45 protein-coding genes (2 of these 45 only partly in view) are annotated in these 57,671 nt (G+C 42.5%); 10 read left to right on the forward strand and 35 right to left on the reverse strand.

The genetic code is table 11. The features are described 5' to 3' along the window. From JSY38_RS04880 to tssB, 19 genes are all read right to left on the reverse strand, one after another. On the reverse strand, positions 1-1,144 hold the start of the coding sequence (locus JSY38_RS04880) for a LysM peptidoglycan-binding domain-containing protein (RefSeq protein WP_205115577.1). 2,237 nt of this gene lie to the left of the window's left edge; 1,144 of the gene's 3,381 nt are visible here — the first part of the coding sequence; the start codon lies at positions 1,142-1,144; its stop codon lies off the left edge, out of view. Continuing rightward, positions 1,141-2,067, reverse strand: a complete 927-nt coding sequence (locus JSY38_RS04885; protein ID WP_205115579.1) for a DUF4123 domain-containing protein — start codon at positions 2,065-2,067, stop codon at positions 1,141-1,143. The genes JSY38_RS04880 and JSY38_RS04885 overlap by 4 nt, the downstream gene beginning before the upstream one ends. Next, complete coding sequence (locus JSY38_RS04890) at positions 2,064-4,178, reverse strand: type VI secretion system Vgr family protein (RefSeq protein WP_205115583.1); 2,115 nt, start codon at positions 4,176-4,178, stop codon at positions 2,064-2,066. Before JSY38_RS04890 ends, JSY38_RS04885 begins: the two co-directional genes overlap by 4 nt. A 194-nt stretch (positions 4,179-4,372) precedes the next feature. Beyond that, positions 4,373-4,891, reverse strand: coding sequence for an Hcp family type VI secretion system effector (locus JSY38_RS04895; protein WP_205115585.1), 519 nt, complete (start codon positions 4,889-4,891; stop codon positions 4,373-4,375). Between the two features lie 214 nt (positions 4,892-5,105). Further along, entirely contained in the window at positions 5,106-5,783 is a 678-nt protein-coding gene (locus tag JSY38_RS04900) for a type VI secretion system ImpA family N-terminal domain-containing protein (RefSeq protein WP_205115589.1), read from the reverse strand. Positions 5,784-5,832: 49 nt separating this feature from the next. Beyond that, on the reverse strand, positions 5,833-9,381 hold the full coding sequence (gene tssM, locus JSY38_RS04905; RefSeq protein WP_205115593.1) for a type VI secretion system membrane subunit TssM: 3,549 nt from the start codon (positions 9,379-9,381) through the stop codon (positions 5,833-5,835). A 17-nt stretch (positions 9,382-9,398) separates the two neighbouring features. Continuing rightward, a complete protein-coding gene (gene tssA, locus JSY38_RS04910; protein WP_205115597.1) occupies positions 9,399-10,808 on the reverse strand; it encodes a type VI secretion system protein TssA in 1,410 nt (469 codons plus the stop codon). 10 nt (positions 10,809-10,818) lie between these two features. Further along, a complete protein-coding gene (gene vasI, locus JSY38_RS04915) occupies positions 10,819-11,445 on the reverse strand; it encodes a type VI secretion system-associated protein VasI (RefSeq protein WP_205115599.1) in 627 nt (208 codons plus the stop codon). Continuing rightward, positions 11,438-12,988 (reverse strand): sigma-54 interaction domain-containing protein, encoded by a 1,551-nt coding sequence (locus tag JSY38_RS04920; RefSeq protein ID WP_205115600.1) that lies wholly within the window; start codon positions 12,986-12,988, stop codon positions 11,438-11,440. Before JSY38_RS04920 ends, vasI begins: the two co-directional genes overlap by 8 nt. Before the next feature lie 2 nt (positions 12,989-12,990). Next, positions 12,991-15,612 (reverse strand): type VI secretion system ATPase TssH, encoded by a 2,622-nt coding sequence (gene tssH / locus JSY38_RS04925; protein ID WP_205115601.1) that lies wholly within the window; start codon positions 15,610-15,612, stop codon positions 12,991-12,993. Between the two features lie 55 nt (positions 15,613-15,667). After that, positions 15,668-16,444 (reverse strand): type IVB secretion system protein IcmH/DotU, encoded by a 777-nt coding sequence (gene icmH, locus JSY38_RS04930; RefSeq protein WP_205115603.1) that lies wholly within the window; start codon positions 16,442-16,444, stop codon positions 15,668-15,670. A 2-nt stretch (positions 16,445-16,446) separates the two neighbouring features. Beyond that, positions 16,447-17,781, reverse strand: a complete 1,335-nt coding sequence (gene tssK / locus JSY38_RS04935; RefSeq protein ID WP_205115606.1) for a type VI secretion system baseplate subunit TssK — start codon at positions 17,779-17,781, stop codon at positions 16,447-16,449. A gap of 2 nt (positions 17,782-17,783) precedes the next feature. Further along, entirely contained in the window at positions 17,784-18,275 is a 492-nt protein-coding gene (gene tssJ, locus JSY38_RS04940; RefSeq protein ID WP_205115607.1) for a type VI secretion system lipoprotein TssJ, read from the reverse strand. Further along, positions 18,265-19,788 (reverse strand): type VI secretion system-associated FHA domain protein TagH, encoded by a 1,524-nt coding sequence (tagH, locus tag JSY38_RS04945; protein WP_205115611.1) that lies wholly within the window; start codon positions 19,786-19,788, stop codon positions 18,265-18,267. Before tagH ends, tssJ begins: the two co-directional genes overlap by 11 nt. 2 nt (positions 19,789-19,790) lie before the next feature. Continuing rightward, positions 19,791-20,804, reverse strand: coding sequence for a type VI secretion system baseplate subunit TssG (tssG, locus tag JSY38_RS04950; RefSeq protein ID WP_205115613.1), 1,014 nt, complete (start codon positions 20,802-20,804; stop codon positions 19,791-19,793). Then, complete coding sequence (tssF, locus tag JSY38_RS04955; protein WP_205115614.1) at positions 20,768-22,537, reverse strand: type VI secretion system baseplate subunit TssF; 1,770 nt, start codon at positions 22,535-22,537, stop codon at positions 20,768-20,770. Before tssF ends, tssG begins: the two co-directional genes overlap by 37 nt. A gap of 2 nt (positions 22,538-22,539) precedes the next feature. Beyond that, complete coding sequence (gene tssE, locus JSY38_RS04960) at positions 22,540-22,977, reverse strand: type VI secretion system baseplate subunit TssE (RefSeq protein WP_205115616.1); 438 nt, start codon at positions 22,975-22,977, stop codon at positions 22,540-22,542. Between the two features lie 4 nt (positions 22,978-22,981). Continuing rightward, positions 22,982-24,463, reverse strand: coding sequence for a type VI secretion system contractile sheath large subunit (tssC, locus tag JSY38_RS04965; protein WP_205115617.1), 1,482 nt, complete (start codon positions 24,461-24,463; stop codon positions 22,982-22,984). A gap of 53 nt (positions 24,464-24,516) precedes the next feature. Then, positions 24,517-25,017 carry a type VI secretion system contractile sheath small subunit gene (gene tssB, locus JSY38_RS04970; RefSeq protein WP_205115620.1) on the reverse strand — a complete coding sequence of 167 codons (501 nt, stop codon included), beginning with the start codon at positions 25,015-25,017 and terminating at the stop codon, positions 24,517-24,519. 688 nt (positions 25,018-25,705) lie between these two features. Here tssB and JSY38_RS04975 point away from each other — a divergent pair. The 3 genes from JSY38_RS04975 (at position 25,706) to JSY38_RS04985 (ending at position 28,789) form a co-directional block, all read left to right on the forward strand. Continuing rightward, positions 25,706-25,993 carry a type VI secretion system PAAR protein gene (locus tag JSY38_RS04975; protein WP_205115622.1) on the forward strand — a complete coding sequence of 96 codons (288 nt, stop codon included), beginning with the start codon at positions 25,706-25,708 and terminating at the stop codon, positions 25,991-25,993. Positions 25,994-26,212: 219 nt separating this feature from the next. Continuing rightward, positions 26,213-26,731 carry an Hcp family type VI secretion system effector gene (locus JSY38_RS04980; RefSeq protein ID WP_205115585.1) on the forward strand — a complete coding sequence of 173 codons (519 nt, stop codon included), beginning with the start codon at positions 26,213-26,215 and terminating at the stop codon, positions 26,729-26,731. Positions 26,732-26,836: 105 nt separating this feature from the next. Continuing rightward, positions 26,837-28,789, forward strand: coding sequence for a type VI secretion system Vgr family protein (locus JSY38_RS04985; RefSeq protein WP_205115628.1), 1,953 nt, complete (start codon positions 26,837-26,839; stop codon positions 28,787-28,789). Positions 28,790-29,028: 239 nt separating this feature from the next. Here JSY38_RS04985 and JSY38_RS04990 read toward each other — a convergent pair whose 3' ends face one another. From JSY38_RS04990 to JSY38_RS05020, 7 genes are all read right to left on the reverse strand, one after another. After that, positions 29,029-30,030, reverse strand: a complete 1,002-nt coding sequence (locus JSY38_RS04990; RefSeq protein ID WP_205115630.1) for an SEL1-like repeat protein — start codon at positions 30,028-30,030, stop codon at positions 29,029-29,031. After that, entirely contained in the window at positions 30,027-33,701 is a 3,675-nt protein-coding gene (locus JSY38_RS04995) for a LysM peptidoglycan-binding domain-containing protein (RefSeq protein WP_205115631.1), read from the reverse strand. Before JSY38_RS04995 ends, JSY38_RS04990 begins: the two co-directional genes overlap by 4 nt. Continuing rightward, a complete protein-coding gene (locus JSY38_RS05000) occupies positions 33,698-34,222 on the reverse strand; it encodes a DUF4123 domain-containing protein (protein ID WP_205115632.1) in 525 nt (174 codons plus the stop codon). The genes JSY38_RS04995 and JSY38_RS05000 overlap by 4 nt, the downstream gene beginning before the upstream one ends. A 1-nt stretch (position 34,223) precedes the next feature. Continuing rightward, positions 34,224-36,329, reverse strand: coding sequence for a type VI secretion system Vgr family protein (locus tag JSY38_RS05005; protein ID WP_205115633.1), 2,106 nt, complete (start codon positions 36,327-36,329; stop codon positions 34,224-34,226). Between the two features lie 194 nt (positions 36,330-36,523). Then, positions 36,524-37,042 carry an Hcp family type VI secretion system effector gene (locus JSY38_RS05010; protein WP_205115634.1) on the reverse strand — a complete coding sequence of 173 codons (519 nt, stop codon included), beginning with the start codon at positions 37,040-37,042 and terminating at the stop codon, positions 36,524-36,526. A gap of 275 nt (positions 37,043-37,317) precedes the next feature. Continuing rightward, complete coding sequence (locus JSY38_RS05015) at positions 37,318-38,919, reverse strand: isocitrate lyase (RefSeq protein ID WP_114410717.1); 1,602 nt, start codon at positions 38,917-38,919, stop codon at positions 37,318-37,320. A gap of 49 nt (positions 38,920-38,968) precedes the next feature. Then, a complete protein-coding gene (locus JSY38_RS05020; protein WP_205115635.1) occupies positions 38,969-41,155 on the reverse strand; it encodes a malate synthase G in 2,187 nt (728 codons plus the stop codon). Positions 41,156-41,298: 143 nt separating this feature from the next. Between JSY38_RS05020 and JSY38_RS05025 the strand changes: the two genes are divergently transcribed. After that, complete coding sequence (locus JSY38_RS05025; RefSeq protein ID WP_114410715.1) at positions 41,299-42,825, forward strand: DUF3612 domain-containing protein; 1,527 nt, start codon at positions 41,299-41,301, stop codon at positions 42,823-42,825. 98 nt (positions 42,826-42,923) lie between these two features. On the opposite strand, the gene JSY38_RS05030 is transcribed toward JSY38_RS05025, so the two are convergent. Continuing rightward, complete coding sequence (locus JSY38_RS05030; protein ID WP_114410714.1) at positions 42,924-43,589, reverse strand: NAD(P)H-dependent oxidoreductase; 666 nt, start codon at positions 43,587-43,589, stop codon at positions 42,924-42,926. 154 nt (positions 43,590-43,743) lie between these two features. On the opposite strand from JSY38_RS05030, the gene JSY38_RS05035 reads away from it, so the two are divergent. After that, positions 43,744-44,283: a TetR/AcrR family transcriptional regulator gene (locus tag JSY38_RS05035; protein WP_114410713.1), complete on the forward strand. Its 540-nt coding sequence runs from the start codon at positions 43,744-43,746 to the stop codon at positions 44,281-44,283. A 163-nt stretch (positions 44,284-44,446) separates the two neighbouring features. On the opposite strand, the gene JSY38_RS05040 is transcribed toward JSY38_RS05035, so the two are convergent. Together JSY38_RS05040 and JSY38_RS05045 are read right to left on the reverse strand one after the other, a co-directional pair. Next, positions 44,447-44,671, reverse strand: coding sequence for a DeoR family transcriptional regulator (locus JSY38_RS05040; RefSeq protein WP_205115637.1), 225 nt, complete (start codon positions 44,669-44,671; stop codon positions 44,447-44,449). Positions 44,672-44,688: 17 nt separating this feature from the next. Then, complete coding sequence (locus JSY38_RS05045) at positions 44,689-45,855, reverse strand: MFS transporter (RefSeq protein WP_205115639.1); 1,167 nt, start codon at positions 45,853-45,855, stop codon at positions 44,689-44,691. Between the two features lie 131 nt (positions 45,856-45,986). On the opposite strand from JSY38_RS05045, the gene JSY38_RS05050 reads away from it, so the two are divergent. Further along, entirely contained in the window at positions 45,987-46,931 is a 945-nt protein-coding gene (locus JSY38_RS05050; protein WP_205115642.1) for an AraC family transcriptional regulator, read from the forward strand. Between the two features lie 221 nt (positions 46,932-47,152). Further along, positions 47,153-48,364: a phosphoribosyltransferase family protein gene (locus JSY38_RS05055; protein WP_114410709.1), complete on the forward strand. Its 1,212-nt coding sequence runs from the start codon at positions 47,153-47,155 to the stop codon at positions 48,362-48,364. An 89-nt stretch (positions 48,365-48,453) separates the two neighbouring features. Here the strand turns inward: JSY38_RS05055 and JSY38_RS05060 are convergent, their stop codons facing one another. Then, the gene (locus tag JSY38_RS05060) at positions 48,454-49,344 is read right to left on the reverse strand and encodes a LysR family transcriptional regulator (RefSeq protein WP_205115644.1); all 891 of its coding nucleotides are present in this window, start codon (positions 49,342-49,344) and stop codon (positions 48,454-48,456) included. Positions 49,345-49,443: 99 nt separating this feature from the next. On the opposite strand from JSY38_RS05060, the gene JSY38_RS05065 reads away from it, so the two are divergent. Next, complete coding sequence (locus tag JSY38_RS05065) at positions 49,444-50,418, forward strand: NAD-dependent epimerase/dehydratase family protein (RefSeq protein WP_205115646.1); 975 nt, start codon at positions 49,444-49,446, stop codon at positions 50,416-50,418. Between the two features lie 87 nt (positions 50,419-50,505). Here JSY38_RS05065 and JSY38_RS05070 read toward each other — a convergent pair whose 3' ends face one another. Both JSY38_RS05070 and JSY38_RS05075 read right to left on the reverse strand, forming a co-directional pair. Continuing rightward, entirely contained in the window at positions 50,506-51,090 is a 585-nt protein-coding gene (locus JSY38_RS05070) for a hypothetical protein (protein ID WP_205115647.1), read from the reverse strand. 135 nt (positions 51,091-51,225) lie between these two features. Next, on the reverse strand, positions 51,226-51,489 hold the full coding sequence (locus tag JSY38_RS05075; protein ID WP_205115648.1) for a DksA/TraR family C4-type zinc finger protein: 264 nt from the start codon (positions 51,487-51,489) through the stop codon (positions 51,226-51,228). A 318-nt stretch (positions 51,490-51,807) separates the two neighbouring features. Here JSY38_RS05075 and JSY38_RS05080 point away from each other — a divergent pair, with 318 nt between their 5' ends. Next, entirely contained in the window at positions 51,808-52,392 is a 585-nt protein-coding gene (locus tag JSY38_RS05080) for a HupE/UreJ family protein (protein WP_205115649.1), read from the forward strand. Between the two features lie 237 nt (positions 52,393-52,629). After that, positions 52,630-54,828: a bifunctional diguanylate cyclase/phosphodiesterase gene (locus JSY38_RS05085; RefSeq protein WP_205115650.1), complete on the forward strand. Its 2,199-nt coding sequence runs from the start codon at positions 52,630-52,632 to the stop codon at positions 54,826-54,828. Between the two features lie 105 nt (positions 54,829-54,933). On the opposite strand, the gene JSY38_RS05090 is transcribed toward JSY38_RS05085, so the two are convergent. The 3 genes from JSY38_RS05090 to ectB all read right to left on the reverse strand — a co-directional run. Next, positions 54,934-56,376 (reverse strand): aspartate kinase, encoded by a 1,443-nt coding sequence (locus JSY38_RS05090; RefSeq protein ID WP_114410702.1) that lies wholly within the window; start codon positions 56,374-56,376, stop codon positions 54,934-54,936. A 314-nt stretch (positions 56,377-56,690) separates the two neighbouring features. Beyond that, positions 56,691-57,080: an ectoine synthase gene (locus JSY38_RS05095; protein WP_114410701.1), complete on the reverse strand. Its 390-nt coding sequence runs from the start codon at positions 57,078-57,080 to the stop codon at positions 56,691-56,693. 150 nt (positions 57,081-57,230) lie between these two features. Beyond that, a protein-coding gene (gene ectB / locus JSY38_RS05100; protein WP_205115651.1) for a diaminobutyrate--2-oxoglutarate transaminase crosses the window boundary here: on the reverse strand, positions 57,231-57,671 show its 3' portion. Its footprint extends 873 nt past the window's final position; the window shows 441 of its 1,314 coding nt (coding positions 874-1,314); its start codon lies beyond the right edge, outside the window — the gene reads right to left on this strand; the stop codon is at positions 57,231-57,233.

Here is a 57,671-nt window from a genome sequence, read left to right on the forward strand (position 1 = left end):
TATAGTCATTTAAGTATTGTTGAAATGACTCTTCATGCTCTACTCGCTTTTCCTCAAATATTCTGTTTTTTTTCTCATCGGAAAATCGCGATACGATGAGGGACTGAGTCAACTCAGGCGGAGGGAAGGTTCCAAACAATACTCGTAATCGACCTTCATCCATTTCTGTCGCTTTATTAGCTTTGTTCGCTTCTCTATTAATAAGAGCCCGAGTCAACTTCGCCATCTGGAACGGATGCTGAACAGTCGCCATATTGGATATAACCATTTCGTAGGCGATAGAGAATTCACGACATAAATCGGTGGTGATGCCAATAGCATCCACAAGGCAAACCCCATAGTTATTGTCTGGGGTGGCGCTTTGGTAGTCACCGATAAAAGTATTCTCATCGGTACTGGTTTCAAGAGGGCTGGCGCTCCACTCAAGTAAGCTGGTGACATTGGGAGTCAATTCGGCAAGGTATTTTTTGACACCGAATAGAGGAAAGGTATCCTCTTGTTGATCTTTGGCGGCCTTGGCAAAATCTATCATTTGCCCAGCCTTTTCGATCAAGTCTGGATTGGCTTGTAATAAATCGACCCGCGCTTGGGTGAGTGGCGACTGGGTCAGCCACATGATGACTTTACTGCCTTTAGGCTGTTTGAGTAACGGCAAGGCCGCTTTAACGTCTTGGCTAGGCTCACCAAATAGGCATTCGCCTTGTCCTTTGCCGTCTGCGTAGACCACTTGCAGCAGATACTTTTCTTCTGGATGGTAGAGATACACCACCTGATCGGATAACTGACGTGTAATATATTTGTGTTGGGTTAAAGCTGGCAAGTTGGAGTTAAGAGTTAAGTCTTCAGCTAAATTAATCTCACTGTCATCTTCAGCGACCGCATAACGTAATGGTTTGATGGTCAACCATTCAGCTTGTAAAGGGCACTCTTCCACTGCACCGTCAGTTTTTGAAGTGCTTTCTGCGTTGGCTGCTTGTGTTGCTGGATCTTCGATTTTTTCAGGAATAGACAGTTGATCGCCCACTTTTATATCACTGGCGTCGCTGATAGATTGGTTGGCCGCTAATAATTTTTTCTGTGAAATACCATTAGCTTTAGCAATGGCTGAAATAGTGTCGCCCGCTTCTATGATGTAGTTTTTCATGCCGTCACTTCCTTATTATTTCGCTGTTCCAACTCAAATTCTAATGCTTGTAAGTTGGCTTCCTGCAACCTATCTTCAATCGGTTGTAATTTGTCTTCTAAGATGACAACAATGTCTTTATGAGCGCTTTCAGAATGCCAAATATCCCCTAGTCGACAGAGAATATTCATGTAACAAGTGGCGTCCTTTTGTGTCACTTGCTCTAGGGATTCCAGCTTTTTTAATTGCTCTATGACATGTTGCAGTTTGCTGTCTTTATCATGCCAATAATCAGGAAAATGCTTGTCCACATGTTGAGTAAGTCTATAGGCCGATGCGTATCGCTTTGCGTCGGTTAAACCTTGCCATTCAGGGTCTGTAAATTGTGTATGCTCAAGCGGTACAGCATCGGATACCTCGGGACGCTCTGCATAGAAATAATGATGATCTACGTAATCTGGCAACCAAATTTTGCTCATAGGGCCTAGCCAAGCAACTTGTCTTGCTTCTTCTGTCGTCTTTAGCAAATGATACAAAGCAATGGGGTCATATAAGCGACTCAAAGAGCCTTCTAGCCCGATGTGCTGACAATGTATTAATGTATGCCAGTGCTCAACCAGCTCCTCCAAAGAAGCATCAGACTCAAACACTAAACCAAAACGCCATGGGGCTTTCTGCTGCGCCCAAGCTTCGATATCTGGATGATAACTTACCAACATAGGTGCCACGTCCAGCACTTCTTTCCATTTGGTATTAACAAACAAGTTACGGAACTCAGCGCCTTCGTGATGATTCACAAATTGATTGATTAAGATCTGCTGTGCATCCTCCACGATTAAGGCGCCATCAATAATCATCCATTTATGTTTATAGTCTGTTGAAGCAGATTCTCCAGGCTCAAGTACTGAACTATCGATTCTGTCTGTTGGCCTAAATAACGTCATTCTGCTGCCTCTTCACAAGCTTGACAAATAGGCGTGCCTTGCTGTGCGGCGGCGAGTATGGCTTGTTTTTGCTGTGCAGCAACAACTGAAGACGATGATTCTGGCACTGTAATAGGAGCTGGCGCTTCATTCCCTTCTGGCGCTTCCAAGTTTGCGTCGTATTCAGGTGAAACCACGCTAAGCGGTAGCTCTGGTAATACGCCACTAAAACCACTGCCAGAACCAGCGCCACCACCCGAGTTCAGGTTGATCGCTGAACCGACTAGGTGAACACCAGATCCGTCTATTTTTAGAAAGCTTCCCCCTGCCATTAAGGTGAGTTCAGCACCTGCGTTAACAACCAATTTCACACCGCTGTTTAAATGTATTTCGTTCCCCGCATCCAGTACGGCTTTTGCTCCGACTTTCTGCTGTAAGCTGCCATCGATGGTGATTGTTTGGTCTTTGCCAATCTTGTGGCGACTTTCGCCATGGATGGAGAGGTGGTCGTTGTTGTTCAGTTGTGTAAAGCGATCGTTGTCGATTTGTCTGTGTTGGTCGTGGCCGATGTGGGTAATGCTGTCGTTGAGGACATCGGTTTCCATATCTTTTTGCGCATGGACATAGACTTTTTCGTTGTCTACTTGGTCTTCGAATGAGATCTCGTTGAAGCCTTCCCCTTGGTGGGTGTCGCTGCGCCAGACGGTTTTGGTTTTATTGTCCGGTAGAAGGTATGGCGGGGTGTTTTTGGCGTTGAACGTCCGTCCGGTAACAATCGGTTGGTCTGGGTCGCTGTTTAAAAAGCTAACAATGACTTCGCTGCCGATTCGTGGGATGGCCATCATGCCATGTTGATTGCTTGCCCAACCTTGGGAGACGCGCACCCAGCAGGAGCTGTGATCGTTGGCTTCGCTGTATCTATCCCATGGGAAGTGCAGTTTCACTCGACCGTATTCGTCACAGAAGATCTCCTCACCCTCTGGGCCAACAACCGTGGCCATCATAGGGCCATCGACACTGGGCTTGGGTTGCGGTGTCGCTTGCCAGTTGGTGGTAGCAGGTATGAAGGTAAAGCAATTGTTGTAGGTGGTGCTGCCCGATTGGCCTTCTTCTTCCAAGACTTGCGGTTGGGTGCCGTGGTGTTCGACAGAGACCGGCAGCCACTCTTGGTTGATGGTGTCTTCGTTGTGCCCTTCGATGGTGATTTTCATGCCCGCTTGAATGCCTGCATGGTTGCTTTTTCCCATTAGGGTGCGAGCACTGCGGCGTAGGTATTCCAAGCGAATACGAGAAAAGGCTTTGCCGGTCACATCGTCCTTGAAGCGCCCTGGCGCATCGAAGTGTTCGTAATTGGGCAGCTGGTAATCCATGTTCTCGCCATCTTGCTGTTGCAAGAAACGGTAATCGGGCTTTTTGAAGCTGTAGTCTTTCAGCGTGCTTTGGCTTGGTAAGCTTTGAGTGTGGTGCGTTAACGTCGAGATATAAAGATCGTCTGAGCCACCACCGGCCAAGACGTTGTACGGTATGTTCGTTGGGTACTTAGGTAAAAACTGGCTTTGATCCGCAAAGTGCAGAAGGTGTTTGCCTTCTTCGTGGGTGAAGTAATAGACCCAGCCTTCTTCGGCTGCTAGTCGGTGTAAAAAGTCTAAGTCGGTCTCACGGTATTGAACACAAAACTCGCGCTCTAGGGGCGTTCTTTGAGTGGTAAAAAGGTGCTCCGTGATGCCCATCTCATCCAGTAGTTGGGTGATGATGGCTTGGGCGGTTTGCTTTTGGAAGATACGGCTGTTGTGACGTAAAGACAAACGTTCTAAGGCGGGAACGAGGGTTAAACCGTAGTAGGTAAAATTATGACCGGTGTCGCCTTTTTCAAACTGACGCACAATGCCGTGCACTCGCTGAACCAGCTCGCCATTGCGGAACAGGCGTAGCTCGGCGTTTTTATCGACGATGGTATCAGCAGACAGATCCGATTGACGGCTGGCAAGAGACAATTGATAACGGAAGCCATAACAAGGCGCACCGTCTTTTAGCAGAGAATCGGAGATCGATTCATGCCCTTGATATTCTCGAACGACGAGGGTGTTTTCTTCCAATCCGTCGAGTGCCAATGTAAACGTCAATGTAGCCATACCAGTTTCCTTTGTTATGACGGTCTATCCAATTCGTAGAATACAAGTCGTAAAACCCAAATCTTAAACAGTCCATTATTCACGTTCGGAACAGATCATCTACCCCGAAGACAGTGATAATTGCGCAAGAATTGTGAACCATTAATACGCAAAAAGGCCGCCTGAGTGAACAGGCGGCCCGTACCAATACCCGCTTACGCTTCGATTGGTTTACTCCAGTCATCAGAACCTGATGTACCAGAGTTGATGTGATCCCAATTGATCTTGCGGTAAGCCAAAGATACTGTCACGTTTTGTGTGAAGTTGCCCATTGCTGGATCTTGGCAGTGTGGCATTTCGCACTGAATGTCTACGATTACCGCGCCTTCCAAAGAAGTCACGAAGAAGTTTTCTTGCTTGCCTTCCGCTGACGTGCGGTACCATTTCAATTCCACTTTTGGCAATTTTTCGCCAGAAGACAAGGCGTTGTAAAGCAATGGAACCGCTTTGTTCAAGGCTACGGTGAATTTGAATGGCTTGTGAACGCGCTGACCTGATGGGTTGCCAGACTGTGGGTTCGTTGGAACCGTCACGTTGTGGTCAAACTTTTGAACCAGCATTTCGTCGTCATGGCCTTCCAAGCCCACGTCACCGATAGAATCGACAGACATAGCACCCGCTGTGATAAGACCCTGAGATTCACCTTCGAGAGAGATATAACATGGCGTTGGCATAGTAACATTCCTTATAAAAAATAATTAAAACGTGCTCTTAAACACTCGCCTAAGAAGAGCAAGATGGATGCCAACCAAAAATAGTCAATATTTTCATACACTTAGTGAAAACCAAAACCACCAACGAGCAAGACTTTGCTTAGGCTTGGGCAAAAAACCGCTCGGCGAGCAAGAGTTTGCTTATTTAGAAAAGCAGACTTCTACTCGCCCTAGCTCACTTCGGCAAATACGTCATTACCACAAAAGTAAACGCAACACTTATCAGGCTCGCTGCAACCACTAATACGGTATCATTCCATGAAAATTTTGACAGTTCTTCCACCACTCGCTCTTGCACTTTTTCGCTACGGTGGTAACGCATCTCAAGACGCTCAATCTGCTTAAGAAGCTCCAACGCGACATCTTCAAAGCAACCTTCATTCGCTTCGTTCTGACTCCCCAAGACATCATCTAAAACCTGACATTCACGCTCGCAACGATACAAATCCCGAAGTGAATCATAATTCGGCTGCAGCACACCAATATCTTTTATGATTTGATTTTTAATCCAATCAACTAAGCCTCTATTTAGCTTACCCTGCTTTAAATCGCTGGTATCTTGGTTTAATAACGCCGAGTTAATTAACGCTAAGCCATTAGCAAGACCGCTGAAACCTCGTGTTTTAAACGCCGCTACCGTGAAGTAACTGGCGATAATTAAGTCTATACCTACGGTTTCAGCCAATGACTCCGCATCAGTGTAAACACTTTCCCAGTCAAAGTTACTTTGAGGTAAAGCAGCCCTTCTATTAATCCTATCTTTTATAGTGCAGTACAGTTCTTCATCTCGAATCTGGCTAGAATCAGACTCTAAATAAACGCGTTTATTTTCAATATAAATTACATTTTTCATGTGGTCATAATGGTAGATGTAGGGAGGAGGCAAAGCCCCCCTCTACTAATTAATACAAGGTTTCAGACAGCTCGAAATTTTTAAATAAGCGCTGAGTAAACGGATTAGATGTGGTTGCATTGATTTTGACTTCCATATCGCCATCATCAACCGTAAATTGATAAGTCACACTAGAGTCACTAGCACCAACCACTTTAGCAATGTCCAGTAGACGATAAAGCGCCCATGGACCTTCGGTTGAGATGCTACGAGGCGACTCATTCGCCTCAGTTGGTACTAGGGTCACTTTAGAGGTCGTATTATCTCTAAGCGTATTTGGCCAAATAACTTCTACATTATTTCTTGGCCCATGGCTGTAGGATAAATATTGACCATCGATATTCAACACACCTCTTCGTTTGTTAGCCGTTAATCGAATAGGCTCAACCCCAAAACTAACATCCAATATGCCTTTTCTATTGAAGAAAGCATCTTGAATTAACTTCGCCTTTTCAAGCTGATTCAATACATCCTCTCGAATGAGTGATTTACCTTGATGACCGCCACTGATGTTTGAATTTTCATCGATAAACATTTTTAGCTGATCGTTATAAAATCGATCTAGCGTGCCATCTGGGGCAAAGAAGGCTTCAAAATCTTGCAATGAAACATCACGACTAGAGCTTGGATCAAATGGATAACGTCCAGCAAATTTTTGCTCATAGACTTTATAGATATCGTCGTGCCATCTCACTTCCAAATAATGTATTGCTTCTTGCTTAATGACGTACCAGCTTTCATCTGCAAGCTTGGTCATCATAGAATCCAATGGTTTTGGAAGCCCTGTTGCTACCCTAGAAAGGGTGTAAATTGGATCAACACTATTCAGCGATACTCGAGATTTTGTTGTTTCTAGTGCCGCACGCCCCATATCTGGTGCATCCTGGATTGCGGTGAGATAACTTCTTAACTGTTCGATTGATAACAATAGTTCATCAATGTAGGCTGGCTGATCATCGTTAGACTCTACAATGCTATTAAGCCCTGCAAACGGAGCATTCAGTCTAGATGCAAGATTATAACTGGTACTTTTCAGCATCTCTTCACGAACTTCACCATTTTCCGGTATTTCAGGGAACAGCTTCGTATTATCTCTTAGGGTTGTGAGTAACCGCTGCAAAGGTTTCCCGTTGCCCGTTAAATTATCCAAAACATCGACAGCTTCACTGATGTTTGAGAAATTCTTAATATCAATTTCGTTTAAAACGCTGCGCCACGTATTTGTGTAATCAGAAACATAGGAATCTCTAATTTTTTCCTTCAATGCCTGTTTATCAGCTTTACTAAATTGCGCGGTGTCATTTTGCCCTAATACCCAGCTATCAATCAGAGCTAAGTCGGACACAGATTCAGACTGGGGCAGAAAGTAGTTTTTAAACCCTTCTTTAGAAAGCACTTTAGGCACATTCAGCTTATCACTGCCCATTTCTCTTTCAGCAAATACTAAGTTAAACGCAGGTCCAACCAAGGTTCGAACATTTATATCTGCTCCTAACGCTGTTTGCGCAGACTGCTTTAAGTTTCTGTAAACACGCTGATCGATGGCTAAAGAGCCTAGCCCTTCCTGTGTTTGCGCGATTAGTTTGTCGTAAGGACGTAATACTTTATCAGCATTTTCATCCCCAGCCAGGCGAGCTGCATAAAGGTCCGTATGCTGTAGTGCATATTCTAAATGCTGTAAAAGTTTATCTTGAATGGATTTATTTCCAGAAAATTTAACCTGCCATTTTCGTGAAAAATAATTCAATACAAACTCATCATAACGGCCGTTTTTATCGACTAGCATTCGATAGACTCTCAGTATGGAGAGCTTATTTTCATCCGTTTCTGCATTTTTAAGGTCTGCCACTAACTCCACCATTAACGATGGTAGGTAGCGGTATTCGAGAAGGTTTAAGTAGGTCATCTCTACTTGAGGACCAATGGCATGACCTTGATACAAACCTAAATCTGAAATGTACCTCGGTTTGTCCCTGAAAAAGCCAAACTCTAATGTCGCATCACGGATGGTATTCAAAGGCGGTAATATTTCATTTTGCGAAACCAAATCCATATCTGAAGGGTATTCTTCCATATATAGATTTACTTTGTTCAATACCGCGTCGGCTTGTTCTACGTTTTTCAAATAATAGCGATGCCATGAGCCAATAAGAATCAAAGAAATAATGGAACAGGAAACAGTGCTCAACACCATAATGCGTTTTTTCTGTTTACTTACCCGGAAGTTATCTGAAGCAAGCCCAGCTTCTGGATAAATAATGTTATTAAACAGGTTCTTAGTGAAATACATGGTTGAGTTTTTGGCATTTTGAGCGCTATTGATTGCATGCGTCAGGCCGTAACGCCTGGATGAGGCATCATCAAATGCATTGGTTGGAACACCTTGTTGATAAACAGAGGTAAAGTACACTCCTCGAACCAATGCTGAAGTGGAGAACTGATCACTGCTTAATGCATCTTGGAAAAATATAGACAATATGTCTTTTAGTCCGCTTATTTGTCTAGTGAAGCTGTAAACGGCATTACGATCTTCGTCACTCATATGTTTTGAAACAATATGAGGTAAAATGGCATTAACACGTTTGATAAACTCTTCGTATTCCGAATCAAACTCAGTCATCCAGCTATCGTGGTTATCAACAGAGGTAAGCGAGAAAGTGAAACCTAGTACTTCCTCTCTTTGCTCTTTCGTATAATTTTTGAAGAAGGGTTCAAAACCATAAAGCAAATCAAGCTTGGTCAAGGTCACATATACTGGCAAGCGAGTAGATAAAGTTTCCATAAGCTCACGGATTCGTGATCTTAAAATAGTAGCAAACGCCTTTCTTTCATAGATAGTAGAGGTCGCTAGTTTCGACACATCCAAAGCCAAAACAATACCATTAAGTGGACGACGGCTACGCGTTCGTTCAAGCCAATTTATGAAATGTTCCCATAAACGCTTTTCCATAATGCCATCACTGGATGGATCAGAGACATTCTTTCCCTGTGTTAGCAATTCACCGTCGGGATCAATCAGAACAGAGGTATCACCAACCCACCAATCAAAAGAGTAAGCGTTCTTACTTCCCTCACCAGATGATTTTAAAATAGATGAGAAGGTAAAATCCTGCCCAGATCGGTTAATAAGGCTGGTTTTGCCTGCATTTTCCAGCCCCATGACAAGGTACCAAGGCAAAGCATAAAGATAATTACGCTTATTAAGGCTATCTTCCATGTTAACCATTACCTTGTTTAATTCTGCTTCTTGGTTCTCTTCTGCTGCTTTAATAGGGTCTTCTCTAAGCGCTTCTTCTCGCTGCAATTCGGCTTGATAAGCATTGAGTTTACGCCATTGAAATAAGCCCCAAGCTGCAAGACAAACTAACGAAAATATAATCATGGTCAATAAACGCGAACTAACAGAAGCTAGAGGGGCTTCTTCGTTTATTATCAACCATGGTCCAGTCAACCAGATAGCAACATTTACTAGAATTACTATGAGTAAAGTTAAAAACGGCAGCGCCGCCACTAGGCTGGGCACTAATTTCTTTAATAGGCCAACTAAAGATTTGAACATGAACGACTATCCTTGGTTTATTTGACTGTAATATGTTTCTTTACTCGTTTGAGTAAAGAGGGTTCCCATTCAGATACTGACATTGACTGAACTTGCGTGTGTAACTGTTGGAACTGCTGCTGGGCTAGGTCATTTAATTTATTTTCTTCCAATAACTCCGTAGAAATGAGCCGCCAATAATAATTATCCCTAGGCTCCACAGCCTTGCTAATCCCTTCGTTGATCATGGATAAAGCAGCACCGATTCCCTCCTTGCCAACTAAATCAACAGCTATTTGCTTTCTCTCTGCCCAGCTGTCACCAGCGGGATTCGCTACTCCCAAATCGACTTCATCAACTTGCTCTAACCAAGTCTGGCAAGCGCTAGAAATGAACTCCTCACCATCTTTAAAAGTAAAATCATATAATTGAGGAAACCGCTGAAGAAACCGCTGTGTTTCAACTAAAATTGCTTTAGAGCTCTCCATGAAACCTAATTTTTCTGCAATTTGAGAGCTTAAAAACTGACCATCAAACCAATAAGGCGCAACAGTAAGCGTTGCTTCAACTCGCTTCCATAGGGCAAGGTCTGCATTGCCTAACAAGCTCCAATATTCTTTCACGCGCTCTTGTGGCAAAGCACTTATCAAGGTTTGCTTATTTACGTTATCCGGCATTGTTGTAATGGAGGACCAAACAGCATACCTACGGATACGTATAGCTAATTCAATGCTACTTTCATTTTCAGAAAGAAAATCGGCTACTTTTAGGAGAGTTTGCTTAGTACTTTTTGCTGAGCTGTAATCAACTTCAATAGCCGGCTTAGATGACACCACTTCTACTTGTTTCGAGTCTGCCTGTGATTGCGTCTTCTTTTCCGTCTCTAAGCGTTTCTTTTCAGAGTTTTGTAGTTTTCTATTAATAACTTCAATGACTGTCGCTACATTTTCTGAATCAAACTCTTTCTCCTTAACAACGTCATGCCAAAACGCATTGGCTACACTTAGGGTTTCTCTTTCTGCTGAATTGAAGTTAGTAAAATCCAACTTATCTAGGGCAAGACCAAAACGCTGAATAATTTGACCAAGATACTTACGTCTAGGTAAATTCCCTTTCTTTCCAGCAAAAGGAAAACATACCTCCCAGTATTCGGACATAAAATCGGCTAAAACGAAAATGGATAAGGCTAAACTATCAGGGGTATTTTTATTATGTAAACATTGAAAAAAATACGTCAGTAGTTTTAGGTCCTTAGTTTTCTTGCTAAGTAATTCAATTAATGATTCTTCTGCCTTACCCCACTGAACAGAACCATGAGATAAAGAACCAACCTTCATCATTTGATCATCAACAAACTCATAAAGCGGATCATGAACAGCATTTTCTCCGACAGGGTGCTCTAAAGATATAGGCTCACGAATCGCTGCTCGAACAACATTAATATCCATGCTCAAATCCTTACCAGCCACACTGTTTTCGTAGTGGTTTTATGGTGTCATTTAGCTTACTAGTATCAAATTGAAGCCCGTCTATAGATGGATTATTGGAACGAACAACTAAACTAGGAGACGATAGAATTGTTTTCATTTGGTTAATAGCAATAAAGCCTCGCCCTGATGCAATCAAAAAACCGGTGTCATCACTGCGCCACAATTGAGCAGAAGAATCGTCAAACGCTATATTCACTCGACCGTCTTCTAGCTCATCAGGTAACGCCATTTCTAGCCGACTAATGCCACTGATACAACTGAATACCAATGCCGGAAATAAGTCTTCACTGTCTTTATTTAAAGCAGGAGTTGTGATCCATTTATCATTACCATCTAGGGTTAACATAGGATCATTATTACCAACACGAGCCATCTCACTCGCTTTCGCTCGTAACCAAGCATCCGGTTTATCACTGACAACAGGTATATGAGCTGGTGTTGAAAAGACCTTATCAAAGCAAGTTAATCTAGCAAAATTCATCACCTCTTCAGTACAACGTGACGCTTTATCCAACAATTCATTGTCATTATTGTTTGCGAAAGCCTGGGTCGATACTTGCCAAAAAACAACAAGTAAAAGCAAATATCTAATCATTAATGGATATCTCCAATTTCAAACACTTATCAGCCAAGGTTCTTTTGGGAATACCCAAACTCTCAGCTGTCCTTCCTCTATCACCATCAAACTCACGCAACCTAGAAGCAATAATGTTTGACTCATACTCTCTCACCGCGACTTTAAGATCACTAATACCCGACAACTCAACAACAGCTCGATTTTTAAGTTCAGGCTCAGCAAAGCCGCCAATTTCGTTATCTAATTTTATTTGAATATGAGCGAGCTCTATCTGCTCGCCGTCTTGGGTCTGAGCACCACCATATTCAACGAGGTGTTTCAATTCACGAACATTTCCGGGGAAGTCGTAATCCAGTAAGCGGTCTAATACTTTGTAATGAAGGCCTCGTACGCTGCATTTATGTTTTGCATTATATTGCTCAACAAAATGAGCACTGAGTCTCTCTATATCTGATGTTCGATCTTTTAATCGAGGCAAAGCGATCGGGTATTGATATAAGCGGTAGTACAAATCCTTGCGGAATTTATTGTTCAATACCTGCTCTTTTAAATTTAAATGGGTAGCAACGACCAATCTAAAATTAGAATCCAGCTCTTTTTCAGAGCCTACTGGACGATATTTATGGGACTCCAATACTCTTAGCAATTTAGCTTGCAGTGCTAGCGGCATGTCACCAATTTCATCAAGAAATAAGGTGCCACCATCAGCATCAGCTAATAGCCCTTTTTTACTTTTATCTGCGCCAGAAAAAGCCCCTTTGACGTAGCCAAACAGTTCGCTTTCCAGAAGATGCTCAGGAATAGCGGCACAGTTGATGGCGACAAAGTTTGCTTTACTGCGAGAAGACAAATCATGCACGGCACGTGAAACAAGCTCTTTGCCTGTGCCCGTCTCACCTTGGATCATCACAGAAAGACGAGAGGAAGCCGCAATGGCCACCTGCTCACGTAACGATTTCATCACCTCGCTCTGGCCTATTAAAACGTTAGCAAGACCATCCAATAGATGGCTTTTTAGCTTGCCTTGTTCCACTTCAATCAATGACTGTGACAGCAACTGTGATTTCCTTTTCTTTGCTTCCATATCATTCAAAAGTTGTAAATGATTTGCACAAACAGACAGCAAATCTAAAAAATTGTCATCGCTGTCCATGCCATGATTCGAGTAGCTGTCCGTCTTAAGCACCAAGATAGCCTGAAGCTGCCCATCTTTTGAAAGCATTGGCAAAATAACAACTTTCACAGTGTCATCAGTGCAGCCGATCAAATCACTAAAACCATCATTCGATAGCCAATAAAGCAATTCACTGTTCTGCAGCGCCATAGATTTGCCAGAATGAATAACATGGGCAAATGGGTTATCAAAATCAGAAACCGACCAATTCAATTGGCGACTGCTATTCATACAACATTCAACGAAGCGACCATCGGCAGAAGGCGTTAAAATATAAACCCCTCTGCAACCTAATTCGGCATCAAGCACTTGAGTGAATTTCGACAGCAGTTGAGTAGAGCTACGAATCACCACCAACTCAGCTGCCGACTTAAGCCAATTATTCATTGCTATTCGATCTCACCGACGAACTCTCCATCCTCTACTGTCATGTAGATTCGAGATACTGGCTGCTGCTCTGCCAATCGATTCAAAAGAGCTAACGAAATTGGTGGTAATACCTGACCTTCTATAATCGCTTCTAACATTCGAGCGCCATTTTCTGAACGCGTTGCACGATTCAAAATCTCTTGAACCAAGGTTGGATCGATCTCGACGTCTGCTGCGTAACGCTTATGCAACACACTTTCCAAGAAAGACAATTTTCCAAGCACAATTTTTTCTAGCACTTCTTTATTGAGTGGCAAATACGGCACAACTTCCATCCGAGCCAATAGAGCAGGCTTAAAGAATGGCACTAACTCAGGGTAAAGCTTGGATTCAATTTCTTTTGGTGTATCCACATTATCTACGATGGTTTGATAGCCAAGGTTCGACGTTAAGAAGAAGAGAATATTCTGACAGTCAATTAATCGACCTTCTCCATCCGCTAACTCACCTTTATCAAAGGCTTGATAAAATAAGTTCAACACTTCTGGGTGCGCTTTTTCTACTTCATCCAAAAGCACAACAGAATATGGCTTCTTACGAATTGCTTCTGTCAACACGCCGCCTTCACCAAAGCCCACATAACCTGGGGGAGAGCCAATCAGTCTAGAAACCGTGTGCTTCTCTTGGTATTCGGACATGTTAATAGTGGTTAAGAATTGCTTACCGCCGTACAGCTCTTCTGCCAACTGAATAACGGTTTCAGTTTTACCAACACCACTTGGGCCGACTAATAAGAACGCACCTTTTGGTCGGCCTGGTCGCCTAAGGTCTGCTCTTGAGGTCAACAAATGTCTATGAACACACTCAATGGCAACATCTTGACCCTTGATCTTGGCGCTTAAAATTTCTGGTAAATGCGTTATTTTATGCAGCTCATCGGAATTCATTTGATCGATCGGCACACCAGTCCAATCGGAAATTACTTCTGCAATTTGTTGTTCGTTAACTTCTGGATACATCAAGCGTTCATTACGAGGAATCAATTCAAGCTCCTGATAACTGTCAGCAAGCTGTTCACGAAGCTCATCAAGCTCTTCATCACTTAACACCTCATCTTCAGATACAGGGCTACGTAAAATAGACTGACGAAGATCGATAATTTTTTCGATTAGGGCTTTTTGAGTTAACCAATTGCTAAGCAGAGCCTCTTTTTCCGTTTCAGCTTGTTCCTCTAAATCGATCAGACTCTCTAGATAATCGTTATCTACAGGCTGTCCAATGGATGCTTGTCGATTCAGCATGTCAATTTCACGCTGGCGTGTGTGGCATTGATTATCTAACTGGCCCAAAATTTTAGGTGGAGTCGATATATTAATGGCAATACGAGCACAAGCTGTATCAAGAACATCAATGGCTTTATCAGGAAGCTGACGACCTGACAAATAACGAGCAGACAACTCAGAAGATGCTTTCAGAGCATCGTCATGGATGAGTACGCCATGCGCTTTTTCGTATACGTGGTGCAAACCACGCATAATATCAACAGATTGACTAACAGATGGCTCTTCCACTTTTACCAGCTGGAAACGTCTGGTTAATGCTGGATCTTTCTCAAAGTACTTCTTGTATTCTTTCCAGGTCGTTGCTGCAATCGTAGACAATTCACCACGGGCCAACGCAGGTTTTAACAAGTTAGCCGCATCACTGCCACCTTCTTGGTTTCCAGAGCCAATTAACGTGTGTGCTTCATCAATGAACAAAATAATAGGAACAGCAGAGGATTTGATTTCATCAATAATGCCTTTTAGGCGTTTCTCAAATTCGCCTTTAATGGATGCTCCCGCCTGCAGTAGACCTAAATCTAGTGAGTGAATTTCTACATTAGAAAGCTTATCCGGCACGTTCCCTGCAACAATTCTTAGTGCAAGCCCCTCAACAACCGCACTTTTACCAACACCTGCCTCACCCACTACGATTGGGTTATTCTTTCTACGACGGCAAAGAATATCGACCATAAGGTTCAACTCATCTTCACGACAAAGCACCGGATCAAGCTCATCGTTTTTAGCTTGTAACGTCACGTTGGTACAAAATTTCCCCAACGCAGAGTTACCCATTGCCGAAGACGACTGAGAAGATTTATCTTGGGAATCATGCACAGGATGCTCAGATTCTGATGATGTCTCTAACACAAAATCAAAATTCTTACGAATGGCTTCTTTATTGATATTTTCGAAAAGTGAAATCATCTCAAAAGAGTAATAACGATCTGGATGAATAAGGGAGGCAAGTAAAATAGCACCAGATCGTAATTCTGTTTGATTTAGCTCTGTTGAAGATAACAGCCAAGCTTCCTGCAAAAGCTCAACTAAAAGTGGGGAAAATGCTGGATAGGTATCAAGCGTTGTTGATCTTGGATAGCTTTTGGAGATAGCTGATTGAACATCATCTTTGCTTAACTTAACGTGCTCAAAAATAACACACACATCAGACATAGGGTTTTCAAGTAAAACGCTTAAAAAATGCTCTATACTGACTTCGTGGTGCTGTCGTTCGATGCATAATGCCGCAGCTTGTTCCAAAGCAAGTTTGCTCTGGGAGTTTAATTTAGAGATCAGTGTGGAAAGTTCAATTCTAATCACGTTATTCCCTTATTCCTTGTGATGATAATAATAAATAAAATATAAGGCGAAACAGTTATTGCAGTATTTGATTTAGCTGCTCAAGTACACTTGACGATTTAGAGTTCAATAAAAACAGGTAACCACAAAAGGTTAATCCCCAAAATGCTGTAAAAAAGGCAAAAACAGACCAAACCGGAAGCTGTCGACTCAGCTTATACCGAGTATTTACAACATGATCATTCTTTGATGTCAGTTTTAAAGGGTCATCTTCATTCTCTATATTTAAAACAGAATGAAGATTACTAATTATTCTCTCTCTTTCTTCTTTCCCATTATTTAAAACTTTAAATTTCCCTTCAAAACCTAAAACGAGACAGTAATATATAAATTCAAGAAGATCTTTATATCGACCAGGATCTTTTTCCAATCTAGAAAGAATCGAAAAAACTTTTTCACCACCCCAGGTTTCATTGTGAAATCTAGATAACATGGAATATTCGGCCCAAGCAGACGCGCCACCCCATCGAGTTCCCATAACAGCCTCATCTAAGAAAGCGCATAATATATAGCGATACGCCATTAATACAGAATGCTCATAATTCTTATCTGAAAGCTCTATCTCAACTATATTTATTTCTTCTATTGTCTGCTTATATATCTCTTCAATATTTTCACACTCACTCAACGACTTAACTCTTAGAGATAACCCAAAAAAAGTGGTTGCAGAATCAATTAAAGGATTATCGTTATGGCCTTTTATTTGAAACCAGTAATCTTTATCTTCATTTATGTTTTCAGCTTCATCAAAAAGCAAATCATCATATTTACCAACAACACCATTACTCGCCATGATTAATCCCTAATCGCCCAAAATTGTAAATCTAAACCTTCAAAAGCACCTGCGACATGGAAAGCGAAGCCTGATGAGTTTTCTAGCATTCTCCAAGCATCACTTGTTTTATCTAATTGATAATAGGTATAGCCTGAATAATAAGGGAGTTGTCTTGGCGCTACAGGCAAAGGTAAAACAGGTATACCTGGTAGCTGATGAGAAATTAGATCTCTAATTTTTTCGACCGAAGATACTTTTGTCTGCTGAATAAACAAGTTTCTTAGTTCATCTAATGGCATATTCGCTTTGACAGCCAAAATAAAGTCAGCACTTTCAATGAGCTGAGTATCATGTATTGGAGCAACCATTAACCCATATTTACGTTGATGCAATTGTACAGAAACGGCTCTTGGCTCTAGAACAACACTTAAACTTTGACGTAAATATTTAATGACTTGCCAAAAAGGATCACTTGGTAAGTCATGGTTATAGCCTTTAAAGTCAGGAGATAAACGACTTTCATCCGTAAATGTAGATAGCTCACCGCAAATAGATGCGAGCGCTTCATATAAGCGTTCAGGATGCAGTCTCTTTAAATTAACAAGATGCTGAAGAATAGGTTGCAATCTATTTAAGGCCTGAAGAAGCATGAAGTCAGAAACATCCGCAATAGCGCCTTGCCCTGACGCCCCCAAGCGAACAGCGATTCCTTTTGCTCGCTCTTTCATCAAGCCTGATAATTCGTTAATACATCTGTGTAACTGAGGGTTACAGTTAACATCTAAATGACAAGGTATAAAGTCTGTTTCTAATACTATACTGCCATCTTGTCGCTTCTCACGAATTTGCGCGATAGCAATAGAGGCATATGCACTACGATCATCTTTTTCAAACATTAGTCTAAGACGCATAGAGGCTAGATCGATGATCGCGGTATCACCATCTAAGGACTGAGTATCCTTCACTTCTTGACGGTGACTGGCATACCTCCCGGTTCCTTTTTCATTAGGCCAATCAATCTCTAACAAAGACTCATTTTTTAGAGGTATTGCTAGATAAATCGTTTGACCTGTTAAAGTCGCGTCATTGATTTCAAGGGCATCTGGAAGCATGTCATCCTGAGGAATACGAAAAACGGTACCATCTGGCATCACACCCACCGCGCTATCGATCGCTATTCTTCCAAAGGAAAGGTACTCAGGGTTAATAGATAACTGGGATATACCATATAAATAACTACTAACAGACTGCACTCTTTCGTTTAAACTGTATTCATTATATCGTTGCTGCTGCTGAAAGTGCTGAGGCTTAATAAATAGTCCTTCATTCCAAATCACCCTATTCCTAGAAATCATAACTATTCAACCTTTTCCAATTTAATCTCATAACCATTAAAATACATCAGCAAATGATACACTCTTCCACGGTTTAAAATTTTAACCGCTTTTTTCCAGTCACTACTATCTGGTTCAGCAAACTTAGCAACAACACCGATATAATTTGTTTCAGGATCTATTTCAAAATCACCAACAAATTTAAATTGCTCTGGAGTAAGAACATAATCATAAGTTTTAATAAAATTATTCTTCAACGCCTCTTCATAATCATCATTAATCATGTCGAAATCAGCAGACATAAGCATAGAATCATCAACTAATTCATACACCTGAATTTCAACAGGCGACGCCACACCAGACTCTCCTGCATTCACATCCTTACCAGCAAATAAGCTAAAAGTAATCCGTGTGAGCTGCTCTGATGGATCGACGGTCGGTGATGAACTACAGCCGGCTATAAGCACCACACATAAAAATGGTGTTAATATTTTTAACAAGCGATTATTCAGCATGCTTCTCACGTAATTTCTTATCATAAGACTGCTCAAATATTTCCCAAAATAATTTTTCAAAGCCTTTCTGGCGATTTGAGGTTAATTCTTTGTAATAATTCTCATACATTCCCCACGCCCATGACTTATCGTCATCACTGCCATTTCCTTCTCGGTTATAACGACTAAATCGTTTTAACAATGCGTCAGGAGATAATGCATGTAAGATTTGCCCTAGAGCAATATTGGTTGCATATTGAACCGCTTCATTATGAATACTTATCATTTTAAGACTTTCTTCGACAGAAGATGTGGCAGACAAGTGCACTGCACTTTTATTCTCGTCGAACATTGTGCGAATAGTATCTTCATAGGAAAGGCCAAGCTTAAGAGGATTGTCCTCTATAGGCTGCAAACTTCTATGCATCATTCCATATCGGCTATCTTTTACTTGTGAGTGTAGTTCCAGTAAACCTTGCACACACACACGTAAAGTACTTCCAATCTCTGCGGATAATGCTTGCATTTCCTCTACACTGGAATTACTTCCGATAGATACTTCAAGGCCTGACATTAAAGGCCCACCAAGAACATGATTATTCTCAAAGTGACTGTTTTCATACTGAGTTTTACGCTGAGAGCTAGAGCTTGTTGTATCTTCTTTGGTGTAGTTTTTTGCCATTTCCTGCTCGAGCAGGTCTAAAACATTATCGTCCATAGGATGCGTCTCCATTGCTTGTATTTCGCTTTTTTTCTCAGTCTCTTTTTCGCTTTGGAAAATCGATTTAGAAAAAAACTTCTTTAATTTTTTAGCTTTACTCTCCTTTTCACCCAAGGAAGCATCGCGTCGTATGTCATTAAGTCCAAAAGCAGCGCTTATGTCATTATCTGTGTCAGCCTGAACGGTAAATTTCGGTGATATATTGCTACTATGATTTGAAGCAGGGTTAATAAAATCTTCGTAAACTTTATCTGAATGAGGTGCGTCATCGATTAGGCTTTCTTCCTCTTCTGAGCCTTTTTTACTATCAAGCATAACAATAGGATCTAGCTCAGTTACACGTTTATTAATTTCTCCAAAATCATCATTATCAAAATCATTAGAGTCAGAGTCAGAGTCAGAACCATCAATCAAACTATTATTTTTATTCAAAAAAAACTGTTCGAGCGAGTGACTACTTTCTTTTAACTCAGACTCTCTGTCTAAAAATACACGGACCTCATATTCACCAATTTTTATTTCATCTTCATCATTTAGGCGAGCTAAATTATTAACACCTAACGGCATACTTGATGAATTAACATACGTTTTTCCACAAAGGTCCTTTACACAGAATGAATCATCAATAAAAACAATTTCACAATGAAAAGGATTAATTGATTGGCCTCGATCTTTAAGGTGCCAATCTACCTCTAAAGCAGAACCAATTACCCCACCGCTTTCTTCAAAAGACACTTTCGCCAAAAGCCCAGCCTCAAGCGAACGTACATTTGTAACAATAAAATTGGCGACTCGTTGCGTGATGTTATCCATGACTATTGTCTTACCTGTATGACTACTTTTTTCATTTCTTTTGGCTCACCTAGAAACGATGTCCATCCTAATGACACACTGCCGTTACCCAATGACATAGCAGAGCCTTCATCTTCTTTTAAAACAAGCTCAAGGTCATAAGCCATCTGCTCCCTCAAAGTAAACTCAACCAACTTACATAGAGGCAAAAATTCCCGCCCACTAGGCAAGAAATCGGCAAATCGTTCTTTGTCTAAGCCTTTAATTTCTATCGCAAATTTTCCCTTAATATCGTTAACACCATCCCCTAAAACGGTTTCTCGGCCTAAACCACAGTTTTGCATACCTAACTGCATCTTTTGTTCTTGATGAATAGGTACTTTGCGTTTAATCCACTGGCGTATTGACACTTCTGGCAAATCAAAACAATGAGAAATAATCCCTTCAACAACCTGAGGTGAGCGGCTCCGCCCAGCCAAAGTTCCCGAATAAGCCAGCATTTTGCACCAGTTTATCGGGGTATCACCTCTCATCCCCTCATCAGCCAATCCGACTAAAGCAAATAATTGGCTTGAGAACTTATCCTTCGCTTCGTTTTGAAAGCGGATGTAATAACGATATTTTCGCCATATTTGATAAACAAGTGAGATAAGCCGATTGTTAAAAAAATCTAAAAACTGACGTTTTAGACCAAACTCATCTTCTGTCACCAATTGCTCAAGCATAAAACCAGGTAATGGAGACTGTGATCCCGTCAATCCAAAAAAATTCGTTTCCAGCTGCAATCGGTTATCCTCCAAAAGAGTCAAAGCAGAAACATCCGTTGGAGAAAAACCTAAACTTGGATTAGCGCTAAATACTAATCTACACTTAGATTCCCAATCACTCTCTTCTGGATCTTGCTCAACAAGCTGATATAACAGCTCTACCAATTGATAGAAATTAAATTTTTCTACATCACTCGGAAATATACCTTGAACACTGGAAGAGGCGATATACTCTAAATCAGCGGTTGCATCCCTTCCTGAATTCCCCACGTATATGCCTCTTTATTACTTGAATTAATAACGACCAACTCATGAAAAGAGTTGATACTTGCGTATAAAGAAAAAAACTTACTTAGAACCGTACCAAATAAAAACAACTCACCTTCAGAACCAAAAGCAGCTTGATCTAATGTTATCGTTGACTTCAAACCCCTTATCGGCATCCCATATATTAATTTATCAGTCGGCATTGATTCGATATTAAGAATGCCACTTAGTCTTAATTTTGAAACTCGCTCGGCCTGACGATCGACTAACGCTTTAAAATCATAAGCACGAAGCACTGAACAAAGAGCATCTTTGGATAATAGGGATAAATAATTCAGCGATAAATTTGAAATAAGAGTCCAAAGTAAGCTGCCATCTAAAACAGGTCTTAATGGCGGAGATGGTATGGTTATATTTTCAAACGTAGCAAATGTTGGAGACGTATCAGTTGGCTCGCAAATATCGCCGACACCAAGCTCAAGAGGAAGCTGTCTATTGGTACAAGTTAACTTTATAGATACGGCTTCATCAAAATTATAAACAGCAGATTCATCACCTCGAATGAATGAAATAAAGCTATCAAAACCGTCGTTTCTAATACTTTCTTTTACACGAGCTCTGTAATAAAGAGACTTTCGATGCCTAGCTCGCTCCACTTCATGCTGAAAACTTTCAAATGAAGAATAAACACGTTTAGCACCTCTAGCATGACTGCCATCAGCACTATCATTCTGCCATCCAGCCACTTCATCAATACTAAATACTTCAAAATGAGCTGGAGATGTACTGGATGGTATTATTCTATATTCAGTCTTTCGTCCCGTTAGATCGATAGGGTCGGCATCATGTTCGAATAAGTTAATGACTGGAGCGCAATAAAGTTGGAACATTTCTTTTCTAACTTTCACCCCCGGCTCGAAGGTTTTATTAAAAACCATTTTAATATTGAATTCACCAGAGACATTTTTAGGTAACACAGCCGACAAGCTATTTAGATCGAAGAAATAAAAACCTTCAGAAAATGTTAAATATTCCTGGAGAATACGATAGCCGTCGTAGACATTTTTAGGATATGGAAGCAAACTATCATTAGCATTAAAACCAACCAGTGAGAAAGCATCTTTTGGTAATTTAAACTCAACCCCATTGACCTCTATCACGATTTTTTCTAAATAATGGTTTAGCCATAAATAGGTCATTTCGGCACTATATTTGTCACCACCCAAATAAAACCTAAGCGTGTCAAGTTTGATATCATCAACGGTTAAATCTCCGTCAATTTTCATTGCCAAATTTACTTCGCTGGCTTCCCTGGTGTGCTGAGAAGTGACATCCATACAATCCAAAGGGTAAATAGATACGTCACGACATGTTCTAAAATGGCATATTGTTCCAAATACTGGTCGACTATCTAACTGAACACCTGAAGGTATAATATGCTTTACACTGACATTATCCTCAGGCTTGAACTTCACAATGCTCATACTTGGTACAGGCCGTAAATAATTAGGCCAAAGCATATTAATGATCGAGTGCGTTAACTCAGGAAATTCATCTTCAATTTTTTCTCTTAAACGACCGGTTAAAAAAGCGAAACCTTCTAACAACCGCTCAACATCAGGATCCGTATTTCGCCCATGCAAGAAGCGGGAAAGCTGAGGATGAATCTCAGTAAACTGCTTTCCCTGCTCACGTAAAAAAGTCAGCTCTTCTCTAAAATACTTATCTTGGCTCACAGCTAATACACTCTATATTTACGATCATTGCCAAGTATTAGATTTATCTCTACTTTGTCATGAAGAGCAGCACTATTGATGTCAGCATTAATATGAAAACATAAACCCAAAGGGTTATCTGGATCCGTAACCGTTTTAATCTGCAAGTTACACAATCTAGGTTCATAAGTAGTCAAACACTTCTGAACAGCCAACTTCACTTTTAAAGATAAATCCATAGCACCCAAAGAAGCATCATTAAAGTCTATCAAACCTAGGTTAGGGGCGGATTGCGCCTCCCCTAACCTAGTATTCAAAACGTTAGCAACGTTTAACTTTATTGAGTTAAGAACATCTATAGAGTCAGGCCCCTGAGACAAAGAAATAGGACCAGCGTTAACCGTCAGCCTTTCAAGAAAGCCAACTCCATATACACTATTTTCATCTATTAGATAGCTCATACTTTTATGCTTGATCTAGACGGCCAACAAGTGAAAGTTCAAAATTCGCACCCATATATTTAAAGTGAGGACGAACAGACAAAGACACTTGATACCAACCTGGATTCCCTTCTACATCAGACACTTCTATTTTTGCACCACGAAGTGGTCGACGGCTACGCACATCAGCAGGTGGATTCTCTTGATCGGCAACATATTGTTTAATCCAACCATTCAACTCACGCTCAAGGTCGCCGCGCTCTTTCCATGCACCAATTTGCTCACGCTGCAGCACTTTAACGTAATGCGCTAGACGATTGACGATCATCATATAAGGCAACTGAGTACTAAGACGGTAGTTAGTTTCTGCTTCCTTACCTTCCTTTGTATTAGGGAAAATCTTCGGCTTTTGAACAGAGTTAGCAGAGAAGAAAGCAGCATTATCACTACCCTTGCGCATAGTCAGTGCGATAAAGCCTTCCTCGGCTAATTCAAACTCTTTTCTATCTGTCACCAACACTTCAGTTGGAATTTTCGCTTGTAGCTCACCCATAGATTCAAATACATGAACAGGTAAATCTTCTACTGCACCACCACTTTGTGGACCAATAATATTTGGACACCAACGGTATTTGGCAAAACTGTCAGTCAATCGAGAAGCAAAAGCAAAAGCAGTATTACCCCATAGGTAATTACTGTGAGACTGACTTACATCTTCTTGGTAATTAAAAGACTTAATAGGATTTTCAATTGGGTCATATGGAACACGCAACAAGAAACGTGGTGCTGTTAAGCCGATATAACGAGCATCTTCTGATTCACGAAGGGCGCGCCATTTAGTATATTTCGGCCCCTCAAAAATAGAATTTAGATCTTTAAGGTTCGGAAGCTCTTCAAAAGACTCTATGCCAAAAAATTCAGGACCAACACTTGAGATAAATGGCGCATGAGACATTGCACCTAGAGCCCCCATATATTGGAGCAACTTCATATCTGGAGTAGATGGTGTGAATGCATAATTACCAATAATGGCACCTGTAGGCTCACCACCAAACTGACCGTAACCAGAAGAGTAAACATGCTTATAAAGACCACTTTGAGTCGTTTCAGGAGCAAATTCAAAATCCTCTAACAACTCAGCTTTTGTCACATGAATTAATTCAATCTTGTTGTTCTCTCTAAAGTCAGTACGATCAACAAGCAACTTCAATCCACGCCAAGCTGACTCCATCTGCTGCACAGATTCATCATGTAGTATTTCATTCATTTGGCTACTGATTTTTCTGTCCAGCTCAACAAGCATCTGGTCAACTAGAGTCTTATTAACTGGCTCCTCAGTTTTATTAGATTGAAGCAAGTTCTCGATAAAGGCCGCAACACCTTTTTTAGCAACATCATAACCCTCTTCATTCGGAGCTATGCGAGTTTGAGCCATTATTTCATCGAGTAGATTACCACTACCCTGACTGATAGAACTTCCTTCTACCGCAATATCATTTGTAGACATATTTGTATCCCTGCTAGTAATTTCTCAACTTAGTGCACTTATGATTCAGCTAATTAATTAGACTCATTTTCATGGGCAAGATTTAGCTCAGCCAACAATTGATCACGACTTTCATCTGATGCTAGCAAACCTTGAAGACTGTTTCTGAAAGCCGGAATATTCCCCAACGGCCCCTTAAGAGCCACAAGCGCTTCCCTTAGTTCTATTAATTTTTTCAGCTCAGGGACTTGTGAAGCAATTGAGTCAGGAGAGAAGTCATTAATCCCATTAAAAGAAAGATCAACAGCCAAATCACCGCCCGCTTCCTCATCAAGCTTATTACTAACGGTTGCCTGAAGGCGTAAATTGCTTTCGCGCATTACTGATTCAAAATTAGATTTATCGATAGAAATACTTTTTCTATCTTCAAGAGGCGTATCTTCAGAATGCCCCTTAAAATCACCAACAACCAAAGTCTTTAGAGGTAACTCGACCTCAGATTGGGCGTCACCAGTAGCAGGTATATACTTAATATTAATCCGCTCTTTCGGTGCAACACTTCCCTCTTTTGACATATCTCTCTCCATCAAATTACGTCATAAAAAATAAAATCAAGCATCATTACCTTCTGGCAACAAACTCAAAACCAACCTTTTCAAATAAAACAAAACTCAACATTTAAAAAACCAGAATTTTCATTCAAAAAAACTCTCACCTAAGAAAATGAAAGAAACAACAAAAAGCCAAAAACGAGAATTTGATTTTAAATCTAGAAATACAGGGAGGATGAAACGCTATAAAAAGAAAAATACAGAAATGAAAATAGAGGCGAGAAAAAACACCAAAAAAACAACTTCCATTTATCTAACAAAAAATCAAAAACCATCAAAAAAATGATCTTATCAAAAGAGTTACTTCAAATTCCCTTTAAAACTTCAACACACCTTTAATTGTTAAAAACTATCTACAGATACATTTGTTTACAATTATTAACGCGAACAATACAGAAGACGAACAAAGAACTCAACAAAAGATAAAGTAAGATAAATGTAAATTTTTTGTCATCTAAACATCCATCTCTCTCTAAAAAGCAGTAACTCCTTTAAAAACAACACCTTCTAGATCCATCAAAAATCACGCAAAGATAAAAGTTGAAAAGAGATAAGTCAGAATATATTGTAATAAGCATATAAAATTACATTTCCATTAAAGAAATACCCATACAGAGAGCAGGGTTAAACTCATTATTTCAAGGAGAACACTATGCCAAGCGCAGTGAAAGTTGGCGATACAGGAACAGATCATGATGGCTTCCCCCCTACCCCAGTAACGGCCGGCTCGCCAAATGTAAAATATGATGGCAGCCCTGCAGCCCGCGCCGGAGACCCACTGGAACCACACGACAAACCCAAAAACCCAACCCACCCAAGAGCGATTGCAGCAGGATCCTCTTCTGTTTTCATCAATGGAAAGCCAGCTGCCGTAACTGGTGGTGCCATTGATTGTGGTGGCGTTGTAATGGGTAGCGCTTCAGTCAACATTGGCGGCTAACCCCCCCCTCAAAAAAACCTTCCACACCACCCAACGAGCAAGCAATTGCTCGCTGGGCGAGTTTTCGCCCAACCTTAAGCAGATTATTGCCAGCCGACATACCAGAAAAAACATAACCTTTTGAATTAAATAGATATTTTTAATTGGCATCCATCTTGCTCTTTTTAAGCGAGTGTTTAAGAGCACGTTTTTACTATTTTATAAATAAGGAATGTTATTATGCCAACGCCATGTTATATCTCTCTCGAAGGTGAATCTCAGGGTCTTATCACAGCGGGTGCTATGTCTGTCGATTCTATCGGTGACGTGGGCTTGGAAGGCCATGACGACGAAATGCTGGTTCAAAAGTTTGACCACAACGTGACGGTTCCAACGAACCCACAGTCTGGCAACCCATCAGGTCAGCGCGTTCACAAGCCATTCAAATTCACCGTAGCCTTGAACAAAGCGGTTCCATTGCTTTACAACGCCTTGTCTTCTGGCGAAAAATTGCCAAAAGTGGAATTGAAATGGTACCGCACGTCAGCGGAAGGCAAGCAAGAAAACTTCTTCGTGACTTCTTTGGAAGGCGCGGTAATCGTAGACATTCAGTGCGAAATGCCACACTGCCAAGATCCAGCAATGGGCAACTTCACACAAAACGTGACAGTATCTTTGGCTTACCGCAAGATCAATTGGGATCACATCAACTCTGGTACATCAGGTTCTGATGACTGGAGTAAACCAATCGAAGCGTAAGCGGGTATTGGTACGGGCCGCCTGTTTACTCAGGCGGCCTTTTTGCGTATTAATGGCACACACTTTTTACGAATTGGATAGACCGTCATAACAAAGGAAACTGGTATGGCTACATTGACGTTTACATTGGCACTCGACGGATTGGAAGAAAACACCCTCGTCGTTCGAGAATATCAAGGGCATGAATCGATCTCCGATTCTCTGCTAAAAGACGGTGCGCCTTGTTATGGCTTCCGTTATCAATTGTCTCTTGCCAGCCGTCAATCGGATCTGTCTGCTGATACCATCGTCGATAAAAACGCCGAGCTACGCCTGTTCCGCAATGGCGAGCTGGTTCAGCGAGTGCACGGCATTGTGCGTCAGTTTGAAAAAGGCGACACCGGTCATAATTTTACCTACTACGGTTTAACCCTCGTTCCCGCCTTAGAACGTTTGTCTTTACGTCACAACAGCCGTATCTTCCAAAAGCAAACCGCCCAAGCCATCATCACCCAACTACTGGATGAGATGGGCATCACGGAGCACCTTTTTACCACTCAAAGAACGCCCCTAGAGCGCGAGTTTTGTGTTCAATACCGTGAGACCGACTTAGACTTTTTACACCGACTAGCAGCCGAAGAAGGCTGGGTCTATTACTTCACCCACGAAGAAGGCAAACACCTTCTGCACTTTGCGGATCAAAGCCAGTTTTTACCTAAGTACCCAACGAACATACCGTACAACGTCTTGGCCGGTGGTGGCTCAGACGATCTTTATATCTCGACGTTAACGCACCACACTCAAAGCTTACCAAGCCAAAGCACGCTGAAAGACTACAGCTTCAAAAAGCCCGATTATCGCTTCTTGCAACAGCAAGATGGCGAGAACATGGATTACCAGCTGCCCAATTACGAACACTTCGATGCTCCTGGGCGCTTCAAAGACGATGTGACCGGCAAAGCCTTTTCTCGTATTCGCTTGGAATACCTACGTCGAAGTGCTCGCACCCTAGTGGGAAAAAGCAACCATGCAGGCATTCAAGCGGGCATGAAAATCACCATCGAAGGGCACAACGAAGACACCATCAACCAAGAGTGGCTTCCAGTCTCCGTCGAGCACTACGGCACCCAACCGCAAGTCTTGGAAGAAGAAGGCCAATCGGGCAGCACCACCTACAGTAATCAATTTACCTTTATCCCCGCCACTACCAACTGGCAAGCAACACCGCAGCCGAAACCGAGTGTCGATGGCCCTATGATGGCCACGGTTGTTGGCCCAGAGGGTGAGGAAATCTTCTGTGACGAACACGGTCGAGTGAAACTGCACTTCCCATGGGATAGATACAGCGAAGCCAACGATCACAGCTCCTGCTGGGTGCGCGTCTCCCAAGGTTGGGCAGGCAATCAACATGGCATGATGGCCATCCCACGAATCGGCAGCGAAGTCATCGTCAGCTTTTTAAACAGCGACCCAGACCAACCGATTGTTACCGGACGCACCTTTAATGCGAAAAACACCCCGCCGTATTTATTGCCCGATAATAAAACCAAAACCGTATGGCGCAGTGATACCCACCAAGGGGAAGGCTTCAACGAGATCTCATTCGAAGACCAAGTCGACAACGAAAAAGTCTATGTCCATGCGCAAAAAGATATGGAAACCGATGTCCTCAACGACAGCATCAGCCACATCGGCCACGACCAACACCGACAAATCGACAACGATAGATTCACACAGCTAAACAACAACGACCATCTCACTATTAAAGGAGAACGTCGTCATAAAGTGGATAAAGATCATACATTAATAGTAGAAGGCAGCTTACAGCAGAAAGTCGGAACGAAATCCGTACTGGATGCAGGAAACGAGATCCACCTAAAAAGTGGCAGTAAAGCTGTAATCGAAGCAGGCTCGGAAATGACAGTCAAAGTCGGTGGCAACTTTATAAAAATAGACGCTGCTGGCGTGCATGTTGTAGGCTCCGCCATCAACTTTAACTCAGGCGGCAGTGCTGGATCTGGTAGTGGGTTTAGTGGCTCTGAACCTGAGCTGCCAGAGATTGGAAAATCGAAAGAGTAAAAACATTTATCGCAATCAACAACAGTGATACTCATAATAAAATAACGAGCATCACTGTTGCCTTACCAGCCCACCTACATAATCAATAAAGCAACTCTGCTCATCGGTAAGCGTGTGGCAAACCACACGCTTACATTACTAATAATATGCAGCTTAACCATTTTGACATTTTTTCACACTACAAATGAACAGATTAGCTGTGGCTCAGCCTTACTAAAAAGGAAAATCTCTCTAATAAATCACCGTGCAACAAGCTCACCTACAGTCGAATCATCTATGAACATGTTTATAGAAAGATCTTTGGTAAATTCTTTTGCTTTAGATTCAACCTCTCTCACCTCATCATCTGATAAAACGCTCATATAAACCTCTTCACCTTTATTATTGATTACCCTTTGATTAATAAAATATGCCCTATCGCTTTCACCAAAATATTTTCCAATCAACGAATAATAATAAGCTCGCTTATAATTTTGTCTCATTCGATTGGACATTTTTTGAATATCAGCCTCAGTTTCTACCTCCGATACTTGTCTTGAAAAATAATAATAGAGAGAAAATGCCCCCGAAGCATAACCAAGGGATAGCGCCTGTTTTGCTAGTTGAAGACCGTCATCAGTGTTAGAGTCTCTAATATAGTGTAAATCCATCATGGCAGGCGCATAACCTTTCTGCGCTTCGTAATCTAGTAATTCAATATTTTTTTCCATCTCAATTGGTATGTACATGTTATAACTAGCTGCTTTATAACCACCAGCTTTAACAGCTTCTTCCACCAATTCACCGTATTTTTTCTGCTTCAAAATTGGCACATATGCCCACCACGGCTTTTCACCCCAGCGCAGTAACGCATACATGGCTTTTCCATCGCCTTGATTAGCTCTTTTTTTCCATTCAGCAATGGCTTTATCCATCCAACCTTCATCGCATGGCCAACCTAAATAATCGCAGATTTTATTATAACTTGGCACCATTAGATGCATCGCCCAAGGATTTCCAGCCTCTGCCGCTTGAAGAAGCGTGGAAGCCGCTTCATATTGTTCACCGGTTTGAAACTGACTGACCCCTAACCAAAACAGCGCTCTGGCATCGCCTTGTTTTGCCAGTGGCTCAAATACAAGTAGAGCTTCCTTGTATTTTTGCTGATTAAATAAATCAACCCCTTCATCAACTGTTGCAGCAAAGCTTTCATACGATAATGCAATAAGACAACTTAAAAGATATTTAATTATTTTTTTCATTTTAAAGCACTCCAATCCCACTTCCAATCAAACTCCTTATACCCTTGTTGCCTCATCTGAATTGCATCATCTGAAGCTTGATAATCAGAAACCCTCAATAACTCAAAGTCAGCGGCAGTTATACGATTAATTTTTTGATATAAACGAGTCCGATTAGTTAATCTTTCTATATATTCGATGAACCCCCTATAATTCTCAGACGTTAACTGATCATATTTTTTACTCTTCAATTTCTCTCCCAATGTGTACTCATATTTATTTCTTACACCCAGAGCAAAAAAACGCCTCACCCTCAGCAGATTTTCTGCATATTTCTCCCATTTTTCACCTGGGTCTAAAGAGGTCGGATCTTTCAGGTACATCCGCTGCACAGCATTTTCAAAGCGATCCAGTTGCTCTGTTTTAGGGATTGTCGATTCAGCTCCCAGCCATTTAAAAATCTGTAGTATGGCATTACTCTGTGCGGCGTTTTGCTCTGCCAGTGAATTCGCTTCTTGTTCAGATGCCCAGTTATACCAATGGTCAGGAATATCATGATAATGCGTCAGTACCGTTAACAGTTTCGATAATGTTTCCGGCAGTGCGTTTTTGATCCATAAAGCGTTTTTGTCGGCATAGTCTTTGTTGTTGATGAAGTTTGCCACAAACCCAGCGTTCTTTTCTTCCTGCGCTCGCGATTCCATTTCACGAATCAGCTTAAACGGCAACATCGTGACGACCCCTACCCCTAAACCATATGAGATAGCTACCGTCATCACGGTATTTAATGCTTTAAATGTTTCATCGTCTCGGCCTTCTTCATCAAAAAAAGCAAACCGCTTAAAGCTATTGCTGTTGGTAATTGACAATAACAGGCTCAAAAAGGCCTCAATGTTCTGCGGATTCAGTTCGGCTGAGATTTTCCCACCACAACCAATCCCTTTGGTGACTCCAGCATTAAAAATGACAATAAACCGACTACCGTTGAACGTCAGAGTAAAGGAGCATTCTGCACCAATACCCAAGGTTCCACGCACGCCGCCGCCCACTTTAAATAAATTCAAAAAAGGGTGATTCGGATTCAGGTTCAAGTTCAAGTTTTTGGCATCTGTCGCGGTCGGCTTCCAATTAAACGCACAATTCACCGAACCTCCGACCTCTAACCCTGCAAACGCTTTGCCTTCAACCTTGGCAGGTTCATCTCCCGCAGAAAAGTTAGCAAAACCCGAACTTGTCGGTGTGGTTCCCCGCACCCCGAACAAACCGTTGGCTGTATTGCCAACATCCAGTTCTGTCGAAAGGTTCAGGCTTGCCGCTATCGAACCGTAAACAGCGCCAGTTATGAGCACCTGAAAAGAGCCAATATTACGTTCTTGCTTGGTCTCCGGCAGTGCATTGTTACTGGCATCCATACCGCCATGTATATATGGCAACTTAAGTGACATTTCTTTTTTCGGCAATGTCAGCGTCATATTGCTTTGTCCGGCCGCCGCATTTAGCCCCATTTTCAGCTCATATTTGCCGTCAGTTTTGCTGTTCCCCGTAATAAGCTCTTCCTTTGATGAGGCAGAACCCTGACCAGACCAGACAAACCTCATAAACTGCGCCGATGCACTCAAGTCCGCACTGCCTTCCACACCAAACAGATTGACGTCTTCTTTAAACCATGGGAAACAAGCCACATCATCAACATCGGCCAGTTTTTTACCTCCGGACCAAGTCAAAACAGTGCCGTACTTGGCCTCTAAGCTCGCATCAAGCTTTTTCATATCAACAAATGAAGAGGTATCGCCTTTCATATTGCCATCACCAGTCGCACCTCCGATCGGAGAAAACTGATAACCCACCACACAATTTTTATGCTGAGATAGCTTGTCACTCAGAACAGCATGATTGGAACGAATATACAGGCGTTTATTTGGCTCACTGGCTAATGCACATTCAACAATATGGCATTGCGCACTACTGTTAGTCGCATACAACTGGTTAGTTAGATCTTCCGGCTGATAGTCATGCTCATCCCAGATGAGCTGCATTGGCTGCTGCTCTAAAACTTGGCCAGCAAATTTGGCCCCCTCTACCCTATAGTAAAGAGGCAATGAGTTACTCTTCTGCTGTTCTGCTTTTTCTCTCAAGGAATCAATACGAGCCTGGCATTGATGTGCATAGGGCAACATATCGCTCACCTGTGCCACATACTCTTGGTTCTTACCGACCAAATCTTTGAAGTCCTTAATCCTTGTAGCCACTTCACGTACGATCAATAATTGCAATACATACGCTGGATAATACCCTAACGTATCAACTTTGAGTTTCGACAATACAGACTTCAGTTGACTTAAGGTTGAGGTTTGGTTTTCAAATTTTTCACGGATACGGTTAACCTCGGCTTTGCCGCTCAATAGCTGAGCTTCCGTCAGGCACTGCTCTTTTACCGCCACGGAAAGTAGATTCAACCCCACAATGTGTGACATCAGTGTCGGATAATCGACATTGTAGTGAATAAAGTCTCGTTTCAACCTATCAGTAGAATATCCTGTACGTCTCATATACCAATTAGCCGTACTCCTATCGGATAGACGTTTCACTATAATCTCGTGACTATGGCTTTTCCACAGGTTGTAGAATTCTTCAACCCGATCCAAATCGACAATCTCTGTATCAGATTTTAAATCCTTAATATCCGCAGGCACATCGATGCTGGCACGCTGGCGGTACTCGCGTACTGTATTCAGCAATTGAAATACAGCTGACCCCTTCGCTGAAGAGTAATAACCGAACTCGGAAAATTCATAGTTGAGTTCCCCTTGGGCAAGTTTGACGGACTTTGCGATTTTCTTGGCTTTTTTTTCATAATCTGCCACCTTGTCTTCAACATCCTCGAAGACATCATGAAGCAAGCCAATTAAAGCTCTGCGATACCGGTTTTTTAGATTAGTACGCGCGACTTTATTCTCTTCTGCCGCATTAGGCAGTTGCAGATAATTTTCTCCGTAGCGATTACGAAATATTCTTTCTAGAGTTTCTTCTTGCCTGTTGTGTAGCCGCTCTTTAATCTCTAATTTACGCTTTATACCGCTGACACCAATATCCCGGTTATCTTCAGGAAAGGTTAAGTTTTCCGGCTCAATTTCAACTTGCCTACTCAACAGAGCCTTTATAAACAAGGCCTCTCGATAATTATCTGCGTCCTTGCTATTTTCTTTGCTGTCATTCATTCGCAAAAACACTTCGTGAGACAAACTGTTAAAAGCATCAAGAACGCCTAATTTCCCCATCTCAGCGACACGAGAGACGTTGTCCGGCATTGCGACCGCTTTGGCGCAAACATCATGCTCTGCTTTTACTGCATCGACAGCTTCCTGAGCCAAAAAAAGAAACTTCTGCTCAGATTTTCCCCGTTCGCCAAGAATAGACGGAACATATAGCACATCAACCAAAGTTACGTTTTTGCTGCACTCAGACTGTGTAATCAGAGTATTCGGAAGTGTATTTTCAATTTCTTTGTCTTGAGATTCCCATTGAGCAGCAGCTGATTCTTCCGGCGTAATCAATTCATCACCGGTATAAATTAAGTTAATGTCTTTTATCTGCTCAGCATTAAGTTCCTGCAAGGTCGTAACGTCTGTATTGTACAACTTTGCTAATGAAGAGAGTGTCTCTCCCTTTTTAATCATATGAATTTGGGTCACGATAATAATTCCTCAGCTAATTCCTTGCTAATCATGAGTGGTGCTAGGGTCGGAGAATCAGACGGATTGGTTAGAGGCAATAGAGCTTCCGACCCCATTACCAATGGAGAAACCTTTAATTCACGGGCTAACCCACACAACGTAGATATTTGAGTCGAATCTAAATGCGGCAAAACGGCCATAAGAGATTTCGGTGAATAGAACCGAAACAGCAATAAACGTCCGTCTTCAGAGGTGATGGTAATATGCTGTTGCAGTGACTTGATCACCTCAGCTTGTGGCAAGGTTCTGTCAAATTCAAAACAGAGGCTGCTGCTTGCCCATCGCTTATCAGTTTGCCATTGCTGCCAAACAGCATCTTCTTCATGAAGCTTAATCCATAGCGGGCTATTGTCTATTTGCGCTTGCCACTGAGTGCCCAAATAGAGCTTGCCATATTCAATTTCGTGCTTGGCGCAAATCTGTGCGGCTTCGGTTACACGAATTGCGTCGACTACAAGATAATGTTGAGTGTCGTTCATGTTATACACCCCGAATACATGTACAGTCTGCTTTTGCGCAGGCTCCGTCAGCCTGCCTCTGGCAGAGCTCCATCATTGGTAAATCCAACTCAGCAACAGCAGGAAGAGTTGCCTTCATGCTCGGACTATGTGGAGCGAGTAATAGCTTCTCAGGTGCGACGGGCGAAACGATACCACCCGGCAACAATGGCAATAGTTCACTAAACCCACTACCCGATCCTGCACCACCTCCCGCGTTCAGGTTGATAGCGGCGCCGACCATATGAACACCACCACCGTCGATTTTCACAAAGCTGCCGCCCGCGGCGAGGGTAATTTCTGCGCCTGCTTCAATCACGGTTTTGTTACCGCTCTTGATGTGTATTTCTTCACCGGCTTCTAGCACTGAGATCTTACCGACCTTTTGCTGCAAGCTGCCGTCGATGGTGATTGTTTGGTCTTTGCCAATCTTGTGGCGACTTTCGCCATGGATGGAGAGGTGGTCGTTGTTGTTCAGTTGTGTAAAGCGATCGTTGTCGATTTGTCTGTGTTGGTCGTGGCCGATGTGGGTAATGCTGTCGTTGAGGACATCGGTTTCCATATCTTTTTGCGCATGGACATAGACTTTTTCGTTGTCTACTTGGTCTTCGAATGAGATCTCGTTGAAGCCTTCCCCTTGGTGGGTGTCGCTGCGCCAGACGGTTTTGGTTTTATTGTCCGGTAGAAGGTATGGCGGGGTGTTTTTGGCGTTGAACGTCCGTCCGGTAACAATCGGTTGGTCTGGGTCGCTGTTTAAAAAGCTAACAATGACTTCGCTGCCGATTCGTGGGATGGCCATCATGCCATGTTGATTGCTTGCCCAACCTTGGGAGACGCGCACCCAGCAGGAGCTGTGATCGTTGGCTTCGCTGTATCTATCCCATGGGAAGTGCAGTTTCACTCGACCGTATTCGTCACAGAAGATCTCCTCACCCTCTGGGCCAACAACCGTGGCCATCATAGGGCCATCGACACTGGGCTTGGGTTGCGGTGTCGCTTGCCAGTTGGTGGTAGCAGGTATGAAGGTAAAGCAATTGTTGTAGGTGGTGCTGCCCGATTGGCCTTCTTCTTCCAAGACTTGCGGTTGGGTGCCGTGGTGTTCGACAGAGACCGGCAGCCACTCTTGGTTGATGGTGTCTTCGTTGTGCCCTTCGATGGTGATTTTCATGCCCGCTTGAATGCCTGCATGGTTGCTTTTTCCCATTAGGGTGCGAGCACTGCGGCGTAGGTATTCCAAGCGAATACGAGAAAAGGCTTTGCCGGTCACATCGTCCTTGAAGCGCCCTGGCGCATCGAAGTGTTCGTAATTGGGCAGCTGGTAATCCATGTTCTCGCCATCTTGCTGTTGCAAGAAACGGTAATCGGGCTTTTTGAAGCTGTAGTCTTTCAGCGTGCTTTGGCTTGGTAAGCTTTGAGTGTGGTGCGTTAACGTCGAGATATAAAGATCGTCTGAGCCACCACCGGCCAAGACGTTGTACGGTATGTTCGTTGGGTACTTAGGTAAAAACTGGCTTTGATCCGCAAAGTGCAGAAGGTGTTTGCCTTCTTCGTGGGTGAAGTAATAGACCCAGCCTTCTTCGGCTGCTAGTCGGTGTAAAAAGTCTAAGTCGGTCTCACGGTATTGAACACAAAACTCGCGCTCTAGGGGCGTTCTTTGAGTGGTAAAAAGGTGCTCCGTGATGCCCATCTCATCCAGTAGTTGGGTGATGATGGCTTGGGCGGTTTGCTTTTGGAAGATACGGCTGTTGTGACGTAAAGACAAACGTTCTAAGGCGGGAACGAGGGTTAAACCGTAGTAGGTAAAATTATGACCGGTGTCGCCTTTTTCAAACTGACGCACAATGCCGTGCACTCGCTGAACCAGCTCGCCATTGCGGAACAGGCGTAGCTCGGCGTTTTTATCGACGATGGTATCAGCAGACAGATCCGATTGACGGCTGGCAAGAGACAATTGATAACGGAAGCCATAACAAGGCGCACCGTCTTTTAGCAGAGAATCGGAGATCGATTCATGCCCTTGATATTCTCGAACGACGAGGGTGTTTTCTTCCAATCCGTCGAGTGCCAATGTAAACGTCAATGTAGCCATACCAGTTTCCTTTGTTATGACGGTCTATCCAATTCGTAGAATACAAGTCGTAAAACCCAAATCTTAAACAGTCCATTATTCACGTTCGGAACAGATCATCTACCCCGAAGACAGTGATAATTGCGCAAGAATTGTGAACCATTAATACGCAAAAAGGCCGCCTGAGTGAACAGGCGGCCCGTACCAATACCCGCTTACGCTTCGATTGGTTTACTCCAGTCATCAGAACCTGATGTACCAGAGTTGATGTGATCCCAATTGATCTTGCGGTAAGCCAAAGATACTGTCACGTTTTGTGTGAAGTTGCCCATTGCTGGATCTTGGCAGTGTGGCATTTCGCACTGAATGTCTACGATTACCGCGCCTTCCAAAGAAGTCACGAAGAAGTTTTCTTGCTTGCCTTCCGCTGACGTGCGGTACCATTTCAATTCCACTTTTGGCAATTTTTCGCCAGAAGACAAGGCGTTGTAAAGCAATGGAACCGCTTTGTTCAAGGCTACGGTGAATTTGAATGGCTTGTGAACGCGCTGACCTGATGGGTTGCCAGACTGTGGGTTCGTTGGAACCGTCACGTTGTGGTCAAACTTTTGAACCAGCATTTCGTCGTCATGGCCTTCCAAGCCCACGTCACCGATAGAATCGACAGACATAGCACCCGCTGTGATAAGACCCTGAGATTCACCTTCGAGAGAGATAAAACATGGCGTTGGCATAATAACATTCCTTATTTATAAAATAGTAAAAACGTGTTTTTGAACACTCCATCCAGAATAGCAATATAGATGCCAAACAAAAATAGCCAATATTTTCATAAACTTAGCAAAAACCAAAACCACCAACGAGCAAGACTTTGCTTAGGCTTGGGCAAAAAACCGCTCGGCGAGCAATAGTTTGCTAGATGAAGAACAAGCCCCTCTAATAAAAAGACCAGCAGGGGGAAGACTGCTGGTCTTTGTTATCAATACACTCTGACGCTTATTTCATTTCATCAGACTGCAAATTGATTCATGGTGTTATCTTTACCAGACGCTTTTAGCGCTTGCTCACCAGAGAAGTACTCTTTGTGATCATCACCTATGTTAGAACCCGACATGTCTTGGTGCTTCACACAGGCCAAGCCTTGGCGAATTTCCTTGCGCTGTACTTCTCTCACATAACCCAACATACCTAATTCACCGAAGTAGTCTTTCGCCAAATTATCGGTAGACAAGGCCGCTGTGTGGTACGTCGGCAAGGTAATCAAATGATGGAAGATCCCTGCTTGCGCAGCGGCATCTTTCTGGAAGCGTCGAATACGCTCATCCGCTTCCTCGGCTAACATGCTGCCATCAAAATCTTGTGACATCAGTTTCTCTCGTTGGTATTGGCTAACATCTTTGCCTTCTTCCAGCCACGCATCAAACACCTGCTGACGGAAGTTCAATGTCCAGTTAAAAGATGGACTGTTGTTGTAAACTAATTTCGCGTTTGGCATAACGTCACGAATACGATTCACGATCGCGGCGATTTGCCCAATATGTGGTTTTTCGGTTTCGATCCATAATAGATCCGCGCCATTTTGCAAAGAGGTAATACAATCTAACACCACGCGGTCTTCACCCGTATTCGGTTTAAAGCGCACCAAGCCATTCGGCAAACGAGTGGGTTTGATTAATCGCTCGCCTAGTTTGATTGCCATATCGCCAGATTGCATTTGCGCAAGTGAGGTCACTTCCTCGCCATCAATGAAGGCATTGTATTGGTCGGCTAAATCACCAGGCGTTTGTGATACAGGAATTTTTTGAGTTAAACCCGCGCCCAAAGAATCCGTACGCGCTACGATCACACCATCGTCTACACCCAATTCCAAGAAGGCATAACGTACCGCATTAATTTTCGCTAAGAAATCTTCATGAGGAACCGTCACCTTGCCATCTTGGTGACCACATTGTTTTGCATCAGACACTTGGTTCTCGATCTGGATACAACAAGCGCCCGCTTCAATCATTTTCTTCGCTAACAAATAAGTCGCTTCTTCGTTACCAAAACCCGCATCAATATCCGCGATAATAGGCACTACATGGGTTTCAAAGTTATCAATTTTCTGCTGAGCGGCTTGTTCACGGACTTGATCACCCGCTTCTCTGGCGTCATCCATTTCTTTAAATATGTGCTGTAATTCACGGGCATCCGCTTGTTTCAAAAAGGTGTACAACTCTTCAATCAACGCTGGCACAGACGTTTTTTCATGCATAGATTGATCTGGCAATGGGCCAAACTCAGAACGCATGGCCGCGACCATCCAACCAGACAGGTACAAGTAACGGCTACGTGTGGTGCCAAAATGCTTCTTGATAGAAATCATTTTTTGTTGGCCAACAAAACCATGCCAGCACCCCAAAGACTGGGTGTAATTCGCTGGATCTTTGTCGTAGCTCGCCATGTCTTCACGCATGATTTTAGCTGTGTATTTGGCGATATCTAACCCCGTATTAAAACGGTTTTGCAATTGCATTCTCGCTACGAATTCAGGGTTCATCGCCGCCCAAGTTGGGCCTTGTTGATTGATCGTATTGCTCGCTTGCTGTGTTTTATTATTATAAGTTTGCATGGTTCTTCTCACTCTTTAGGTTGTTTAAGATAAATTTATTAATAGGTAATTAATTTGCTGCTTTCGCTTTAACTCGGTACGCGTGTAAAAGTGGCTCGGTATAACCATTTGCCTGAATCACGCCTTTAAAAATCAAATCTTGCGCTGCTTTAAAAGCGAAACTCTTGGTATTTAAGGCCATCGGGCGATACCCTTCTGTGGCTATATTTTGCTCATCCACCACCCGAGCCATGCGTTGCATCACCTCATCAATCTGCTCTTTACTGCACACACCATGAAGCAACCAGTTCGCTAAATGTTGGCTAGAAATCCGCAAGGTGGCACGGTCTTCCATCAAACCCACATTGTTAATGTCAGGCACTTTCGAACACCCCACGCCCGCTTCAACCCAACGCACTACATAACCCAATAACCCTTGAACGTTGTTTTCGATTTCTCGTTCAATCACTTGCTGCGACAAGGTCAAATTGCTTGGAATCGTCGGGATGGTTAGTAAATCTGTTAGGCTCGCTTTCGGACGATTTTTTAGTCGCTCCTGCACTTCAAACACATCCACTTGGTGATAATGCAATGCATGTAAAGTCGCCGCGGTTGGTGATGGCACCCAAGCCGTATTCGCGCCCGCTTTCGGATGGGCTACTTTCGCCGCCATCATCGCTGCCATTTCATCTGGCATAGCCCACATACCTTTGCCGATTTGTGCTTTGCCAGGCAAACCACACTGCAAGCCTATGTCGACGTTGCGATTCTCATAAGCCTGAATCCAAGGCTGAGTTTTAATCTGATCTTTTGGCAAGAAAGCGCCAGCTTGCATGCTGGTATGAATCTCGTCACCAGTTCGATCCAGAAACCCCGTATTGATGAAAAACACCCGAGATTTCGCCTGACGAATACACTCTTTCAAATTCAAGGTCGTACGGCGTTCTTCGTCCATAATGCCGATCTTGATGGTGTTTTCTGGTAAGCCAAGCATCTGCTCTACTCGAGCAAATAACTCACAACTAAATGCCACTTCCTCTGGGCCATGCATCTTGGGCTTGACGATATAAATACTGCCAGTTCGGCTATTGCTCATTTTTTTCTGCTGTTCGCCTGCTGTAGGCTGCAAATCTAATGCGGCAATCAAGCTTGTTACGACCGCATCAATAATGCCTTCAGGCACAAAGTTACCCAGTTCGTCTTGCATCAAGTCACATTCCATCAAGTGACCGACATTGCGAATCAACAGCAAAGAACGGCCATGTAAGCGGTATTCTTGATTGTCTAAGTCCGTAAAAATACGGTCTGGGTTCATGCGGCGCGTTTGCGTCTGCCTATCTTTTTCGAAGCTAGCTTCAAGCGTGCCTTGCATTAGGCCAAGCCAATTGCGGTACACGTCAATTTTGTCTTCCGCATCAACGGCCGCTACTGAGTCTTCGCAGTCCATAATGGTGCTTAGGGCTGACTCAATAAGAATGTCATTGATATTGGCTGGGTCTTTCACGCCGTTTTTGCCGTTACGATCAAACTGGATTTCTACGTGTAAGCCGTTATTTTTCAGTAATACGGCTTCTGGCTCACTACGCTGACCATTTACCGCCACCAGCTGGCAAGGTTGCTGTAAACCGGTTTGGCTTCCATCTTGGAAAAATGCCAATAAATGATGGTAATAAACCACGTAGCTGATCACGTCTTTGTGAGAACCTGATTCCAGCGGAAACACCTCGTCCAAAAAGTCTTTGGCTTTGGCAATCACCGCTTCGCCACGAACTGGGTTATAGGCTTTGCCTGTCGCTAGCTCGTCTGTTTTAGGAATCACATCCGTGCCGTAAAAAGCGTCGTACAAACTGCCCCAACGAGCATTGGCGGCATTCAGCGCAAAACGTGCGTTCTTGACTGGCACAACCAATTGAGGCCCTGCTAAGTGAGCAATTTCTTCATCAACATTCGCTGTGGTGATAGTGAAATCATCGCCCACTTTGACCAAGTAACCAATCTCACGTAAGAAGGCTTCATAGGCCTTTGTGTCCATGACTTGGCCTTTATGATCAAGGTGCCATTGATCAATTTGTTGTTGCATCTGGTCACGAGTCGCCAATAGTTGACGATTAATTGGTGATAGATCAGCAATCAGCAGCTCAAGGTCGCGCCAAAATTTGGTTGGTTCGATAGCGTGAAGTGGCAGCACTTCTTCATTGATGAAGTGGCAAAACCCTGGATGAATCACACTGTTATTTTTCGCTTGGGGCATATTCATCTCGCTTTCCTTCTTTTTCTTATCACTCTGATTCTTAGGGTTAGCAATTCGCTTGACCTCTCTTTCGATTGCTTGATTTATAGTCTATGCCCGTCTAAGCTAAAATTTCACAATAAGAATTACACAGTGTAAATTTTACAAAAATGAAAAATAAAAATAGCCTCAATCGCAAAGCCCATTTTTTGGGAACAAAAATCCGCAACCTGCGTAAACGCAACCGTTTAACGATGGAAGACCTGTCGGCACGGTGCATTAAAATAGACGCAGAATCGGCCCCATCAGTGTCTTATTTATCCATGATAGAAAGGGGAAAACGCATCCCCAGTGAAGACGTATTAGAAGTCATCGCGAGCGTTTTTCAGAAAGAAGTCGAATGGTTCCTAGATGATATTCCGGAAGAAGAGGCCATCACGCCTTCCAAAGGTTCCGGTGGTGGCATCGATGGCATGGCGTTAGAGCCAAACTTTTTGTTTTCCAAAGAAATACTGCAAATCGCCATTCCAGAGATGCTTTCCCAAACGGGCACCAGCGGTCGACAATTTGCCCATCTATTGATTCGCGCTCACCAAGAACACCATCAAAACCATTTCCCAGATTTAGAACGCGCGGCGGAAGAAGTGGGACTCAAACGTTTGCCATTAAGCCTTGATGAGATTGTTGCCATCACCAAGCAAATGGGCTTGCAGATTAAATGGTTTCGCAAGACGCCGTTAGCGGTATTACAAGAGATGGGCATCAGTGAAAGCCATGTGGTGACGTCTTTTTTTGATCCGCCAAGTACGATTTACATCAACCAAATCATGAAAGCCCAACCACAACGATTAAAATACAATCTCGCAGTGCATATTGGTCACACGGTATTGCACGACAAAGACGGCATGAAAAACGTCTTGGTCACAGGGCGAAATGAAATATCCCCATTGCAGGCTAAGTCATCAAAAATACAATCGTCTGGTATGGATGCTCAGGATATTTTGTACGCTTGGCGAGACTTCGAATGCAGCTTCTTTGCTGGGGCTTTGCTTTGCCCAAAAGTGCCCTTTCGACAAATGCTGGATCGCAACGGCTACGAAATTAATACCGCGCAACTGGCGGGTGTTTCAGAATCGGTCACCATGCGTCGTATGACAGCAGCGTCGCCTTATCCCCATTGGCATTATTTTGATGCTTACGCACCGGGTAAACTCAAAGCCGTGTATCGAGGTAATGGTATTCCCTTACCTTGGGGCAACATGAGCATGGTGGAAGATCCTTGTCAGCACTGGTCTGTATTTCGCAAAATCAGCGAACCTAGCACTGGCACATCCGCACAAATATCGATTCTTAATGTCGGCGACGAACCGCGAATTTACGCTTGTGAATCGATCAAAGTACAAGATCTTGCAGGCAACAATCACGTACTTTGCTCCGGCATCGATTTAAACCCAGCTATTGATGCCCAAGGCAAAGACGCCCTTTCAATTGCGGCAGATTTACGGGAAGCCTGCGTAACCAGAGGCGGTTCCTCACAGATTCCGAGAAGCATCAAAAAAGACCTGATGAGTGTGGCGAAGATTTTAAACATCAACTGGGTCGAACGAGGCATAGACAACGACGCGAGATTGATTTGCTCTCGTGGCGCCGTTTGCCCGAGGAAACCGAGTTGTTATCAACAATGTGAGGCGCGGTAGTCAGCTTGTTTGGGAAAAATATGGTGTTTACTCGTCCCTCTAACAACTTCATAAACACCATACTTTTAACTTTAAAAAGGTAACAACTTCACTATTAGCTAGGCTAACGATTTTTTCACCAAGAACTCTTCCTTAGCGTTTCTTTGTTTCCGGCTTGGGGCAATAAAACCTTCACCCAATTCTTTTGCAAACAACAACCCCTGCTTTCGATTGGGAACGTTAATTTCACCTTCTACATCATAAATTAAATGGCTCTCAACATCCGTTACGCCACTATACGAAAAAATTCCAAGGTCAATTTGAACCTTCATGGCTTCTTCATAATTATATTTTTCATACGTCGCTTTTTTTGAACCTCCCACTCCTAACAATAGCGTAGGGAGATTCGTAAGAAGGCCATTAAGATTTTCTTTGCCGCGGTCTTCAACGCTTTTACCATATTGGTATGCCCAACCAACGGTAAAAACTCGCTCAATCCATCCCTTCATCAATGCTGGCATGCTCCACCAATAAACAGGAAAAACAAACACAAGTTGATCTGCTTTTGCCACTCTGTGCTGCATCTCTGCGATCTCGGCTGGAAGCTCTCCTCCCCAGAAACAAGCATGATCCTCTTCAGTAAATCGGGGATCAAATCCTTCACGATGTAAGTCTAATATATCAATTGAATGGCCCGCGTTGATGATTGGCCCATGAAACGCATCCATAACAGCCGCTGGATATTTATCTCTAAATGGATGTGAAAAAATCGTCAATATGTTCATAAAGTCACCTCAAAAATAATGATAGAAAGTATCGAATTAGCGTCTTGTACTAGCACTAACTAAACGTTACTAAGAAAAATTTCGTTGTTATTAAGCAAAAGTAAAACTATCGTTCTACTTGAAATAGTAGAGAGATCGTTTTACATTGTCAAATATGAACAAAACACATGAGAAAATAGCAGCAGGGCTCGAACAAGCTTTTGCTAAAAATGGTTTTACCGAACTGGGTGTCGATGGGTTACGGGATGCTGCACAAGTTAGCTTGCGCACACTCTATAAATACTGCCCTTCAAAAGAAGCTATGATCATAATGGCACTAGAGTATCGTCATGCTCGTTATCTCAATCATCTCTTTACTGATTTATCGGCTAAAAGAGATGAAGTCCCATTCGAGATATTTTATAGAGTTAGTCAATGGATGCATGAGAATTCGTCAGAAGGATGTCTCTTCCATAACGCAGTTGTCTCATATCCAAATAGTGAGCCAATTCGGTCTATGTTAGAGCGTCATAAGAAGGAAGTAGCAGAACGGATGACAGAAGCAGCAGGCATTCCCACAATAAAAGCTCAGTTATTATTGTTACATGAAGGCATAGTGCAAAGCTGGCCAGTCCTAGGCGAGCAGGCAGCAACTAGCGCGAACATACTACTGGTTGCTATGTTGGAAAATCAAAAATACAGTATCGCCAAATAATTTTTTCTAAATAGTTATTAGAAGTCTGAGGCTCGATGGTCGATATTTTTAGAGGAAAATTAATATATTGAAGCCAAGCCTTGTGGTGTTTTGTTAGGCTTGGCTTTTATTTCTGTATCTTCATCACTCTTAAAATTTGACGGTGAATAAGAAAAAATAATAACTACTTTTCTTCTAGCTCCGAATACGCTTCTACAACAACAGCCCCAGCGTCAATACGTTTTAACAAACCCGCTTTTTCTAGATAAATCATGTCGTTGTAAATGATGTTATCCGACACATTAAATCGCTGCTTTAACGTCTCAGAGAATACTTTTCCATCCAATGCTAACAACAGCAGTATGGTTTGTTGTCGCTGAATGCTTTTCTTATTCTCGAAGCTCATCATCACGTCGCTCTTAGTTATTAACGTAAAGAAGTATTGCTGTAACGTCGTAATCGCTCAGTTGTCACTAATATAACGACAGAAAGAAAGACTAATATCACCGGCAATGACGCGAAAGTGAAGGCTGTTGCGGCACCACCTAGCACTGGCGGAACTATCATAATTCCTATATAAGCGGAGGCCATAGATAAGCCTATAATGGTTTGTGATGCAGCCGAGCCAAAACGTTTTGGGGTCATTTGAAGGGTATTAGGAAAGATAGGTGCGCAACCGAGTCCAATCAATATCAAGCCCATTTTTGCAAGTCCATCAAAGAACGGCAGAGCCAGTAATATACAACCCAATAATATAATGAACACGCCAGCTCTTATTAGAGCTTCTTCAGTAATTTTTTCAGCAATGACGCCACAGGCAAACCGCCCAGCCGTAATCCCCAAATAATACATAGCGACCCAGAACGCGGCATCGGCAGCCAAAACGTCTCTTTGTGTCGTGAGATAACTTGCCGCCCACAATCCAGTACTCATTTCTATTGAGCAATAGCAAAAGAACACCGCCATTTGCAATGGAACACCTTTTATTTTCAAGGCGGTCGCATTCGACACTAGCGCACCACCAGTGTCATTACTTTCTAAAGATTTAACAACAAACTTCTTCCACAGTGGCAAGGAGGAAAAGAGTAAAATAACGAGCAAAAATTGCACTACAGCGATTGTTACATAGCCATCACGCCAGCCTTCATTGAGAGTCAGGTAATTCGCCATTAATAGTGGACCTGCCGTCGCCCCCACGCCCCAGAATGAATGCAAGTAATTCATGTGTTTAGCTTTGTAATGCAAAGCCACGAAGTTGTTTAATGCAGCATCCACTGCACCCGCCCCAAGACCCAAAGGAATAGCCAAAAATACAAGCGCTAGAGCCACATTGGACATACTAAAACCAAGTAATGCGATGGCTGTCAGCAAAACACTGATTGCGACGACTTTTCCAATCCCAAAACAGTTAATTGCTTTTGTCACATAAAGACTAGAAAGAACGGTACCAGCACTAATAATGAGAGAAATGACACCCGCAAATTCCATCGAGGCATTTAAATCGTTTCTCATTACTGGCCACGATGACCCAAGTACAGCATCAGGTAATCCTAAACTGATAAAAGCGATGTAAATAATAAAAAGCAATAGCATGACAATCTTGACCTATATATGATTTTTTAAAACAATACTGCCTAATTGATTTTGAATATAGATATATACTTCCTTAAAATATAACGATTCTATCGAAACAACGTCACCAAACAACTTTACTAAGTGATGCCATGCAAATTTATAAAATTGAAACAGAAAAAAATGGCAAAGAACTGACTACTCATGGTAGCCATGACTTTCCCTGTGGATCTTATGACGAACGTTTTTCCCATTTTTTTGGTGGCGAAGTTCCATGGCATTGGCACGATGAAATTGAAGTCGTATTGGTTATCGAAGGGGCTACTAAAGTCGAATGTCTCAATACCAGTGACATTGTAAAAACTGGTGAAATGATCTTTATCAACGCGAACACCCTACACAAGCTGACGAACCATGGAACTGAAGATTGCCGTATACTCAATGTGGTATTCAGCCCGAAAATACTCGGGGGTGGCGATTTTGGGCTCATTTATAAAAAGCATGTACTTCCGGTTATTAATAACAAAGAACTCATGTTCTATAAATTTTCTACAGAAAAAGCCTGGCACCAACAAGTCATTCATGAGTTAGCGAGTGCTTTCAAGGTATGGGATGAGAAGCGCTCTGATCGCGAATTCTATATGAATATAGCCTTAATGAAATTTTGGCATATTTTCTGTACGAACCATCAAGACATCACCTCTTCAAAGAATGCTTCGAGAACGAATGAAAGAAGAGTACAAACGTTACTCAATTTTATTCATGGCCATTATGATGAACGCATTTCCATTGCCGATATCAGCCAAGCAGCAAGCATTAGTGAAAGTGAGTGCTATCGTATATTTCGTAATACGTTGGGCAGCTCTCCTAACAGCTACTTATTGAATTATCGGCTAAGACAATCAGCACTATTGTTAACCGAAACTAGCCGACAAATCGCCGATATTGCCTACGCAAGTGGATTCAACTGCTCCGCCTATTTTTCTAAAAAATTTAAACAAAGCTTTGATGTCGCCCCCATGCAGTTTCGTAAAAAATACAGCGTTACTTTGGACCACCCAATAGCTAACCACTTACCCGAAATGCAAATGGAATAATGTTTCTAGTAAAAAGGCACTTATTAGAGAGCGGACACAACTGAGAATCCCTATCATTACTGACGATAGAGTTAATTTTTCCCTTCGTTTTTGGCTAAAGAAAAAGTAAGGCTTCATTAGATCGACATAAAAATGCCTTTTTCCTCAATCAGCCCTATCGAAATACGCCCACAAGTATTAAAATCAGCGCAAATTCCCATACCCTTAGTTAAGGAAACCTCATGACTTTGTCGACCAGCCAGTCAACTAATGTCGTAGTTGTTAGTAACTCTTCTGATAATCCCTTTGCTATTGATGTTGCCTATGCAATGGGCCAGCACGAAGACATCGCTGATCTGATCAGTATGAAGCAATTCATGAACTCTGAATTTTGCCCTCGTTTTATTTCTGACGAAGCAGATTTCGAAAACATTGGCCGCAAACTTAAGGGTAAAGCTGTCATTATCGTCAGTACTGGCAGTCATGTAAAAAGCCGCCAAGAATTAGCCATGTCCAACCTAATTATCGCTCGCGCCGCAAAAGAAAATGGTGCTGATCGCGTTATCTTGGTTGAACCAGATTTATTCTACAGCGCACAAGACCGTGGCCCTCATCAAAGCCTAGGTGAAACCAGCTTCGAGCGTGACATCAACGATGTTAAGAAGTTTGACGGACAGCCGTTCACTGCGAAGCTTTATGCACAACTATTGAAGCTGTCTGGTGTGGATACGGTAATGACCATCCATAACCATTCTGATTCTGTGCAAAAGATCTTTAATGACGTCTTTGAAGGCGATTTCCATAACTTAATCCCTTATGAGATTTACGCTCATTACTTATTGAATTCAAACATTTTGAACTATGGCGAAGACGGTGAAGGTTTGGTGCTATGCGCACCAGACAAAGGCGCCCGCGACTTCGTTAAAGAAATGTTCAGAACACTGGGTCTTAGCAAAGCAAAATTCATCATGCTTGATAAAGATCGCACAGCTGAACGCAAAGTAGAAATCACGCTTCATAAAGAAAGCGAACATACTTTCGACGGTCTGGATGGTGCGAGCATTGTATTGTTCGACGACATGGTTCGCACAGGCTCTACTGTTGTGAAGTCATGCCAATTTTTACAGCAGATCAATCCTGAGCGTATGGTGTTTGCGGTATCGCATTTTTATGCCAGCGATGAAGGACGTGAGCGTATGGCGCATCCTGCGATCGGTGAAATTTTAACGCTAAACACCCTACCTACGATTTTGAACCGTGATGAGCAAGGCCGTCTACGTAAGAAAATGGTCGTACTAAAGGTAGAGAAATGGCTTGCTCAAGAGCTTTGCAACATTCTTGATTTGCCACAAACTCACGAGCCGAATCCTTACAAGATCGATATGTCTTCTAAAAACCCACGTTTTAAGCGCAAAATTTGGTTCAGCGAAGAGCTGTCTGAGTTAAAAAGCTAACATTCAATATAGCCCAACATGACAACATGTTGGGCTATATACTCCCCGCGTAAGACCTTCCATTGCTTCAAGCTAAGCTTTTTCCCTGACTAATCCACATAACCTAGCAAACCAGTAACAAGTTGATCAAAGACAGCTTTGCAAGCTGGGCTTTTTCTTAGATCCTCATGCATGGTCACCCAAGTATCCATTTCAAAACAAAAATCATCTGCTAATAAACGAACCAGGTTATCATCTTGCTTGGCTAAACCTTGCTGACAAATACCTATCCCCACACCAGCCCGAATTAGAGCGAGTTGCGCCACATTACTATCGGTGCGAAAACAGAAACTATCCTTCTCAACAGAAAAAGGTAATGTTTTGACTACTGCTCGGATGTAGTCAGTCAGCCGATCAAAACCAATTAAACGATGCTTTTCAAGATCCTCCAGTGTCATAGGCACACCATGCTTGTTTAAATAATTTTGATGGGCAAAAAAGCCAACTTCTATATTGCCAATACGTCGTGCGACTAATTGAGTTTGTGTCGGACGAAATAAGCGTATTGCAATATCGGCTTCTCGGTTGAGTAAATTTTGCACCTTATCAGACAAAACCAACTCGATCTCAACCTGCGGTAGTCGTTCCGCGATGTCAGCGAAAATGCTTGGTAGCACTTCGATGGCAATCACGTCACTGGTTGTGACTCGCACCGTGCCTTGAATACCGTCAAACTGCGAACTCGCTACACGCTCAATAGCTTCAGCAATACTTGCCATTTCACTTGCTGGCGCCAATAAAGCGTTTGCAGCTTCAGTAGGTGTTAATCCCCCCTGAGTGCGGACAAATAGCGTCATTTTCAATACTCGTTCTAACTCAGATATATGCCGTCCAATAGTAGGCTGAGTGGAACCAAGCGCACGTGCCGCAGCCGATAAGGACCCTTCCTGCATGACACTAAGAAATGACCTGTATAACTCCCATCCAATATTTTCATTCATACAAAAATGTATAGCCGCCCTATTATTTTCATCAATTTCATTCAACTAAAAGAATATCTAAGCTTGCTTCATCAATCTACTTAATTTTGGAGAAGTAAAATGAAGCAGTCATTAAAGCAAAACAAAGCCTTAATATTAGGCGCCACAGGAGGCATTGGCAGCGAAGTAGCAAATCAACTTAGCAATGCAGGCTGGTACATTAATGCACTCAAACGTCGTGCTCATACCATGCCGGAAAAGAAGAATATTACTTGGTTCGAAGGCGATGCACTCAATCAAACCGATGTGGAAGCCGCGGCTGAAGACTGTCAAATCATCCTCCATGGTGTTAATCCCGCAGGCTATAAAAACTGGGAGACCTTGGTTTTACCTATGTTAGATAACACTATTGCGGTTGCCAAAAAAACGGGCGCTTGTATTGTTCTGCCTGGCACTATCTATAACTATGGGCCCGATGCTTTTCCTGTACTTCATGAAACATCTCCACAAAACCCTACCACAAAAAAAGGTCGCATCAGGGTTGAAATGGAACGCCGTTTACAAGATTTTGCAAACTCAGAAGGGAAAGTTATCATAGTTCGAGCAGGGGATTTTTTTGGAGCAAGCTCTGCGAACAGCTGGTTTTCTCAAGGATTAATCAAGCCAAATCAAGCAATAAAAAACATCAGCAATCCATCTGAAATTAATGTTGGCCACCAATGGGCTTACTTACCAGATGTCGCTAAAGTCATGCTTAAATTAATTGAAACTCGTGACACATTAGACAGCTTTTCAACATTTCATATGAATGGTTTTTGGGATGAGGATGGAGTGCAAATGGCAAAATCCATTCGTCGAGTAGTAGAAAGAAACACGGGGAGAACGCCAAATATTTGCGCATTTCCTTGGTGGCAAATACGTTTTCTCACGCCATTCAATCAAACACTAAAAGAACTGATGGAAATGAAATACCTTTGGCAAAACACGATACGCATGGACAACAGTAAACTTATTCAACAATTAGGGTACGAGCCATTTACCCCAATAGACAAAGCACTAGAAAATACCTTAAAAGAACTCAATTGTCTGAATTAAAAAGTTAATGGTCTGCTACCTCTAAGTTAGCTAATAAAAATGCCGCGATCACGCGGCATTTTTGTTTCTTGTGTCCAAGAGTATTTCTTAAGCACGAAACGCCAGCAAGAGGATATCTGTGATTTTACGATCTATTTCTACTTGTGCTGTTTCAAAATCGGCTCTTTCTACCTTGTACAAGAAAGGCTGAACACCTCGCAGTTTCTTGATCGCTTGCGGATCTTCTGCCAGCAAGACGGCAACATAAGAAAAAGCATCATAGTAAGAAAAAGCCTGTTCTTTAAGCGCATTCAAGTAAGAGTCGACGGACTCTTCTCCAAACACTTGCTTAATCGCCGTAACAGCACCAAACACAGCAACACCTTCACACAAAGCAGGCGTTGTCGCACCGTCATAACCTACCGGATATTGGCCGCGCACCATCTCTTGAATAACATCAGCTAACAGCATGACATCATTACTGAATACTCTGGCTGGCATGTGGATCTTGTAACGATATGGTTCATCAGGGTGCGCAAATACTGCGCTTGGCTTGGCTATGTCATCCCACACTTCAAAGCCATCAAATTTGGCTTCTTCAACGGCTTCGCCAAAAAGAAACTCCACTGCTGGCAACCAAGCCGCACGTAACTTTTCTAATTTATTTACTTCTGTTGAGTAAGTGTCTACCACAACCTCATCCTTATTTATTCTGAAAGAAACGGAGCATTCGACCCATGGTTCAAGTGCCCTTTTAGATAGACGAAACCTTACCATATTGAAGGCATCCAAGCAGGGGAAATTCTCGTTAACAAATGAGATAAGTCATTATCTTAGCTGGCTGTCTTTACTGCCTGCGCGATTATACAAAACAGAACGACCTTGTTTCTCTTGCTCAGATTGGCACTGGATGCACAAACGCACACCTTGAATAGCTTTACGACGAGGTTCAGGGATCACCGCATCACATTCTTCACAATGAGTCAGACTCTCACCTTTTGGCATACTGTTTTTTGCACGCTCTACTTCAGAGTCGACCGTTGCGTCTATTTGATCTTGCACCGCACCATCTTGCGCCCAACCACCAGCCATAAACCAGCTCCTATTATTTTTATTTATTGCTCAGCAATGCCCCGCTACCATGGTGATAAACACGCCACCAACGGTTTTAGTTTCCAAGTTTTCTAATGAAAGCATTTCTCTAACCGAACAATGCCAAAAGTGTCGGTTAATTTATCACCATATTTCACGAAAAGCTGAATAATTCGCTAAGGAATACCAATAGGATTCAATTTACCCTCACTGTGGGTATGTTAGAATCCTCGCTTCCAGCCGCAAGAGCGGTGGTTTCGAGAAGACCGTTTGTAAGGTCTTATTCATACTTATATTTCTTTCTTTGGAGACGACACCATGCGTTTATCTACGCTTAAAATGGCATTAGCGGCACTTCTTGCTGCAATACCAGCTCTTGCATTCGCTCACCCTGGACATGAACATGCAACAAGCTTCATGACGGGTTTCATGCATCCTATGGGGGGCTTGGATCACTTATTGGCTATGTTGGCCATTGGTCTTTGGGCTGCTAGCCTTGGCGGTCGAGCTTTGTGGGCTGTACCAGCGGCTTTTGTTGGCACTATGTTAATTGGTGGCGGTTTAGCGGTCGCTGGCGTACAAGTACCTTTCATTGAGCAAGGTATTGTTTTATCCGTCATTCTAATGGGTGCATTGTTGATCGGTGCTGCACGTTTCTCTGTTGTCACTTGTGCCGGCATAGCAGGGTTGTTCGCGCTATTCCATGGTGCTGCTCATGGTTTAGAGATGCCTCTTAACGCTAATGGTGCAGAATATGCCTTAGGCTTTGCTGCTGCAACGGCGCTGTTGCATGTTGCTGGTATTGGTTTTGGTATGGCAGTTGCTCGCTTCCAAGCACCTATCGTAACTCGCATAACAGGTAGTCTAATTGCTATAGCTGGATTATTTTTAGCACTAGCGTAAAAGCTTACAGTGTTACTGAAGCCATGGTGTTTATCTCATATACCGTGGCTTTTTTTATGTTTTGACGTTATTTTTCTACTTCATCTATAGTGTCTATAAATCATTCAAAAAATTGTTACATTAATTCTTACATAATCACGTAACAGTGCCCCTAACTTACAAAAATAATAAATACCCTGTAAGAATTTATGTGTATGATTTTGTTTATCTATTAATTCACCAAGAAAGGATCTATCGTTGAAGAAAGCAGAGTTTAAGCAACCTTCCGCCTTGATTATCTCCCTAATAGCTTTCTTCGCCATTGCGTCTTTTGGGGCTTATTGGACCCAATCAACGAATAAATCCATTATCAACCAACAGCAGTCGCTTTTAAGCGGCCTGTCTCGTACGCAAGCCTCCGTTCTAGAAAGGCGTCTTTCGTCAGCCTTTACCTCGGCTCAAATTCTCGCCTATGAAGTGGAACAAAATGGCGGCAACGGTGAGTGGTTTCCTACTTATGCAAACAAGCTGATCGAGTCTATTGGCGGTATTGAAAATCTGCAGCTTGCGCCAGACGGCATTATTTCTGATATTTATCCCCTGAAAGGAAATGAAGACGCCATAGGTTTTAACGTCATCTCAACACCTGGCTTTAAAGAAGAAGCTATGCTGTCTATTAGAAACCATCAAATGTTTGTTATTGGCCCTATTAACTTGGTTCAAGGAGGTGTGGCCGTTATTAGTCGTGCGCCTATTTTTTTGAATAAAGGCACCCAAAAAGAGCTTTTTTGGGGATTCGCTTCTGCGGTAATTTATTTAGATGATTTGCTAGAATCCACTCAACTAAAGCGCCTTGAAAGTGAAGGCTACCAATACAACTTATCAAGAAAGCATGCGGCAACCAAGAAGACGATAACCCTATCAAACTCCCTTACCCCTCTGTCGGATATTCAAGCATCGACCGAGCTTATTTTACCTGTCGGTACATGGACACTAAAAATAAGTAAGGCACTTGATGAGCAACTAGACGATAGAAGAGTGACAGGTTATGCGGTGAGTTTCATCGCTTCGCTCCTGTTGAGCATCGCACTGTACGCGATATTAATTCAACCCTTAAAACTTAGAACTCTTGTCAAAGAAAAAACAGCGGAGCTTCAAACTCTCGCCAATAAGGACCCATTAACAGGGCTTCCAAACCGTCGTTTTTTACAAGATAACCTACCTAAAATCCTACAGAGTAATCAAAGATATAAAAAAGTTTCCGCGTTTATATATTTTGACCTTGATAACTTCAAACGTATTAACGATACGATAGGTCATGACGTTGGTGACCAAGTACTCATTATTGTTGGTGATAGATTAAATAAACTAAAAGGCACCTCTGACTTAGTAGCTCGTTTAGGAGGCGATGAATTCGGTATATTCTTAGGCAGTGTAAGTAATGAGATTCAAATTGAAGAACACGCAAACCGAATTCTACAAAGTATCCACGCTCCTATAAAAATGGATAACAGAGAATATATATTAAGTACCTCTTTGGGTATTGCCGTTATTCCTGAACATGGTGACGACTTAGTTAGCATAATGCAAAATGCTGACATGGCGCTATATCAAGCCAAATTACAGGGGAAAAATCAGTTTTCCTTCTATAACGAGAACATGAAGGTTAATACGCACAACCTTATAAAAGCGGAAAATGACTTATCACTTGCGCTGCAAAGAAATGAATTCGAAATATATTATCAGCCACAATTCGATCTATACACAAACCATATTTTTGGTGCTGAAGCGCTCATTCGTTGGAATCATCCGGAAAAAGGCCTCATTTTTCCTAATGACTTTATTCCATTGGCGGAAAGCACAGGGCAAATCGTAGAATTAGGCTACTGGATACTAGAAAGCAGCATCGCCTATCTCGCTCGACGGAGAATAGAAAACAGAGCAGATATTTTGTTGCATATTAACCTCGCCTCTCGACAATTAGCAGACCCTCACCTCGTCATTTTGGTGCAAGAGCTACTGGAAAAGTATCAAGTACCAGCACACCAGATTGGATTCGAAATTACTGAAACGTCTATTCTTGAGGATGTTCATTTAGCAAGAAACTTGCTACAGACCTTTAAAGATATGGGAATATGTATCGCCATCGATGACTTTGGAACAGGCTACTCTTCACTCTCCCAGCTTAAAAACCTTCCAGTTAATTTGCTTAAGATTGATCGCAGTTTTGTCATGGATTTAGAATGCGACCCAGACGATCGAAAAATTGTTGAGGCTATTATTGCCATGGCGCACAAGCTTAATATTAAAGTTCTGGCAGAAGGCATAGAAACTAGAGAGCAATGGAAAATGTTAGCGAACTTTAAATGCGATCTGGGCCAAGGCTATTATGTGAGCAAAGCGGTCACTATGGATGAGTTCAATAATGGGAAGCCCATTACTCACCATGATTCTTGATAAACAAATATTTATCGGTGATAAAAAATCAGGTGATAAAAAAGCCCAAGTGCCACACATGTGACACTTGGGCTTTCCTGTATAGAAAGGACTGAGTTTATCTATCTAAGATGCTAAACAGATAGCACTACCATGGTTATGTACTTCAACCAATTCTTTGTGCAAACTGCATATAGCCTTTTCATAGTCTTCTTCATCAACTACAAACTGCATATCTACCTGACGCATAGATTGGTGCATAGCCAATACGTTGACGTCTTGCTCAGCAATCGCTTTTACGGCTTTGGCTAACATACCTGTGGTTTTCATATCACTACCAATCGCAGACACAATAGCCACTTTACGCTGTGTAATTTCAGCATCCGCAAAACGTTCGTGCAGAACTCTCATCACACGCTTCAAAGTTTTCAGGTTAATAGCCAAGTAATGTGTGATGGTATTGGCGTTAATATCTTTCGCGATAATATGAGCGTGGAACTGCCTTAATACTTTAAGAATATCCACATCGAACTTATCGATATCACCCGCCATATCTTGATCAAATAACTCTACAGCAAACACACCGCGACAACCGGCAATGATCTCAACACATGGCGCATCACTTACATAATCGCCTGTAATCAATGTACCTGTGTGATCTGGTTCGAAGGTGTTTTTTACGCGCAATGAAATACCACTCTGACGCAAACCTTTTGCTGCTTTAGGATGGATTGCTTCCATACCAAGGTTAGCAAGTTGATCAGCAACATCGTAGTTAGTACGGCCAATAGGTACGGCATTTTTCTCACCAACTAAACGCGGATCGGCACTGCTTAAGTGGAACTCTTTATGAATTACAGCTTCATGCGCTTCTGTTAAAACCGCAATTCGGCTAAAGGTCATTTCACTATAGCCGCGGTCAAAAGTAGACATTAGACCTGTTTCACTATGAGCGTAACCTGTTGCAATTGGAAGCTCTTTACTCAAATCAATGTCTTTAAAAGCATCAACAATGCGTTCATCAAGAGACATATGACTTGGACTATTCCAGCCGGTCAAATCAACAAAAACGGCATTAACACCATCACGCTTTAATAAGTGTGCAGTATTCCAAGCGCTATGCGCTTCGCCAAGACTTGCAAGCATTTCTCGTACGGTAGCAAGGTGCTCACTAATCGAAAAATGACCATGCTGACAAAGACGGTGTAAATCTTCTAAGCATTCTTGCGCTTCTTTCAAGCGACTGTTTAAAAAAGCATTCGCTTTTTCACGCAACTCACCCGCTTCAAACAAAGTATGATTGATCTCTAACATGGCTGTTCGAACATCTTGCAATGCTGGAAACCAGTTATTTTGTTTGCGCTCTTGAGCAAATAATGCAAAAACTCCTGCATCACCAGTTTTCTTATGCTCTAGCAACTTATCGGTCATACCTGCATAAGCAGAAACAACAAAAATACGCTGATACATGTTGTTTACTTGAGTAGGCTTGAAAATGATATTGTCTCTAACTGAACGGTAGTCACTCATGGACGTGCCGCCAATTTTTTCAACTGTATGTTGTCCCATTATTTACCCAATTCATCTATGGGCCGAAAGCAAATTTTCGACCAGAGTCTAAAACTGCCGCTATATTGTCATAAGGTTGCGGAAATTTTAAGCATTAATCGTATTTTTCAATGCATAAAACCGCAGACAGAATGTTATTTGTTGAGGCTAAATTGATTCTGTATTTAGCCATTAGGAAAAATACATCGGAGGACAATAAGATGCGGCTGTATATGAAGAAGTATGGGTACCGCCTACCACCAAGGGCAGCACGGTACCGACATCTATAACGCAACAGTTATTAAGTTACGCTACAAAAGAAAAGGCTCTGCACATCAATCTACCAGTTCGTAAGCGCCTTCAGAGTTGTGCACTTCTTTACCCGTAATTGGCGGGTTAAAAACACAAGCCAGTTTCAACTCTTTGAAAGCGCGCAAAGTATGTGCGTCGTGCTTATCCAGTACATAAACGACACCTGGCTTAATATGGTGTTTTTGACCTGTTTCACGGCTTTCAACTTCACCCTCTCCAGAAATGCAGTACACAGATTCGAGGTGATTTTGATAATGCATATCAAAGTCTTTGCCTTCATAAATAGTCGTAATGTGAAAAGAGAACCCCATATTGTCTTCTTTTAATAAAAGACGAGTGCTTTCCCAGTTTCCATCAGGTGACACTACTCGGCGTTCGGTTTTTTCGCATTCGGCTAAATCACGTGCAAACATTCTTTTCTCCTTATGATCTTGCTAGATCGATTAACATATCGATAATAAATATCGAGTCGCGCTTGAGGTTTTGAGCTTACGATTTACATCACTCAAGCATGTAATAAGAACCACAGCAAAAGTTAGGCTGCAGTTCTCAGGGAATGAAAACTAAACAGCAATGTCATAGTTCTCATCAAAGTAGCTTTTTGCTTCCGGCATGTCATCTTCCTTGGCGCAAACATCACGAATGGCACGTTCCAAGATATCAATACCTTCTTTTAGATCTTCATCACTAATAATAAGAGGACAAAGGAACTTCACCACTTGGTCATCAGCACCAGAAGTCTCAATCATCAATCCATTCTGGAAGCATTTTTTAGTGATTTTATTCGCTAATTCACCGCTAACACAGTTGATACCACGCATCATACCTCGACCTTGAACAATGAAGTTACCTTCACCGAACTCATTAATAATGTCTTGTGTGCGCTGATGGATGTATTCACCTTTACGTTTAATTTCTTTCTCAAACGCATCGTCTTTCCAATAAGTCTCAATCGCTACCTTGGCAGTTACAAAGGCCAAGTTATTACCACGGAAAGTGCCGTT

Source organism: Marinomonas foliarum, assembly GCF_016906065.1.
GTDB lineage: Bacteria > Pseudomonadota > Gammaproteobacteria > Pseudomonadales > Marinomonadaceae > Marinomonas > Marinomonas foliarum.

Bases quoted from the DNA above. Each gene is read 5' to 3' on its own strand.
- JSY38_RS04885 (WP_205115579.1), bottom strand. From the start codon at position 2,067: ATGACGTTATTTAGGCCAACAGACAGAATCGATAGTTCAGTACTTGAG.
- JSY38_RS04890 (WP_205115583.1), bottom strand. From the start codon at position 4,178: ATGGCTACATTGACGTTTACATTGGCACTCGACGGATTGGAAGAAAAC.
- JSY38_RS04895 (WP_205115585.1), bottom strand. From the start codon at position 4,891: ATGCCAACGCCATGTTATATCTCTCTCGAAGGTGAATCTCAGGGTCTT.
- JSY38_RS04900 (WP_205115589.1), bottom strand. From the start codon at position 5,783: ATGAAAAATGTAATTTATATTGAAAATAAACGCGTTTATTTAGAGTCT.
- tssM (WP_205115593.1), bottom strand. From the start codon at position 9,381: ATGTTCAAATCTTTAGTTGGCCTATTAAAGAAATTAGTGCCCAGCCTA.
- tssA (WP_205115597.1), bottom strand. From the start codon at position 10,808: ATGGATATTAATGTTGTTCGAGCAGCGATTCGTGAGCCTATATCTTTA.
- vasI (WP_205115599.1), bottom strand. From the start codon at position 11,445: ATGATTAGATATTTGCTTTTACTTGTTGTTTTTTGGCAAGTATCGACC.
- JSY38_RS04920 (WP_205115600.1), bottom strand. From the start codon at position 12,988: ATGAATAATTGGCTTAAGTCGGCAGCTGAGTTGGTGGTGATTCGTAGC.
- icmH (WP_205115603.1), bottom strand. From the start codon at position 16,444: ATGGCGAGTAATGGTGTTGTTGGTAAATATGATGATTTGCTTTTTGAT.
- tssK (WP_205115606.1), bottom strand. From the start codon at position 17,781: ATGATTTCTAGGAATAGGGTGATTTGGAATGAAGGACTATTTATTAAG.
- tssJ (WP_205115607.1), bottom strand. From the start codon at position 18,275: ATGCTGAATAATCGCTTGTTAAAAATATTAACACCATTTTTATGTGTG.
- tagH (WP_205115611.1), bottom strand. From the start codon at position 19,788: ATGGATAACATCACGCAACGAGTCGCCAATTTTATTGTTACAAATGTA.
- tssE (WP_205115616.1), bottom strand. From the start codon at position 22,977: ATGAGCTATCTAATAGATGAAAATAGTGTATATGGAGTTGGCTTTCTT.
- tssC (WP_205115617.1), bottom strand. From the start codon at position 24,463: ATGTCTACAAATGATATTGCGGTAGAAGGAAGTTCTATCAGTCAGGGT.
- tssB (WP_205115620.1), bottom strand. From the start codon at position 25,017: ATGTCAAAAGAGGGAAGTGTTGCACCGAAAGAGCGGATTAATATTAAG.
- JSY38_RS04975 (WP_205115622.1), top strand. From the start codon at position 25,706: ATGCCAAGCGCAGTGAAAGTTGGCGATACAGGAACAGATCATGATGGC.
- JSY38_RS04980 (WP_205115585.1), top strand. From the start codon at position 26,213: ATGCCAACGCCATGTTATATCTCTCTCGAAGGTGAATCTCAGGGTCTT.
- JSY38_RS04985 (WP_205115628.1), top strand. From the start codon at position 26,837: ATGGCTACATTGACGTTTACATTGGCACTCGACGGATTGGAAGAAAAC.
- JSY38_RS04990 (WP_205115630.1), bottom strand. From the start codon at position 30,030: ATGAAAAAAATAATTAAATATCTTTTAAGTTGTCTTATTGCATTATCG.
- JSY38_RS05000 (WP_205115632.1), bottom strand. From the start codon at position 34,222: ATGAACGACACTCAACATTATCTTGTAGTCGACGCAATTCGTGTAACC.
- JSY38_RS05005 (WP_205115633.1), bottom strand. From the start codon at position 36,329: ATGGCTACATTGACGTTTACATTGGCACTCGACGGATTGGAAGAAAAC.
- JSY38_RS05010 (WP_205115634.1), bottom strand. From the start codon at position 37,042: ATGCCAACGCCATGTTTTATCTCTCTCGAAGGTGAATCTCAGGGTCTT.
- JSY38_RS05015 (WP_114410717.1), bottom strand. From the start codon at position 38,919: ATGCAAACTTATAATAATAAAACACAGCAAGCGAGCAATACGATCAAT.
- JSY38_RS05020 (WP_205115635.1), bottom strand. From the start codon at position 41,155: ATGAATATGCCCCAAGCGAAAAATAACAGTGTGATTCATCCAGGGTTT.
- JSY38_RS05025 (WP_114410715.1), top strand. From the start codon at position 41,299: ATGAAAAATAAAAATAGCCTCAATCGCAAAGCCCATTTTTTGGGAACA.
- JSY38_RS05030 (WP_114410714.1), bottom strand. From the start codon at position 43,589: ATGAACATATTGACGATTTTTTCACATCCATTTAGAGATAAATATCCA.
- JSY38_RS05035 (WP_114410713.1), top strand. From the start codon at position 43,744: ATGAACAAAACACATGAGAAAATAGCAGCAGGGCTCGAACAAGCTTTT.
- JSY38_RS05040 (WP_205115637.1), bottom strand. From the start codon at position 44,671: ATGATGAGCTTCGAGAATAAGAAAAGCATTCAGCGACAACAAACCATA.
- JSY38_RS05045 (WP_205115639.1), bottom strand. From the start codon at position 45,855: ATGCTATTGCTTTTTATTATTTACATCGCTTTTATCAGTTTAGGATTA.
- JSY38_RS05050 (WP_205115642.1), top strand. From the start codon at position 45,987: ATGCAAATTTATAAAATTGAAACAGAAAAAAATGGCAAAGAACTGACT.
- JSY38_RS05055 (WP_114410709.1), top strand. From the start codon at position 47,153: ATGACTTTGTCGACCAGCCAGTCAACTAATGTCGTAGTTGTTAGTAAC.
- JSY38_RS05060 (WP_205115644.1), bottom strand. From the start codon at position 49,344: ATGAATGAAAATATTGGATGGGAGTTATACAGGTCATTTCTTAGTGTC.
- JSY38_RS05065 (WP_205115646.1), top strand. From the start codon at position 49,444: ATGAAGCAGTCATTAAAGCAAAACAAAGCCTTAATATTAGGCGCCACA.
- JSY38_RS05075 (WP_205115648.1), bottom strand. From the start codon at position 51,489: ATGGCTGGTGGTTGGGCGCAAGATGGTGCGGTGCAAGATCAAATAGAC.
- JSY38_RS05080 (WP_205115649.1), top strand. From the start codon at position 51,808: ATGCGTTTATCTACGCTTAAAATGGCATTAGCGGCACTTCTTGCTGCA.
- JSY38_RS05090 (WP_114410702.1), bottom strand. From the start codon at position 56,376: ATGGGACAACATACAGTTGAAAAAATTGGCGGCACGTCCATGAGTGAC.
- JSY38_RS05095 (WP_114410701.1), bottom strand. From the start codon at position 57,080: ATGTTTGCACGTGATTTAGCCGAATGCGAAAAAACCGAACGCCGAGTA.